The sequence below is a fragment of the Acinetobacter sp. P37 genome, assembly GCF_057480965.1.
Genome location: NZ_JBLIYY010000009.1, coordinates 1 through 57,671, shown reverse-complemented (window position 1 = coordinate 57,671; position 57,671 = coordinate 1). Strand labels below are relative to the sequence as shown.

The window sequence follows — 57,671 nt, the reverse complement described above, 5'->3', positions numbered from 1 at the left end:
GCAATTAATGCATCGAACCAGCGTCACTGGGAAGAACCTGTAAAACGTTATATTGACGAACTTCTTGCAGGTAAAACTGGCCCGCGTGAAAAAGACTTCAATATGCGTTGGGTCGCATGTATGGTGGGTGATATTCATCGTATTCTTTGCCGTAGCGGTATCTTCATGTATCCATACGACTTCAAAGATCCGAAAAAAGCAGGCCGTCTACGATTAATGTACGAAGCAAACCCAATGAGTATGTTGATGGAACAAGCTGGCGGTGCTTCTACAACAGGCCGTGTCCGCATTCTAGACATCCAACCAACAGAACTTCATCAACGTGTTCCTGTGATTATTGGTTCTAAAAACGAAGTTGACCTAGTTACGTCATACCATAATTAATTTCTTATAACGAAAGTCAGTATTTTTGCTGACTTTCGTGGATATCTCCCTCATGGCTCTGATTTATCTCGAATCAAAAGACAACCCTAAAATTAAACACCTCCGTGGCTTAATCGAACAAAATGCCTACCGTAAAAAACAAGGTCAAACTGTTTTGGAAGGCACACGCTTGGTGTTGTCATGGTTAGACTCAAAACGTCCAATCAAATCGATTTTCACCACTGAACAAGCAATTAACCATGCCGATTTCGACCGCATTGCGGAACAATATCAAGGTGCGGTGTTCATTCTAAGTGAATCTTTATATAAAGATATCAGTACACTTGGAACATCTATTGCTTGCTTAGCAATTGTGGATTTACCAAGTTCAAGTGAAGCGCTTAACTTCAGTGAAGACACCTTAATTTTAGACAATATTCAAGACCCCGGTAATGTAGGCACCCTACTCCGTTCTGCTGCCGCGGCGGGTATTGAGCAAGTTGTTTGTACCAAAGGCTCTGCATCGCTCTGGTCACCGCGTGTATTACGCGCAGGTATGGGCGCACATTTTTCATTAAATACCTTTGAAAATATTGCCCTTGAAGATATTTTGACGAAATTCAAAATTCCAGTGTATGCAACAAGCTCACATCAGTCTGAAAACCTATATAGCAAAAATTTACGCAAACAATGTGTGTGGATTTTAGGCAATGAAGGTCAAGGTGTTTCTGAGTATGCATTACAACATGCCGAAGCCGTTGCGATTCCTCAACCGGGTGGTCAAGAATCACTAAACGTAGCCATTGCTGGCTCGATCTGTTTTTTTGAAATGGTACGTCAGCGTCAGTAAAATCGTTATTTTATTGTATTTAGCGCTTAAGCCTGAAAAAAATAGACTACACTAGAAAAAATAATAATTCTTTATGTCAACCTAACCGTTATTTCCATCGTTATTTGTATATGAATATGGAAATAATGGTGGGTATCCGATGACAGGATTTTCCATCTCTATGGATTTAGCACCCAAAAAGTCCGAGACGCAAGACAGCAGTGTTTTAAAAAGCACGGCTGAGTCTCGCCTGAAAAACTTCATGAATGAAGTGACGGGGCGTGCTTTAGTAATGATGGAAAGTGCAACGCACGGTCAACATGGCATTGCCATGGACTTGGTGCAAGAAGCCTTTATTTCCTTACATAAAGCTTATGCTGAAAAGTCCACAGAGGAATGGTATCCCCTGTTTTACACCATTTTAAATAACAAGCTGCAAGACTGGCGTCGAAAAGAAGCACGTCGTTCGCAGCCGTTTTCCTTATTTAGAAAAGTTAGCCTAGATGACGACGATGTCGAGATACAGGATGTGGTAGATGAATCTACACCAAACCCCTTCGACTTTCTGGATCAGGCTGTCACTGCAGAGGAAATACAAGATGCTATCGCAGAACTTCCAGTCCGCCAGCAACAAGCATTTATGTTGCGAGCTTGGGAAGGCTTTGATACGCATACAACTGCAGAAATTATGAATTGTTCCGAAGGCAGTGTGAAAACACATTACCACCGTGCCATTCAAGGTTTACGTACCGCTTTGGCACATTTGAATCCACATATGGGAGGATCATCCGAATGAAACAAGATGATTTCTTAAAGCAAGTAACTTCCAAACTTGATGGACTCGCACAGCACCATAAAGACAAAGCAACTGTCATGAATAACGTGCTTGAAGATATTCATCAGCGCGAAACTTCTCGTTATGGTTTCTGGAAAATGTCTGGCTTTGCACTTGCAGCAGCAATTGCAGGTTTCGTCATTTTACCGAATGCGACTGTACTGGATGACAAACCACAAAATCAGGTGATTTCAACCCCTAAGCTCTCCCCTCAAATGGTAGAAGATCTTGAAATGTTGATGGTTCTGGGTGAGGACAAAGTTCCACATGGCAGCTAAAAAATTAGCAATTGCATTCTGTGCTTTTAGTTTTTTGCAAACCAGTTTTGCTGGCTTTGATCGCTTTTGGATATTTTCAAAAGATGCAGATACTCAAGTCAATGAAACTTGGGATTCGCTATCTGAAGCAGAACAAGAGGCTTTAATTAAAAAGTATCAGGCTCTCAAAGAGATTCCTGCAGATCAACGTGTCAGCTTGCAACAGCGCATGGATTGGTTCACCCAACTTCCAGATAGTGAAAAGCAGCGTATGCGCGAAACATGGCAAAAAATGAGTACTTTAGAACGTAAAGAACTCGCGACACGTATGCAAAAAGCTAGTCCTGATGAAAGACCTGCTATTCGCGATGAGTATATCAACAAATATTTACAGCCTATCGCTGTCGCTCACTAATCTAAAACAGCAGCATGTTGCGAAAAATCAAATCCATTAGTTAAGCCATAAAAAAAAGCCTCTTATCGAGGCTTTTTTTATTGTCTTACTTGCTCAACCGATGCTGACGATACACACCTAAACCAATCAATGCCAACAGTCCAAATACTCCCATTGAGCCACCGCCGCTAGAAGAAGAGTTGGTATTTTTCGCTGTATTCTTAAGGGTCAGAATTGCATTACTTGATGCAATGCCGTCACTATCGATAACGCTATATTCAACAGGATAGTCAAACTGACTAAAGCCATTTTTTACTGAGAAGGTAATTTTTCCACCGTAGCAGGTTTCCTTTAAATAACTTGCTGGGCAACTGCCACTATACTCAGCTTGAAAGTTTAAACCTGCTGGGATTTTCGTAAAACGAATTGGAATAATTTGGCCTTCTTCATTTTTATGCCATACCGATTTACCCGCTGGCATAGATGCAACTGGACCATCACCATCATCATTGGCATTCTCTAATAAATTATTGACGGTAACAGACAAATTATTTGACGGACTAATCGTATATTGGGCAGCTTTGGCCACTGGGGTCATATTTTTAAATGCCACACGTACTACACCAGAAGATTCCGCCTGACTCCCTGTCTTTTGTTTTAGCGTATATTTACAAAAACCGTATTCGGTAGGCGCTGTTGTTGCCCCACTGGTGCGATATATAACGATTTGTTTTATTCCCGCATCCCAATCACAGTGTAGGTCATGTGGTGGATTACCCACAATACTTGCTTCGCCTGCACTAGACACCGTAATTTCACTACCAATGCCGATTGGTGAAGTCGTCACGGTGTAGTTGTCAGCATTTAAGGCAATTTGTCGTGTTTCAGCACTTCCATTCACAGACTCTTCTTGAGGTAATGATGCAGGGAATGGATCAAAATAAACTGCACGATATTTAAGGTTATTTTTTAATGCACTTAATACCGCTTCGTACTTTGTTAAATCATCCTGATTGGCAACTTTGTATTCCGCATAATCTGGATCGTCGATATCCTTTTTCAAGGCATCAATTGTATTTTGATACTTATCTTGCAGAGCTGTTAAAGACTCATTGGTAATATCTGCCATATCTGCTGCGGTTAAATTCATTAACTCAACCGAACCAATATCACATGTGTTTCTTTGCGTAGGTGATAACTGTAAAGTACCATCTGTGATCCGCAAAATGCCCCGTTGATCCGCATCACTACAGCCGTCTAAGCCAAGATTGATTAAGTCAAAACCACTGCCGATCGCTTTCGGGTAATACAAAGGTAAATACAAATTATAAGCAGATTTTGTTTGTAGGGCGCTTAATAAAGTCCCCATAGCATAACTACTTACATCATGGTTTTGCAGAAAGCTTTCCGTACTATTCAGCACACTTTCGGGTAAATCACACTGAGCGGCTGCCAGTTCAAATGCATTATTACTTGCCACAAATTTTTGACCATTATCAGGTACTGCATTATTCAGATAACGACAAGATTTTCCACCAGTATTGTAGGCCAATACATTGAAATACCAAGCCTTTGTACCATTGTTATCATAATAATAGGTACTCGCCGCATTGTTCTCGACTATTGTATTACTGGTTAAAACGAAGCTAGAAAAAGCACTTAAACGATCCGTTCCCTGAGAAATGGCACGGATAATACTACCCGTACTTGGATTTGCTTGGTTTTTTGCAATCGTATTTGCTGTCAGTTCAACCTTGGCATTTCCACAGAAGTCCATCACACTATTGCTCGTCGATGAACCATTTTGAATAATACTGCTTTGCTGGAACACAATTTCAGGCTGGGTATCCCCCAAGTTCCCGATACAATCCATAGCGACAACACTACCTTTAGGTGCGATGTTGCCCTGAACTAAACTGCTCACCAATAATGTTTTTTTCGACATATTATGTGCAACGGAGTAGATCGCACCGCCAGCAACTTTGGCTTGAGAGTTTTCTATTGCACCATTATTTAAGGTAAATGCTCCCCCTAAATACAAGGCACCACCACGGTCTTCTGCCATCCCGCCAGTAAGGCGTACATTATTGACGATAAAGTTGGCTTCTGAGCGTGAAGTATTAAAAATTCGGGATTTGCCTTGGGCATTAATCGTCGTTCTAATATCTTCATAGGCAGGAAATTTCTGCGTCAGTAAATTTTTTGAATCATAGTTAAAGCGACTTTTCCCCTCTATCACGATCTGATTGAGCGGAACTAACTCACCTTTAGTCAGAAGATATTCACCTGCTTCAAGTTGAATATAATCGGTCTGCCCATTATTTGGATTACCGACATTACATCCACCAAAAGATTTGTTTTTACGTGCAGTTTCAATCGCTTCACGTAAAGAACATTGATTGAGATTTTCACCATTTTCATCATCAAAGGTCGTAACTTTGATGATGTTACTTGTCGCTGCCATAGATGACATAGCCGCAAGGACCATGACCGTCAGCAATCCTTTTTTATAATTTTTCATGTGCTGTCCTTAATTCTATCCAGACTATTTTTTAAAGCGACGAAATCCAACTAAGCCAAGCAGCGCAAAAATACTCGCCCAGCCTAGAGCACCACCCGATGTTTTAACAGTTTTACTTTCCATTTCATTGTTTGGTTCTTGGAAAATACGCACTACTGCAGCTAAATAATTTTTTGCCGAAGTATTAAAACGGGTTGAAGACGTCACCACACGCAATTCAAAAATATCTGCGCCATGCCAATTTCCATTTGGCGTGTATTCAAAATCACCATTCAAATTCAGTGTAAATTTACCTTTAGATTCGGTGCTTTGTACAATTATTGGGCAACCATCTTGCCATGGCTCACCCGTTGGATTTGCCATACCCATCACTTTTGTACATTCTTCTTTTGGAATTAAATCACTGTCACCTAATGCATCTAAAATATTAAACTTGGCCACTTCACCTGTACGAATGTCTTTACCTAATCGAGGCATGCTCACAGGAACCACAATTTCGATGGCACCACGATCACACCAAACATCATCCAAATTACGATTTTTTCCACGCTGATCAGAAGACTCACAATACACATGATGCTCATTGCCATCTGCTGTGGTCTTGCCCTTATTTAATATCGGGCTTGAGAAAATCGTTTCGTAATCTAATAAAATACGAGGACGTAAATAACCAATAAATGCGTTATTTGCTGTGGTAAATGGACAGAAAAGTGCATTACGATCTTCTGTTAAGGTTTTACAGCTACCTTCATCTTCACCCGCGATTAAACTTGTCCCAGACCACACATCATTTAAATTTGCAGCAGGTCCAACAGGACAACTCGCAGCCACTAAGTTGTTATAAAAAACAGATTGGTCTGTTCCTGAGTTCACGACTTTACAATCTTGAGCGGTACCACTGAGCGCATTACCAATCACCACACTATTGGCTAAATAAGCATGCTCAGAGGTACTATTTAGTTCGATACCGCCACTGTTCTTCAGTACTGTAATATTATTGAGTGCTAAACCATCACGTAAGTTGACAGCAAAACCTTTGTTTTTGAAAAAGGTACTATTGGCAATGATATTTTGAGGGTTACTGAACACCAACTTGCTGATGTCTGCGAGCCCATTTTGATTGTAAACAATCGCTCGACCAGAAGTGCTTTCATTATTTTTGAACAAAGATGTATAGATTTCATAAGCCGGTGCTTCTGAGTAAATTGCACCACCATCTACCGCTTTGTTGTTTTGAAAAATCGTGGTTCGTATATATAGACGGCTTGCTACAGTTGCGCCATCTTCTGAGAATCCAACATTGTAGATTGCACCACCAAGTCGTGCATAGCCATCTTCAAACTTTACATTTTCAAGTGTGAGTTTTTCATTATTAAAAATGATGCCGCCTTTATCAGCACATTGATCTTGCTTACATCCTTTAAATGAAATTTCTTTAAAATTGATCGCAAGTAGTTCTTTTTCGCCATCATTAATATTAAAAATTTGATCCTTACCCGTCATTTCAATGACGGCATTATTAAGACCGAGTACGACATCTTCATTGACGTTACTGTCATACGCCGTTTTCAGATTCAGTTCTGCTTTAATATCAATTTTTTTAGTGAGTTTATAAACTTCATTTTTTTTCAGAGAAATTGAGGCATAGGCGTCTTTACCTCCGCAACCATTATATCCGGCTTCTGGCATACCATTATTGATATATTCTATGGCTTCACGAAGTGAACATTCCTTGTCATCCTTTACAACATCTTCAGTAGTTGTAACGGTAATTTCTGCGCTAAATGCATGACCTGCCATGAGAAGCATGCCAATACCTATGCTCTGTTTGAGCATATCCATCTCCTTAAATATTTTTTATCTTTTTATTCTTAAGTTGCACAATCCTTGCAACATTAAAATATTTTTATGTACTTTGTCACAGCTTGAGTAATTACTCAAGAATTTTTATTGCTTACCGATATTCATCAATTAGGGCAAAAATCTGTCTTAAATTTGCATGACTCAATTTGACTTTTTCACCTTTTAACATCTGAATCAGTTGTTCTAAAGATCTAAGTAAAATGGATGCCTGATGCGGCCCATGTGCCAACAAATAATCTACAATTTGTTGATCCATATGGATGCCACGTCGCGCCAAAACAGAGTTTACGAGTGCTTGTCGGTCTGCGTATAAACTACCATTTGGTACTTTTACACTGACAGCCTGAGTTAATCGAGACTGTAAATCTGGCAGTTCAAGTTTGAGTTCAATGGGCGCCAGCCGAGATGAAAAGACCAATTGACCACCTTCTTCGTTATTATAATTAATCAGGTGAAAAACAGCTTTTTGCCAATGTGGAACTCCGCTAATCGCTTCAATATCGTCTAAAGCCACCAAGTCATAGCGATCGAGCGAAGTAATCGCTTCAGTGGGAGCATCTAGCAATTCAAGCAATGAAACTTGAATTGCTGATTTGCCAATTTCTAAATAGGAGTCACATATTGCAGACAGTAAATGGCTTTTTCCTGTGCCAGCTCCACCATAGATATAGAAACGATTCATTAAACCAGCATGTAACTGACGAACACCATCGATTACATGCCCCCAACTCGGCCCAGAAAAATCACTAATTCGGGCATCGAGTTGTGGTTCTATATCTAGCTGCAATTGACGCATATCTATATTTTGGCCTTATCAATCTTTATGTTCTGATCTTTCAATGTTACTCGAAATTTCAGGATCTTGCAGCGAATTTGCAGACTGATTTTTGAGCTCAATATCGACAGCAACTTGATTGGTTTCTACGTTTAAAGTGCCACTTGCAGCATCATTTACGACAAGTACATCATTTCGGTATAAATTACTTTTCTCGTAATTTTCGCGTGCATGACGTAATAAGACCACAATAATCGCTGCAACGGGTAGTGCAATGAGCATTCCGAGGAGTCCTGCCAATTGCGCGCCTGCAAGGACTGCAAATACCACTGCCACAGGAGACAAACCAATTTTGTCGCCTAATAAGAAAGGCTGTAAAATATAACCTTCTATTGCCTGCCCTACCATGAATACCACCAGTACTAAGGCCAAATGCACCCAATCCAAACCGAATTGGAACAGGCAAGCCACAATTGCCGAAATAATACCTACCGCAAAACCCAAATACGGAATAATACTGGCTAGACCCGCAATCATCCCAATGATGATACCAACCTCAATACCGACTAATTGGAGTCCAACCGCATAAACAACGCCCAATAAGAACATTACCAAGAATTGGCCTTTTACAAATGCACCTAAAACTTCATGACATTCGCCCACGATTGTGAGCGTGCTTTTTTCATATTTACGTGGAATAAGTCGACGCATGTTTTCTAACATACGCTCCCAATCTAATAAGAAATAGAAAGCTATGATTGGAATTAAGACAATCGTGCCACCAATCTGTATGAAATTCAGACCCGATTGTGCCACTTTTAACAACATGGCTTGGATACTGTCTGCACTATAGTTGGTTTGAATATACTCCATGATCGCTGCTGACATTTGCTCTGTATCAATTTCCATCGGTACAAGATTAAATGTCTCTGATAACCACGGCAGGAATGTATAGTTGACCCAATGAATATTGTTTGGAATATTGTTTTTTGCATACATCAACTGTTCCCATACCAGTGGTACGAGGAACCACATTGCAAGGAATATAGCGACACCAATTCCAATAAAGACCAAACTGATAGATAACCAGCGCGGCAAGCCAATATTATGTAATTTATCAACTAAAGGGCTAAATAAATATGCAATTAGAAATGCGCCGATAAAAGGAACAACTACAGGCTTTAATAAGTATAAAACCCATATGATCAATGCTATCCCAGCAAGAATAAATATTCGGCGCAAGGTGCGATCACCCATATAAAGTCACCTTTTTTCAATGTAATCGTTATAGAAAGGAAAATATTTTAATAAAGATAACATTTTAGTGCGAAATAGCATAAGAGTTTTGCATATTCAGGTTATAATCCCCGCGCGAATGCGGAGACTTCATTATGAGCAACTCAACTTCTACCCCAAACACTGGTTTAAGCTACAAAGATGCAGGTGTCGACATTGAAGCGGGCGACGCGTTAGTCGATCGTATCAAATCTGTCGCGAAACGTACTGCACGTCCTGAAGTGATGGGCGGCCTAGGCGGCTTCGGCGCTCTTTGTAAAATTCCTAAAGGTTATGAAGAACCTGTTCTCGTATCTGGCACAGATGGTGTTGGTACAAAATTGCGTTTAGCATTGAATTTGAACCGTCATGACACAATTGGTCAAGACTTGGTTGCAATGTGCGTAAACGATCTTCTTGTATGTGGTGCTGAACCACTGTTCTTCCTTGACTACTATGCAACTGGCCACCTCAACGTTGACGTTGCAGCAAATGTTGTAACTGGTATCGGTGCGGGTTGTGAACTTGCAGGCTGTGCATTGGTTGGCGGTGAAACTGCTGAAATGCCAGGTATGTATGAAGGCGAAGACTATGACCTTGCAGGTTTCTGCGTAGGTGTAGTTGAGCAAAGTAAAATTATTGATGGCTCTAAAGTTAAAGCGGGTGACGTTTTAGTTGGTGTTGCATCTTCTGGCGCACACTCAAACGGTTACTCACTTCTTCGTAAAATTTTAGATGTGAAAAACGTTGACCTTACTCAAATCGTTGATGGTCGTCCACTTGCAGATACAGCAATGGAACCAACACGTATTTATGTAAAACCAATTCTTCAGTTATTGAAAGAAGTGGATGTACACGCTATGGCGCACATCACAGGCGGCGGTTTACCGGGTAACTTACCTCGCGTACTGCCAAATGGTGCTCAAGCGGTAGTCAATGAAGCATCTTGGGAATGGCCAGAATTGTTCAAACTACTTCAAAAAGAAGGTAGTGTTGAACAATTTGAAATGTACCGCACATTTAACTGTGGCGTAGGTATGGTTCTCGTGGTTGATGCAGCCGATGCTGACAAAACAGTTGAATTACTCAATAGCCTTGGCGAAAAAGCATTCACAATGGGTCACATTGCAGATAATGCTGAATCTGTTGAAGGCGCTGACGAAAAAATCCGTGTAGTTTTCGCATAAGCAACGTTCATGATTAAAATTGCTGTACTTGTTTCAGGCAGCGGATCTAACCTGCAAGCCCTGATCGATGCCAATCTATCAGGTCAAATCGTTGGGGTGATTTCCAATAGACCTGACGCTTTTGCACTGCAACGTGCAAGAAAAGCAAATATTGCAACTGCAGTCATTGAACATAAGCAATATCCAAGTCGTGAAGCTTTTGATGATGTGATGCATCAACAACTGCTCGACTGGGATGTTGATTTGGTCATTTTGGCAGGCTTTATGCGCATTTTAAGCGTAAAATTTGTCAAAGCATGGGAAGGAAAAATGATTAACATCCACCCTTCTCTGCTGCCAAATTATAAAGGAATGCATACTCATCAACGTGTTTTAAACACCGGTGATGTCTTCCATGGCTGTACAGTTCACTATGTGACTGCAGAGCTGGATGCTGGTCAAGCGCTTGCTCAAGGCGTACTTAAAGTCAATGTGCATGATCATGCTGAAAGTCTGGCAGATCGGGTTCACGTGCTTGAGCATGTGATTTACCCTCAAGTGGCAGAATGGATTTGTAATGGCACCATTCAACACACTGAAAACGGTGTTTTATATCGTGGCGAGCCTTTGCAACAACCTATTCAATTCTGTAAGTTCTAAGCAACTGTATAATTTAACAATCAACGCATCTTAGGGTGCGTTTTGTTTTTTCAGTGCCAAATAAAACTCTATTTATTACTAAAATCTAAAATCTAAAATCTAAAATCTAAAATCTAAAATCTAAAATCTAAAATCTAAAATCTAAAATCTAAAATCTAAAATCTAAAATCTAAAATCCATTTTTGCAGAATGTTCAACTTTATGATCAATATGTAGTTTTTAGTTAAATTAAAGCTTTTAGCATCATTAAAATAATAAGCTTATATTGCAATTAGAAAACCTTATAAATCTAGAAATATTACATCCTTCAAACAAAAGTGGAGAAAATCACATGTTAAAATCCATCACACTGGCGACTTGTGCATGTATAACACTGGGTATGATTGGTTGTGCTACGACATCAAATCCGGCTACTGATCGTAATTTAGATAAATTACAAAACAAAAATTGGGTTGCGAGTGAAATTCAAGGCGTTAAGCTTGAAGCTGACCCTAACAATTCGAACGTACCCACCATCACTTTCGACGACACTCGTGTAAGTGGTTCTGATGGTTGTAATCGATTCATGGGCGGTTACGCTGTGCAAAACACAAAAATCCAATTTTCAAACCTTGCTACAACACAAAGAGCATGTTTGACTGCGACAAATATTCCTCAACATTTTTCGCAGGCATTGAGCCAAGTCACTCATTATGATGCCTCTAAAGATCATTTGAAATTTTTAGATGCCAATAACAAAGTTGTTTTACAATTTGAAAATGCGAAATAAATCTCAAAAGTAGAATGTTTCATTCATAAAAAAAGCACTCTATAGAGTGCTTTTTTTATGTGTTGTGGTTTTTAAGGTTTAATGATGACGCTTAGGCAATTTAAGTAAATCTTTAATCAATTCAACAGTTTCCACAGGATGTTCCAATGGGAACATATGACTCCCCGCAGCAACTTTAAATGGAATCGCAAATTTTTTCTCAACCTTTTGTGGAAAGTGCCGAGCTAAAAATGGTCCCTGCTCTGCAATTAACTGCTGTACAGGTACTTGTGGTTGAGCATGAGGTAACCACCACAGTGAAGGATTAGTTCGAAAAATATGAACCTCATCATCACGTGAAATCGTCAATTCCACCCCACCACGCAGTTTATCGTCCATCAAGGCATGATCAATATAAGCTTGATAACAGTCTGGATCGAAATCTTTATAAAAACCTTTCGGCCTTAAAAGCTCTGCTGCTTGTTCACGGCTGTCCCAATGATCACGACGACGCTTCGACAAACCTGCTGGGGACATTTTATCGACGACTTTAAGTTTGAGGAGTTTTGCGATGTGCAAAGCAAAAGACTCTTTACCCATGATCATAGGCGGATCAATCATTAACACTTGTTCAAACAATTCTGGGCGTTGTAATGCAGCCTGAAATGTTAAAACCGAACCTAATGAGTGACCTAATCCAATCACCTTACGACCATTGGCCTGACGTACAATACTGTCAATGACTTGCTGTGTTAAGCTTTTCCAATGGTTATCGATTGGGTAACGCTTATCTGGCCCAAGTAACGGCACATAGATCACATCATATTCATCACTCAGTAAATCAAACAATTTTTGATAAACCCGTGATGGCACGCCATTGGCGTGCGCAAAATGAATTAACGGTTTCATTGTAATTTCGTGCTGTTTTCAGATTGAACCTGTTGTGACAATGCGCTTGCCAAACCTTGACCAAATGAACTTCCCATACGACCTAGTACAGAATCAAACGGACTATTTTCAATGGTGTAGTTCACGGCTTTTTCAGTTTTTAATTCACGTTTCAGGCTATTTAAACTACCTGTACGGTCAGCAATACCTAGCTTCACAGCCTGATCACCCGTCCAAAATAAACCTGAGAAAATAGCTGGATCATTTGATTTTAATTTCTTACCGCGACCTTCCTTCACTGCATTAATGAAATGCGCATGAACATTATCAAGTACACCTTGAACATGTGCTTTTTGTGCTGCATCTACAGGTTGAGTCATGGATAAAATGGCTTTGTTCTCACCCGAAGTCATGGTGCGATCTTCTACACCGAATTTTTGCATCAAACCACTAACACCATAATTCGGCATGATCACGCCAATCGAACCCACTAAACTTGAAGGATTGACAATAATTTCATCTGCCGCAGACGCAATATAGTACGCACCTGAAGCGCCTGTATCACCAATAATGGCATACAGTTTTTTATCGGTATGGGCTTTTTTCAAGTACTGAATTTCTTGCCAAATTTCATCAGACTGAACAGGTGAACCACCTGGTGAATTAATATTTAAAACAATCGCTTTGCTTTGTTTGTTTTCATAGGCTTTTTTCAAAGCTTTGATGGTATTTGCGCTGTTTACACTTTGCTTGTCCGCTGCAATGGTCCCAATGATATCAACCACGGCAATATGTGAACCCGCTGTCGCTGCTTGATCAGATGACGACATGCTGCAACTTTTTGCCATCGCAATGATAATAAATAGCAAATAAGCAAAGGTTAAAAATTTAAAAAATATACCCCATCTACGTGCTCTACGTTGTTCTTCAACGGAAGAAAGCACGGCTTTTTCTAATATTTTCCATTCATTTCCAGTTGGCTGCTGAATATTGTTTGAAGAACTTTGCTGTTTTTCTTCAGGTTTTGGTGGCCATTCGGACATAAAAAAACCCATTTGATCGTTAATTTGTAGTCATTATATACACGCTAATCGCCATAACTGTCTAATCAATTCATTTTCCCCTATAATTATTTTAAATTTTCTTTCATTTCTTTCAGACTTAAATAAGATGACCGACCAAAATTCACAGGACACCACATATCACCTGTTAAAATTTATCAGCCGTCAACCTATTCAAATTTCAAGATTAATTGCAAAAGGTTTGGCTGGGTTAGTCAATGTTTTAAAAATCTCTAAAACCTACTCTACGATTCAACGCAATCTTAAAATTGCATTGCCTGAATTATCAGAGTCAGCTCGCATTCAACTCACTAAACAAGCGATTCGAAACGAACTTTGTTCTTATTTTGAATTTTTTAACATTTGGGGTGCAAGTACAGAAAAAAATATTCAACGAATTCATCACGTACATGGCGCTGAATATTTACATGAAGCGCTCGCCCTACAAAAAGGCGTTGTACTCGTAGTACCACATTTTGGTACTTGGGAAATCATGAATGCATGGGTTGCGCAGTACACTCAAATGACCATCATGTACAAGCCGGTAAAAAGCGAATCTGCCAACAATTTTGTCCGTGCTGCTCGAAGCCGTGAGCAAGCAATATTGGTTCCTACGGATGAATCAGGTGTACGTCAGATTTTCAAAGCATTAAAACAAGGTGGGACGACTGTGATCTTGCCAGATCATACCCCCAATGCCGGCGGCGAAATGATTCCATACTTTGGTATTCCACTAAAAACCAGCAACTTAAGTGCAAAATTAATTCAAAAAACCAAAGCACGTGCGCTCTTACTGTATGCCATTCGTAACGATAATCATGGTTTTGATATGCATATCGAACCTATGGATGAGAATATCTATCAAGGCAATGCAGATGATGGCTCAATAGTTATCTTTAAAGCAGTGGAAAATCTAATTCATCGTTATCCAGAGCATTATCACTGGAGCTATAAACGCTTTAAAGCCAATCCAAAATTGAGAAATCTATACAATATTAGTGATGAGGAAGCCGCTCAACGCATTCGTGATATTCGTGAGGAATATCAAAGACAGCAAAAAATTAAAAATGTGACAGAATGACATTTTCAAGCAATACACTTGAAGCAGTTTTCTATTCAGATTCTTTAGATAGCCTGCGATATAGATCGAGCCATTTATACTTTGTACGCTCTTCAATTAGTTCAATTTGTTGTTTATTTTGCTTGAAATGAATACTTCCACTTTGTGCAGTTTGCAAGAGTGGAATGTCTAATTGTTTGAGACGTGTTTGGGTCATCTTTGCAGGATGTCCATAACGATTAAAGCGACCTGCGGAAGCAATCGCCAACTTGGGGTTAAAATGGTTTAAAAACGCATAGGATGAACTGTGCCGACTACCATGGTGTCCAAGCACCAAGACATCGACTTTTAGGTCTGGATAATCACTTAACATTTGATATTCCGTCTCCCAACCCGCATCCCCCATCAATAGAAAATGTCGTGGGCCATTGACGCCTTTGACCGTGACATATAGAACACAAGAACGTTCATTGGCATTCCATTGAGCATTTGTCAGATCTTCAGGCTTTGGCGAGAGTATTTCAAAATATACTTGCTGATCCCAATTCCACTGCTGACCACGCTGACATAAGCGCTGTGGAGCTTGGTTCGTGGTTTGTACCCGCTCATTACTTGAAAGCTGCCCAATATCAAGCAGTTCCTCCAATGAGAAATAACCACCACTATGGTCTTGATCTAAATGAGTCAATAATACCCGATCTAGTCGATGGACACCTTGCACACTCAAAAATGGTCGGATGATATTCTGCCCGACACTAAATTGACTTTCATCATAGTTTCCACCGAAGTCCACCATCATATGATGATCTACAGAACGGATATAGATCGCCTGCCCTTGCCCCACATCTAAAATTGAAAGCTGAAAATTTGCTGAATTTTTCCATGGGATAAACAGAGTAAAAAAGGCAATGACCGCCCAATATTTTGGCAAGATTCCTTCAGGTAAAAATAAGATTACTATGGCGAGTATCAACAGTATGATTTGAGTTGACGTCAATGCGACATCTTGCATTTTTGGTGCAAAGAGTCGATCTAAGCCATAGAGAAATACATGTAACACTTCTAAACACAGATCATTGAATAAAAAAACCAATTGCGCCAGAGGAGTCGAAATATAAGAAAGTGCCCCTCCGATGATATCTAAAGGAACCACCACAGCCCCTAACCACGGGATGGCAAATAAATTACTTAGTGGGCTAATCCACGTGACTTGCTTGAAAAAAATCACCATCAATGGAAATAAGGCGATAAAGATTTTCCATTGTGATTCCACCATCAACCACATTGAATGTTTTAACTTTTGCCAAAAACTGGCGTCCGTTTGAGCCAGTAAATGCTTCCTTAAGGTTTGATAAATCCGCAGTAAAATAAAGCATGCGCCATAAGACAACCAAAATGCCGCGGATAAAATACTAAAGGGATCCACAAGCAATAAAATTGCGGCACTAAAAACCAGCAGTTGAAAAGGCTGAATGGTTTGCTGTAACAAAAGCATGCTACTTGCAACTAGGCAGATCGTCAGCGTTCTCAGTGCAGGTATTTCAAAGCCAGTAAATGCGCAATATAGAAGGACACAGAAGATAAAGGGCACGACCAATACATATTGTTTGGGCCACTTGAGATAAATTTTGGGACAATATTTTCGAATAGCTAACTGCATCACCCAACAAAGCATGCTGGCAAAAACAAGTACATGTGGACCAGATATCGCCAATAAATGACTCATCCCAAAGCGTTGAAATAATTCACTGGTGCCTTCAGTGAGTAAACTTTTATCACCTGTAAGCAGTGCTAACAGCAAGCCATGATTCCGTAGCGGTTGTTGGTATATAAACGCTCTTAAATATAAACGTTGTTGTTCGACCTTAATTTTTAACTGGTGTAGCACACCTTGATGTCGTTGATACTGCTGTCCATAGCCCATCGCAGTCATATGTTGAGGTGGTATCAGTTCGACCGACTTCACCTTTAAACTGGCATGTATATTTTGCTGTATACTCCACCGTTCTTGGTCAAATGCACCTTCGGTCACATAGCTTTGGGTAGGTCGTAACTCACCATACATACGATAGTATTGTCCAGGGACCAACTGAATCGTCTGTTCATTATTTTGCAAAATTGAATTGGGTAAATACGCCATAAAATGTTGAATCTGCTGATTCACATTGAGCACTTCAATTTTTTGCTGAATTGCTTGGTCTTTGAGTTGGCTGATCTGTGGAATATACGCAATAAACTCGCCTTGTCTGCTCTGATGTTCAACCAATGCCAAACGCTGATCGAGTTGAGTATTGGCGAAACTAAAGCCGAGAATTGCACCTATGCAAAGATTTGCACTGAGCTGTAAGATTTTCGAAAAGATACTTTTTAGTTTTGGTGAAATGTAGAGCTGTAGCACTAGCCAAATCAGAACAATAAAAAGCAACTGAGCTGTCGAGAGTTGTGGATTCCAAAACATGAATCCCATAAAAGAAATACCTAAAATCCAGCCAATACAAAAACTTTGTAACATGAGTCGTCATTATTTTTATTATGTGCTGGCAATAATAAAGCCCACCGAGGTGAGCTTCAATCAAACAATCTTAATCCACTAATTTTTTACAAAATCAATTTAGCGCTTAGTCATCTACCCATAAACCATCTTGCATATGCAAAATCGCATCAGCAGATTGAGCTAAATATTCATCATGGGTCACAATTAGCATTGCCATGTTAAATTCTTTACGTAATTCAGACAGCAACTCAAAAATCTTCACTGCGGTTTTGCGGTCTAAGTTCCCTGTTGGCTCATCAGCCATCATCAACTTAGGTCTTGCTACCAATGCACGAGCCAAAGCCACACGTTGACGTTCACCGCCTGAAAGCTCACCAGGTTTGTGCGTCATGCGGTGGGAAAGTCCAACGCGTTCCAAAAGATATTCAGCTTGTTGCTTCACTTCTTTGAAGTTACTCGACTTACGTAACATCAATGGCATTGCCACATTTTCAAACGCGGTAAATTCAGGCAACAAGTGATGGAATTGATACACAAAACCTAAATGCTCATTACGAATATAACCACGCTCTGCTTCACCTAAAGTGTCAAAGCGTTGACCATTAATCAACACTTGACCCGATGTTGGACGATCCAAGCCACCCAATACATGCAACAACGTACTTTTACCAGAACCACTTGACCCCACAATCGAAACAAACTCACCTGCTTTGACTTGTAATGAAAGTCCACGAATCACATCGACTGTAGACTTCCCATCGGTAAAAGATTTGGTAATGTTTTGGGCATCTAAAACTAAATTACTCATAGCGTAGAGCCTCTGCAGGTTGAACTTTAGCTGCACGTAATGCCGGATAAATAGTCGCGATAAAGCTAAGACCCAATGATAAAGATACAATCACCACAACATCTTGCCATCTTAAATAAGACGGTAAATAGTTGATGAAGTAAGCATCAAACATATTTAAGCCCAATGTTGTATTCAACCAACCGACTAAATTACTAATACTCGATGCAGCGATAATCCCTAAAATCGCCCCTGACACCGTACCAATCACCCCAATCACTGTACCTTGCACCATGAAGATCCGTGTGATTGTAGCCGGTGAAGCGCCTAGTGTACGCAAAATGGCAATATCGGATTTTTTATCAGTGACCACCATCACCAATGAAGACACGATATTAAATGCTGCAACCAATACAATCAGGAACAGCAATAAACTTACCATTGCCTTTTCCATTTGAATCGCACTGAACAGATTACCGTGCGTATAAGTCCAATCTGAAGCATAAAAGTTTGCAGGTAAATCACGCACAATTTCTTGAGAGACTTGTGGCGCTGCAAAAATATCATCCAACTTCATACGGATGCCTTGTGCACCATCTGGCAGTCTTAATAAAGTCGACGCATCGTTCAGGGCCACATAGCCCATCATCGAATCAACTTCCGCACCAATACTGAAAATACCCACAATTTTAAATCGTTTAAAACGCGGAACAACGCCAGCCGGAGAAGGTGTTGCTTCAGGAAGCACTAAGGTCACACTGTCATTCAAGCCTAAACCTAAGGCATCTGTCATTTGCTTGCCAAGGACAATACCAAACTCACCTTTTTTCAGGTTATCGATACTGCCTTCCACCATATGGTCTTGGATAATTGATACCTTTTTTTCATACTGCGGTTCAATCCCACTGACCATAATGCCAGACACTTGACCTTGTGCCGTCAACATTCCCTGTAATTGGGTGAATGGTGCGACACCTTGAACATGCTCATGCTGCTCAATTTTTTTTGCAAGTTCAGGCCAATTTGTTAAAATTTGTGTTGAAGAAACAGTGGCTTGAGGTATCATTCCTAAGACACGAGTTTTCAGCTCACGATCGAAACCATTCATCACAGATAAAACTGTAATAAGGACTGCCACACCAAGCGTGAGGCCGATCATGGATACCAGAGCAATAAAAGAAATAAAGTGGTTACTGCGCCGAGCGCGAGTGTATCTCAACCCTATATACAGCGAGATTGGTTTAAACATAACCATCTAGTCCGAGGTAATATATATTATGGAAAACTTACAGCATCAAAGCGTTCAAACTGAACGCCGTGTAATGTCGCGTATCGATGCTGCTTTGCGCATCAACTATCAGATTATCTCTGATGATGTTGCACTGAATGATCCTTACGATCCTAATTTTGTATTGCCGCGCTATTTTCTACTACTTGCTGAATTAGATCAATTTGATCATGCACTCAACTACGAATTAGAACAATTAGCTGAGAAAGATCAACAAATTGCTCGAATCTTATCCTTATTTAACCAAAAGTTAAACCTTATTACGGGTTCTTTATACGACGCAATTGTACAAAGCATGTTACCAGTGCCTGAGCATGTGAATTTTTCAGAGACTGGTTTGAGCTTTTTTAGCGAACGCGCGATTAAAGAAGGTACTTATATCCATGTGACCTTAAGCCACCCTGAAAATTTCTTCCATATTGCGGCAACTGCGCAAGTGGTTTATAGCCGTGAAGAAGAAAGCAACTTATACCGTACGGGTGCCTATTTTATCACACTGCTCCCTCAAGACCGCGTCAAACTTGCAGAGTGTATCGCACTGACCCAAAACAAAGAGTGATTTTTAATCAATGTTTTAATTTGTGGGCGAGCTCTCTGTTCGCCCGAAAATCTTTATAAAAATAAACAAACAAGCCTGATAATAGAATCACGGCACCAAGTAAAACCATCAATGATAATTTTTCATCATTCAGTAAAGCACCAAAGAGCATAGCAAGCATGGGTGTGAGTACCGTTGTTAAAGACAAAGTTGTCGCCTTGATGTTTTGTACCAGTTTGAAATAACAAAACATTGCAATCAATGAAGCCATAATCACTGCATAAAATAAGCCAATGAGTGCTTTGGTCGAAGGCATCTGTGTAGGTGTATACTGCCAAATAAACGGTAGCATTGCAGCAGAAAATAGTGCTGAGATAAGAATCGAACCCGTGGCTTGAGACATGGGCTGCAATGGCGCATTGACTTTTTTCACCCAAAAAATCGACATACAGTAGACGAATACGCTCATTAACATTAAGACGATGCCAACAGGCTGTACGTGCTGATCACTGCCGCCTAAGCAAATAATGGCTAAACCACAGACGGCAATCAACATCCCAATCCATTGCAAGCGATGCAGATAGGTATGAAAGAAGAAACGACCGATCAGACCCGTCATAATTGGCGCTAAACCAAACATCAGGGCAATAATGCCTGAGCTGAGATAGGCCGTTGCCATATAGGTAAGAATCTGAGAACCAATAAAACTAAACGCCCCCGCCAAATAACTGTGCAGCGAGGTTTTATCCATCGGCAGTTTATGTTTAAAAATAAACAATAATGCGACAGCCAAGGGTAATGCGATAAAAAAGCGTAATGTCAGTGCCCAAAACGCATTGATATCACTGACACTCCAAACGATGGCAAGTGGCGTGGTCGACCAAATAAAGACCAACAACGCATAGGTGGTCGCTAGATTTGTTTTAGATGGCATGGTTTTTACTTCTGCGCCGTTTTTCGTTTTTGCTTTTGAATGGTTTGATCTAAGCTACTGGAAAATTCGCGCTTATCACGTTCAGAAATCGGGGCTGGACCACCAGTTTGTACACCTGCGCCCCGTAAAGTATCCATAAAGTCGCGTAAATGTAGACGAGCCTTGACATTTGCTGTGGTATAAATCTCACCGCGTGGATGTATCGCTATACCGCCCCGTTCAATCACTTCAGCAGCAAGTGGAATATCCTGTGTCATCACGATGTCGTGCTCTTTCATGCGCTGAATAATTTCTTTATCCGCGGCATCCGCCCCGCTCATGACTTGAATCGAGTTAATCCGCACCGAAGGTGTTATCCCAACATTTTGATTGGCGACAAAAGTGACTTCTAACTGGTAACGATCAGAAGCCCGAATAATTACATCACGTAAAATGCGTGGTAACGCATCTGCATCCACCCATAATTTAAATGGCAGCACTGATTTTCCATTCACTTTTAAACATGACTCATAGTAACAAATCCACATGACAATTTGGGGATCTGCATCCGCTGAATGGATCTACATTTCTCTAATCATGAGAATCAAAAAGCTGCAAAATGACTCCTACTTGGACTTATTTTCCAATGCTTTTACATTTAAATCCTACTGAAAACATTTTTTATGCATGATTTCATGATAAATATGACGTCGGTGACTTGAAAATTTCAAATAACCCTCGATTTATTAATTATGAAACCAACCCAATATCAATTGTGCATATGAAAAAACAAAATAGCCCTGAAATTATCACTATTGAAGATCAAACTTTTGGTAGTCATGTTGAACATTGGAATTTGCTCACCGGCAACCCGACAACGGATGTACCAGTTTGGCTGGGTCAGGCATTGGATGCACCCATTATGCCGATGGGCTTATGCGCACAAGAATCTGATATGGATCAAAGTACCTGGCTGATTCAAGGTCCATCTCAAGCATCCATTCAACTGTGCCAAGTGATTGCGGTAGAAAATAATAAACCTAAAGCCGTTAAAACTGCATTTCCAAGTTTTGATAGCCCATATAAAACCAAAGCCACCATTGAACGTATTATTACCTGTAAATCCAATACACAAGCTGTGCTTTGCCTCGACTTAGGCGCAAATACCAGTGTGTATGCTTTTGATAGTTTATATAGCGTCAATCACGACCAATATGAAAAAGATGCAAGCTACAGTGTGCAACTCAATGCTTGGGCCTATGAACTCGAAGCTGTCGCAGAACATGAACAGCTTGTCGTTGATGATCCTGCATCGATTAAACATCATCGTGCTTTAAACGATATCTTGGCAGCAAATAATGGTGTTGCCCCTGCAGATTTACACGAACAAATTAAAGCATGGCAACCAAAGTCTGAAGATGACAAAGCGCCAGTGACCGTCGATTTTTCTAAAATGGTTGCATACCTATATGGTGAAAATCTTGGCCAAGAAGACGAAGCATGGTTCCAAGGGCATATTGTTGGCAAAACCGCCATGCAATTTAAAGAGCAAGACTACACGCTGTATGATGTGACCTTAATCCACGAAGAAAACCAAGAAGCGGTGATTGTTCGTGTTGCAACACGAAATCCGGCGCATAAAGATTTCAATGTTGGGCAATATATTCGTGGCAACCTGTGGATACAAGCCAATATTTACGCGAAATCTACCTAATTTGAATTCAAAAAACCTATTTCAAATAAAAAAAACCGCCTCAGTGCGGTTTTTTTTATTTCTCGCTAATCATGTGTATTCGCTGAATATTTAAATGATTGAATATTTTTTATCCACAAGATAGTCGATTTATTCTATTTTTAAATTCAAATTAAAATAACTTATCCACAATATTCAATTCAAAATAATAACGAAAAATAAATCCATCTGCAAAAGATAAAATATAAAAATCTAATATAAATAAATAAGATAGGAAATTTATGAAACTAAATTTAGCAATTCGGTTGCTTATTTTTAAATGAACTAAATAGTTTAGTAAGTTTATGGCAGATAGTACTTTATTTAATCAAATAATTATGTTAAAAATGCGTTTAAGAAATAGTAATTAACGATAAATAGATCGGAAAGAATATCTATGAAAGTCGTGCAAGAAGAAAACTTATCACAAGTTGACCATCACATCGAATCTCGATATCAAATCAAGCCAATGTCCTGCTTATTTTTTATGTTAGGTATGCTGATTTGTGCATACGTGTTACATACTTTTATTTTTTAATCTATTCAATAAAAAAACCGGCATTTGCCGGTTTTTTTATGCCTTTAGGATTATGCGTTGCGTTTTGCAAAGTCATCCATAAAGTTAACCAGTGCTTGAACGCCTTCTAGCGGAACAGCATTATAAATACTTGCACGCATACCACCCACTGAACGGTGACCAGCTAAATTCAGCAAGTGGTTTTCTTCAGCTTCTTTCAAGAATTGTTTTTCCAATTCTGGATTCGCCAAAGTAAATGGTACGTTCATGATTGAACGGAATTCTTTTGCAATTGGATTTGCATAGAAATCGCTTGAATCAATATAACCATAAAGCAATTCAGCTTTTGCCATATTCGCTTTATAAATTGCGTCTACACCGCCCTGCTCAAGTAACCATTCAAAAACGAGGCCAGATAAGTACCATGCATAAGTTGATGGTGTATTCACCATTGAACCATTTTTCGCTTGAGCTGAATATTTCAAGATACTTGGAATATCTGCTTTCGCTTGATCCAATAAATCATCACGAATAATCACTAAAGTTAAACCAGCAGGACCAATATTTTTCTGAGCACCTGCATAGATTAAACCGAACTTAGATACGTCTAATGGTGCAGATAAAATGCTCGATGAAAAATCGGCAACCAATGGTTTGTCCGTTTCAGGAATGTTGGCAAACTGAAGACCACCAATAGTTTCATTATCTGCATAATGCACATAAGCCGCATCATCAGATAAGTTCCAGGTGCTTTGATCAGTAATCGCAAGTTTACCGTCAATGGTGGTACCCGCTTCAACAACATTAATGTCGCCATAACGCTGTGCTTCTTTCAACGCTTTTTCAGACCAAATACCAGTGTGGATATAGTCTGCTTTGCTGTTTTTACCCAATAGGTTTAATGGGATCGCAGAGAATTGAAGTGATGCGCCACCTTGAAGGAATAACACTTTATAGTTGTCTGGAATATTCATCAGCTTACGAAGATCAGCTTCTGCTTTCTCTGCCACAGCGACATAGTCTTTACTACGGTGGCTCATTTCCATGATCGAAAGGCCTTTGCCTTGCCAGTCAAGCATTTCAGCTTGAGCTTTTTCTAAAACGGCAGTGGGTAATGCAGCAGGACCAGCACAGAAGTTGTACGCGCGCATGAGTTTTCCTTTCAAAGTGAAACACAATAAAATGATGGCATTTAACCATATCTGACGCGTGCTTGCAGTAGTTAAAGCTGAAAATATTCCAATGCTGTCTGACATTTGAAGTCAAAATTTCAATAAAGATCAAAATTAATTCTTCTTAATTCAAATTATTAGATTTACTGATATTTTTTATCCCTTGAATTGATGCTAATTTAAGGTCTTGATATGAGAAAAATGACGTGCGCTGCGAAGATAAAATTTATTTACATATGTATATGAAACAATACAACAACTTAGTGAATTTACCCAACTTCATCACAATGACTATAATGAACCCATCCTAGCTGTGAGTGTGTTTTTATGCCTTTACCTCGAACAGATTATTCTATAAAAATTAAACATACATTTCGTTCAGGTTTACTGCTTGGCCTTGGTTGTTTCAGTGGCTTTTTTACCCCCACCGTACTTGCGCAAAGTATCAGTTATAGCCAAGCAGAACAAAGTCTACTCACTAGTTCGTATAGTACTCAGGCCAACCAAGCACTACAACAATCTGCCGAACTTCAAGCTCAGGCCATTAAAGGGCTTGGTTTACCTCGTGTGGATTTAAACGTCCGTGCCTATGCCTTTCATAATGAACTCGATATTCCTCTCGGTGCCCTAAAAAATAACTTAGAACAAACGCTGAGTAATGGCATTAATAATAAAATTGATGAAAGCTTACCGAGTGATTTGGCAGACCCATTAAAAGACAGTCTGCAACAGCCAATCCGTGATGGTGTCGGATTAATTCCAGATTCTTCCCAAGTGGTCTTAGATGATCAAGTGATCCGCCCTACCGTTTCCGTAATGATGCCGCTGTATACCGGTGGGTTAACGTCTAGCGCCAAGGAAATTGCCAATATCCAAGCCAAACGCAGCGCGATAAGCAGTGAACAACAACAAGATGTGCAACGTTTTGAATTAATCCAAGCCTACTTCAATGCTCAATTACAAAAAAAATTAGTCGAAAGCAGCCGCTTCAATTTAAATGCGATGCAACAACACTATGCCAATGCGCTCAAAATGGAACAACAGGGTTTTATTAGCAAAGGCCAGCGTATGCAATTTGAAGTGGCGAAGAATAATGCGCTCAGAACTTTTCAAAATACTGAAGCGAATTTACGCTCTAGCTTATTTAAGTTAAACAACTTAATGCAAAGCAGCCAAATTACTGATCTTACAACGCCATTATTTATCAATCAGCAACACAATCAAAATATAACCGCCTTACTAAAAAGTTATCAGGATCAGTCTAGTTTGGTGCGTAAAATGCAATTAGACAGTCAATTGGCCGGTGCCAATGTGAAAGCCCAAAGCGCAGCAAAAAAACCCAACGTCTTTGCATTTGGCGAATATAGTCTCGACGATAAACAAAACTGGATCGTTGGTGTTGCCGCTCGCTACAACTTATTTTCAGGTATTGATAAAAACAAATCCGTACAAGCTGCTGAACTTCAACGCTATGCATCTGAGTTAATGACTGAGCGTACGAAACAAGAAATTGAAAGCCTGATTTATAGCTCATTTAATGAAGTCACCAGCGCTCAACAAAGTCACCTGTTGTTGCAGCAAAACCTAAAAGCTGCTCAAGAAAATTTAAGAATTCAACAGCTTTCATTTAAAGAAGATATGGGAACAGCCACACAAGTCATTGATGCACAAAATGCACTGAGCGGGCTACAAAGTGAAATGGCACTCAATGCTTATAAATACGTGATGTCACTTGCAACATTGCTACAAAGTCACGGGAGCATTGACCAGTTCCAAAGCTATATCAATCAATCACACACCGATTACATCCGTTAAACTTAGACTGGGGAAATGCACATGAATCAGGATTCAACTGATCAACCAAAAGACACCTCAACTGAGGATAAATCATCTGTTACATCAACAAATGATACGGTTGTACCAAAGCCTGTTATGGAAAACAGTATTACGCAAGACGAAATCGCGATGGATAAAAAGCCGACAGAATCTGTTAATTCAACGTCTCTAGAGCAAGACCACTCTTTCTCCCCATCAAAAGACCAACATAAGAAATCTATACTGATAAAAATTGCCGTTGGCATTATATTGATACTACTTTTGGCATTGATCGCATTTGGTCTATGGAAAAGTTATCAGCCTAAACAGGTTGAATTACAAGGTCGAGTGGAGGCTGAAACCATCCACATTAGTACCAAAGTACCCAGTCGTATCGAAGAAATATATGTGCATGACGGTGAAAAAGTACAAGCAGGTCAAGCACTGGTTCGTTTAACCAGCCCCGAAGTCGATGCAAAGAAACAACAGGCTTTAGCTGCACTCCAATCTGCGCAAGCACTGCAATCCACAGCTGAACGTGGCTCTCAACAAGAAAATATTGATAGTTTATATGCCAATTGGCAAAGTCTAAAAGCACAGCAACAATTGGCGCAAACCACCTACCAACGTGGTCAAAACCTTTATAAAGAAGGTGTCATTTCACGACAACGCCGTGATGAAATGCAAGCTGCCGCAGTGTCTGCTGCACAAATGACAGAAGCGTCTTATCAACAATATGCGCGTGCAAAACGTGGCAGTACACCACAACAACAAAGCTCGGCAGATGCCCAAGTCAAGATTGCGCAAGCCGCGTTGGCTGAAGCCAATGCACTTGAGGCTGAAACCAAGTTATTTGCACCGTCCAATGGCACTATTTCAAAAACCTATGGCAAAGTTTCAGAATTAGTTGCAATGGGTGTGCCCGTTGTAAGCCTGATTCAAGATGATAGCTTATGGATTAGCTTAAATGTCCGTGAAGACCAGTATGCTCAAGTGTATCAACTCAAGACCATGCATGGATTTATACCCGCACTGAACAAATCTGCCGATTTTAAAATTGATCACATCGAAGCCGAAGGTGAATTTGCAACGATTAAAACCACGCGGCAAACGGGCGGCTATGACATTCGTAGTTTTAAAGTCCAACTGAAACCCGCTCAGCCGATTGCTGACTTAAAAGTGGGTATGAGCGTGTTGTTTAAAATTGAAGAGCGTAAATAATGTTTAGGGGCATTCTGCGTGAGTTTCGCTATTTAATGCAGCATAAATGGGACTTGTGTATGGTCACACTTGCCCCCGCCCTTGTGATTTTGCTCTTTAGCAATATGTTTGCTCAAGGCAAACCAGATCATTTACCCATCGCGATCATAGACCAAGATCAAAGCAGTTTAAGCCGTAACATTACTCATTTTGCGCAGCTCAACCATACCTTAAAAGTAGCCACTATTACACCCAGTATGGATGATGCTGAAAAGCTTTTAAATCAGACTCAAATTTGGGGCTATATTCATATTCCTGCTGGCGCAGAGCAACGACTGGTTCAAGCAAAAGATGCAGAAATCAGCATTGCCTATAACCAAAGCTATTTTAGTGTCGGCAATAGTATTTCATCAGCCATGTTACTGAGTACACTGCAAGCCATGGCCGATTTTAGTGGTCATCAGTATTTAGAAAATAGCATCCCCTACCTCGATGCACCGACGCCCAATGTTAAAATTTCACCCTTATATAATCCTGGTTTAAATTACGAGTTCTATTTAGAGCCCTACATGATTCCTGCGATTCTACATTTACTACTGTGTTGCTGTGTCGCATTTTCGGTTGGTCAAGAAATCAAATATGGCACTGTAAATCAATGGGTGAAACCGACTTCTGTCTTTCAAGCTTTAATCGCTAAAAATCTCAGTTATGTTTTCATTTTTACCGCTTGGACATGGGCGTGGATGTTGTGGCTAATCGTGTTTCGAGGGTGGTTTGTTCAGGGTTCATTATTGCTCATTTTGCTCGGGCAATTGTTTTTTTATACTGCCTATGCCTTTATCAGCTCTACTGTAGTTTTGGCGACACGTGATCTCACCAAGTCCTTTGGTTTTATTGCGGTATATGGTGGCTCATCTCTAAGTTTTGCAGGGGTGACATTGCCGCTAAATAACGCGCCGATGTTTACAAAATTCTGGGCCAATATTATTCCCTATACGCCTTATGCCAAATTACAAACAGAACAATGGGTCATTGGTAGCCCAATCTCCATTTCAATCACACCGCTTATCACCCTGATCATTTACTGTCTGTTCTATTTTCTTCTTGCCAGCTTCTTTTTACGTAAAGTACTAAAGGAGCAACTCATATGAATGTAATTGCATCATTTCTATCAAATTTGCTCAGACACTATATTCAAACCTTTAAAGATATTGTGAAGCACAGTTCGATTTTTACCACTTTAGTGCTTTCTGTTTTTCTTTACAGTTTTTTTTATCCCATTGCTTATCAAGCGGAACATGCAGAATCGCTCCCTATCATTGTGGTGGATGAGGAACAAAGCATACTCACCAATACGATTATTGGTGCTGTAGCCAATAGTCCCAATGTAGAAATTCGAGCTGTGACTGGTAATTTTGCTGAGGCTGAAAATATGCTCAGAAGTCAGCAAGCTGACGGGATTTTACTGTTGCCGAGTAATCTTTCAAATAGCATTCGCCGTGGTGAAACCGGTGGAATTGGTTTATATCTCAGTGCTGCAAACTTTCTAAAGACACAAAAAATTGGCTTAGGTTTAGCCAGTTCGATGGAAAATGCCCTCGTCGAATATGCAGAAAAATTCCAGAACATATCCGATTTTAGCCCGGCTTTATCTATCCATAAGATTCCATTATTTAATCCACTTTCAGGCTATGGCAGCTATATTTTCCCAGCGGTTGCACCCTTAATTATTCATCAGACGATTTTATTGGGTCTGTGCATGCTGATTGCGACCTATCGACAAAACACCACTTGGCGTCCGAGCTATACACAATTGGCTGGCATCTTCTTGTGTATTTTGACCATTGGAACGTTGGGCTGCTTCTATTTATTTGGTTTTACCTTTTGGCTGAACGACTATCCACGCGGTGGAAATTTTTGGGGCATGTTCATTGCTGTGCCCATCTTCCTCAGTTGTATTATTGCGATGACGCTCTATTTAGCCACCTTTCTTGACCTGCCAGAACGTGCGGGACATGTCATCGTTTTTAGTTCTATTCCACTATTTCTACTCTCGGGAACGGCATGGCCGCGTGCAGCTATGCCTGAATGGATGCAAATACTTGCTCAGGTGTTGCCATCAACCCAAGGCATACAACTGTTCCTTCAACTCAATCAGATGGGTGTACCTACAGTAATCGTCATCCCAAAACTGCTTTACCTCACAAGTATTGGACTGATTTTTTTATGTCTTGCTGTCTGGCGTTTAAAGTTTGCCAAAAGATAAAACTGTTTGTGCTGTTATACATATCGAGCATCAAACGAAATGCGTTCAAATCTATTCATCATGGACTCGAACGCTTTGCTTCTATGTCTCAAATTTTAATGCTTTCTGTCACCTATTAACTGTATGCTGTTGGCGTCACAGTCGAAGCTTCATCCACTTGAATATCAAAATCATCTGCATCTGAAGTGATCTCAGTAACCAAATCATCTGATTCTTTTTCTGCAGCGTTTTCAAGCCAGAATCCTTTCACTTTATCGTCCCCATCATGACCTGCAAAGACCACACTCATATACAGTTCTTTTTGCGGATAATCATATTTATACACAATTGTTGTGGTCTTACCTTCTCCCAGCCGAGTATTTGCCATTCGCTGAATCACTTCCGCTTCAGCGCTAGGTTGACCTGCAGGAATCAGCTTTTTCATACGTGAAAACAGCTCTGGATCTGCTAGCATCGCATCACGAACATTTTCTTCAACCAATGCCAAAAAGGTGTCTTGATGGGGTTCGTGTAGCGCGACGAATAATTTTTCTGACTTCGCACGCTGTGAACTTGTCTCACTTGGCAGGCTTGATTCGAATTTTGCAATCAAGAAATCGCCGATTTTTTCACAAGCCGTTATAGGTAAGATTAAAGTGATGACGACGACTAATTTTTTCAACACCGTACAAGCCCTCTGCTTATTATTAAAATATATAAAGTTAAAATTTAGTTCGGATAATCTATGTGATTTATAGAATTTTCAGTGATTTATTTGCCTAACAAGTATAAAGCAAACTTCTATATAAAAATGAAAAATACAGGCTCACATTTAGTTTTTCGATCTTTCTAGGCAAATCAGCGATTTTGTGAAGTGTTTATTAATAACTCAATTTTATTCGTTTTATAAATTAAATTTAACAATCGAATCGCTTATACAACTAAAAATGATAATTTATCGATCAAACAGTTTGGTTTTGATCAAAATCGATGGCTGTATTCTCATATAAACTGCAAAATATTGTCGTATTTATCTCCCAAATTATTCAGAACTTTTTGTCATGGCGGACTCAGTCTGTCTGCAACATTTGTTCGTGGATGACTGTGGGCTTTTTTCTCCCAAATCTGACATAAGAGCTGATGTATGAAAAAGATTAAGGTGAGCCTTGCCTGGCAAATCGTGATTGCTCTCATTCTAGGTATACTTGTTGGTGCTTTCCTACACTATTCTCCTGAATATCGTGATGCTTTAGTTAATAACTTTTTGACGCCTTTGGGCTCAATTTTTATTAACCTCATTAAGATGATCGTTATTCCGCTTGTTGTGTCGATGCTTATTTTAGGTATTGCCAATACAAGTCACGGTAGCAACTTAGGTAAACTAGGTTTCAAAACGATTATTTATTTTGAAATCATTACCACTGTTGCTATTTTAGTCGGTTTAGTTGCAGCCAACGTATTCCAACCTGGTGCCGGCATTGATATGTCTGCATTGACGCAAGTCGATATTTCAAAGTATCAAGAAACAACACATGAAGTCAGTGAACATTCTCATGGTTTGATTCAAACAATACTTTCACTTATTCCATCTAACTTTTTTGCAGCTTTGACGAGTGGTCAAATGCTCCCAATCATTTTTTTCTCTGTGATGTTTGGTGTAGGTTTAGGTGCGCTTGATCAAGAAGTAAAACAACCTTTAATTAAAGTGTTGACCGCTGTTTCTGAAACGATGTTTAAAGTTACGCACATGATCATGATGTTTGCACCTATTGGTGTATTCGGCTTGATTGCAGCGACTGTTGCGAATTTCGGCTTCAGCTCTCTTGTACCACTGCTTAAGCTCGCAGTTTTAGTTTATGGTGCAATCTTCTTCTTTATTTTCATCGTATTAGGTGCAGTTGCCAAATTCTGTGGCTTCAGTGTTTGGGCCATTATCAAGATCTTAAAAGATGAATTGATTCTCGCATATTCAACTGCAAGTTCTGAGACTGTCCTACCCCGTATTATGGAAAAAATGGAAGCTTACGGTGCTCCGAAACCGATTACCAGTTTCGTGATTCCAATTGGCTATTCATTTAACCTCGATGGTTCGACCCTATATCAAAGTATTGCGGCTATCTTTATTGCTCAGCTTTACGGGATCGATCTGACAATCACTCAATAAGTGATTCTAGTACTGACCTTGATGATTACCTCTAAAGGGATTGCAGGTGTACCTGGCGTTTCTTTCGTGGTCTTGCTAGCAACTCTCGGCAGTGTCGGTATTCCTCTTGAAGGTCTTGCATTTATTGCAGGTATTGACCGTATTTTAGATATGGCACGTACTGTACTAAATGTGATTGGTAACGCGCTTGCGGTACTGGTGATCAGTAAATGGGAAGGCCAATTTGATACTGAAAAACAAAAAAATTATGCTGCTAATCTAAAAGATGCCGCTTAATTTTATGTCATAAAAAAGGACGCTTCGGCGTCCTTTTTTACAGCTTTGTTTTATTTTTCCAAACTTTATTTATTTTTTTCGCCAAAAACTGAAATATTAAAATCTCGAATTTTGTTACTTCCTGCGGGTTTATCAAAACTTACATCATACTGTACAAGGTTTTTATTGGTATAACCGTACTCATAAGTAACTGTATATAAAGACGGCTTTTCAGTCGATTTTTCAATGTGCTTAGCCACAATATTTTTGCGTGAGTAATCTTGTTTCGGAATACCTCGTGCAAATTTACGCAGCTCTTTTTCATTCTGTTCAAACTTCGCTTTGAGTTCTGGTTCAAAGTAAGTGTACAGCTTTTCAAAATTGCCTTCACGTAATTGATCATAGGCAGCTTGGGCAACTTCACTCTGTTCAGCGCTTGGGTCTGGGATTGCATTTAAGGCTTTTTGACCAATTTGGTCACAGCCGCCAAGCCCAATAAGTGAAACCATTGCAAAATATTTTAATTTCATATTGTACTCATCAATCTAAAATTATCTGTCTATAAAAAAGGACGCCGTAGCGCCCTCTTTTCTCAATCTTCAATTAGTCTTCTTCAGGCTCATTGAGATCTGATTCATTGTCATTTTGATCAATAATCGTTGAGTCATCTACAAGTTGCTCAGTTTCGATTGCTTCCACTTCTTCAAAAGTTTCGTCTTCTTCAACTGCTTCGATCGCCACAACACCGACTAAGATTTCGCTTTCACCTAAACGGATCAAACGAACACCTTGAGCATTACGACCTGTTTGTGCCACTTCAGACGCACGTGTACGAACCAACGTACCGCCATCTGAAATTAACATTAGCTCTTTAGACGCATCAATCGCTACCGCACCAACAAGTTCACCGTTACGTTCAGATGTTTTAATTGCAATAACACCTTTACCGCCACGTTTCTTAGTTGGGAAGTCATCTACTGGTGTACGTTTACCATAACCATTGGCTGAAGCACAAAGTACTTCACCAGTTTCCGGAACAACCACCAATGACACTATACGGCTAATGAGAGCTGAATCAGAGGTATCTTCATCATCAGACTCTACATCCGCATCCTCAGCGTCTTCAGCTTGAGCTGCTGCACCAATGGTCACGCGCATACCACGAACACCTTTGGCAGAACGACCCATTGAACGCACGTCAGTTTCTGCAAAACGAATGGCTTTACCTTCGTTTGAGAACAACATGATTTGTTGTTCGCCGTCGGTAATGGCAACACCGATTAAGGTGTCATCACCATTGAGTTCAATCGCACGTAGACCGTTAGAACGAACATTCGAGAATTGTTCTAACTCAACACGTTTAATCGTACCGTATTCTGTTGCCATAAATACGTAGAAGTTTTTACGAACGGCTTCTGCTTGCTGTGCAAAGTCATTGATGATTTCATCATCAAGATCAGTGGTAGAAAGCTCTAAGCCCAACTGTTTCAATTGAACACGTAATGCATCAGACAAGTCATCTGCACCGTCTTCAGTCTCAGCAAGTGCAGCTTCTAAACCAGCAAAATGACTATTAATCACTTCATTGGTTTGTAGCTGTGCACTATTGGCTTTTACAAATGCTTTAAAGTCAGCCAAGCGTTCTTTAAATTTCTTCGGCGCATCAACCACAGGTAAAATAGCGGTGATGGTTTCGTTTTCATCTAATGGCAATAAGTTCACCATCGGACGACCTTTCGCACCACGAGATGCTTGAGGTACTTCATACACTTTCAAACGATAAACTTTACCCACATTGGTAAAGCAAAGCACTGTTGCGTGGTTTGAAGTCACGATCAAATGTTGGATGTAATCGTCTTCTTTCATTGAAGTTGCAGACTTACCACGTCCACCACGACGCTGTGCAGCGTAGTCTGACAATGGTTGAGTTTTTGCATAGCCTGATTTAGAAACAGTTAGTACCATTTGCTCTTCAGGGATTAAATCTTCACGAGAGAAGTCGATACGTGATTCCACGATATCGGTACGACGTGCATCGCCATATTGTTGAAGGATTAAAGCCAATTCTTCTTTAATCACGTTCATCAATAAGTTGAAATCGTTCAAAATTGCCGTGTATTCAGCAATTTGACCAAGAATTTCTGTATATTCAGCTTGTAACTTGTCTTGTTCTAGACCAGTTAAACGATGTAAACGAAGTTCTAAGATCGCACCCACTTGGGTTGGAGACAGACGATAAATATCACCTGTTAAACCAAATGGACGTGCTGGATCTTCGCCTTCAATTTCATCTGGACGGACAGATACCGCGCCTGCTTTTTCAAGCAAGGCAACAACACCTCCGCCTGCCCACTCGCCCGCTTGTAAACGTTCGCGCGCTTCGCTTGGATTTGCAGATGTTTTGATGGTTTCAATGATCGCATCGATATTTGCGAGTGCAACCGTCAAACCTTCTAAGATATGTCCACGTTCACGTGCTTTACGCAATTCGAACATGGTACGGCGTGTAACCACTTCCTGACGATGACGGATAAACGCTGCAATAATATCTTTCAAGTTCATTAACTTAGGCTGACCATTATCGAGGCAGACCATGTTAATGCTGAATGAATTTTCTAATTGGGTATTTTGGAATAAGTTATTTACAATCACTTCGGCGTTTTCACCACGCTTCAAGTCAATTGCAATACGCATCCCTTCTTTATCTGATTCATCACGAAGTTCAGAAATACCTTCAAGTTTTTTCTCTTTAACCAACTCAGCAATACGTTCAATGGTTTTTGCTTTGTTAACTTGATAAGGAATTTCAGTGAAGACAATCGTGCTACGGCCCGATTTTTGGTCTTCTTCAATGTGATATTTACCACGGATATGCAAACGGCCTTTACCAGTACGGTACGCATCGACAATGCCTGATTTACCGTAAATGATGCCGCCTGTAGGGAAGTCTGGACCAGAAATATGTTCCATTAACCCTTCAATGCTGATGTGCGGATCGTTGGCATAAGCAAGACACGCATTAATGACTTCTGTCATGTTATGCGGAGCCATATTGGTTGCCATACCTACAGCAATACCAGCTACACCGTTAATCAACAAGTTAGGCACACGTGTTGGCATGACTTGTGGAATACGTTCAGAACCGTCGTAGTTGTCTTCCCACTCTACGGTATCTTTCTCAAGATCCGCTAAAAGTTCGTGGGTCAATTTACGCATACGAACTTCGGTATAACGCATTGCTGCTGCACTGTCACCATCGACAGAACCGAAGTTACCCTGACCATCAACCAATTGATAGCGTAAGCTGAAATCTTGAGCCATACGAACAATAGTTTCGTATACAGCTAAGTCACCATGTGGGTGATATTTACCGATGACGTCACCGACTACACGGGCAGACTTTTTGTAAGCTTTGTTGTAGTCATTGCCCAATTCGTGCATTGCAAAAAGCACACGACGGTGAACAGGTTTGAGACCATCTCGGACATCTGGCAACGCACGTGACACAATCACGCTCATTGCATAATCGAGATATGAGCTCTTCAGTTCATCCTCAATGGCAATCGGTCTAATTTCCGATACGCTCATGCATACTCCTTGTTATACAAGCAGAATTCTGCCCGCATTTATATATCGTAAATCTGTAAAAATTAGTTCAAAAAATACTGAACCAATATCAAAAATCAAGTCGGACAGTATAGCATAAAAACCCTGATTTTTGTGCCAATCATCTTGCACTAGAACCATGATTTTTTGTATTTATTTTAAGCATTTTGATTTTATTTGCTGTGAAAAAAACCTCTACGAATAGAGGTTGTTTAATGTTCAAAATATTTCTTTTCGAAGCTTCAAATTTAGACCCATAAATGTGATAAAAATCACTCTTTATGATATTGCATGACCTCTAATTCTTGAGGTACATGATCCTGCTGCATCCATGGGTATGCTGTTAAAAACAAACCTAAAATAAGCGGAAACTCATAAACTTCTTCGATGAAATCTTTAAAAGCCAAATCGTACAAAAATAAAAAACTAAGACTTCGGCTATGCTCAACTGCATCAGAAATAAATAAGCCCAATATCACCAAGCCCAATGGCCAAATTGGTAAAGCCAAGGTTTTTAGCTTACGTACAATTTCTTGGCGTAAATACGGCGAAAACAGCATAAAGACGACAGGTGCAATCATGAATACCGAAATTAAACGAAAATACGGTTTAGGCACATCAGGAAAATAGTCACGCCCCCAACTAATACTACGACCAAATAGCAACAACCACCATGCAACAGCCCACAACCAAAATTGTTTCTTTCCATCTTGCATTTCAAGTGGTCGAATATAGAAAAAAGTATATATCGCAAAAAACAGCAATAACAATGCTTGAACCGATTCAACTGCTGTAACGGTCATTCCATCAAATAAAGAAAAAGAGACACTTTGTAAAACAGGAAAAAGTAAACAGCAGATCATCAGCACCAATACACTGACTGGTAACTGAAAATCAAATTTCAAAGGGAGACTCCGCCTAAAGGGCAAGTTCAATAAAAAAGCAATGTTAACAAAAAATATATAATCCTTTAAGCTTGCTTTAAGTTTAAGATTCAAACTTGAAGGATAAATTTTATTATTTTATTTTAAATCTATGTATTTTTTATAATTTATTAATTTTCATCCTATTAACAAGCCATTGCTCCTGCTTACTTACCATTTAAGTTTTAACATACAAATAGCTTGCGCTACAGTAGTGTCTAATACCAATAATAAGAAACACTATATGAATTTTGAACTACTAAACTAAGAATCCACTACACTCATAAGCATGAAACATCTAAGTGCAATTTATATATTTACATTTACGTATAATTAATCGATTAAACATAACCAAGAAGACCTACTAATTCTTCAAACAATAAAAACGCCCCTAAACCATAAGCTTAGGAGCGTTTTGAACTGCGTTCAGAAATTAGATTTTAGATACTAATTCTGGAACTACAGTGTTCAAATCACCCACTAACCAGTAATCAGCTACTGAGTTAATTGGTGCTTCTTCATCTTTGTTGATCGCAACGATCACTTTAGATTCTTTCATACCTGCCAAGTGCTGAATCGCACCAGAGATACCTACAGCGATGTACAAGTCAGGAGCAACGATTTTACCTGTTTGACCCACTTGCATATCGTTTGGTACGAAACCAGCATCAACTGCTGCACGAGATGCGCCTTGGGCAGCACCAAGCTTGTCCGCTAATGGATCAAGAACAGTGTGATAGTTTTCACCTGAACCAACACCACGACCGCCTGAAACAACAATACGCGCAGCTGTTAATTCTGGACGTTCAGATTTCACGATTTCTTCAGAAACGAACTTAGAAATACCAGCATCACCAGTAGATGCAACAGCTTCAACTGCAGCAGAGCCGCCTTCGCTTGCAACAGCATCAAATGCAGTACCACGAACAGTCGCAACTACAACAGACTCGCCAGACTCTACAGTTGCAATCGCGTTGCCTGCATAGATTGGACGTTTGAAAGTTTTAGGACCTTCAACAGCAATGATGTCAGTGATCATGCTTACGTCAAGTAGCGCAGCAGCACGTGGAAGTACGTTTTTGCCCGTTGTCGTAGAAGCAGCAAGAATGTGGGTGTAACCCGCACTGATAGAAGCAACTAATTTAGCAACGTTTTCAGCCAATTGATTAGCATAAGCAGCGTCGTCAGCAAGTAATACTTTGCTTACACCCGCAACTTTAGCTGCTTGGTCTGCAACTGCTTGAGCGCCTGAACCAGCTACTAATACAGTGATATCACCACCGATTTTTTGCGCTGCAGCAACAACGTTAAGAGTTGCACCATTTAGTGCTTTGTTGTCGTGCTCAGCGATAACTAAAATACTCATGATTTTTATCCTTCTGTATTAGATCACTTTCGCTTCGTTTTTCAATTTATCTACAAGCTCGTCTACAGACTTCACTTGTACGCCCGCTTTACGTTCTGCAGGAGCTTCAACTTTAACAGTTTTAAGCTTAGTTGCAGGTGAAACGCCATAATCAGCAGGTGACTTAGTATCAAGCGGCTTTTTACGCGCTTTCATAATGTTTGGAAGAGCAGCATAACGTGGCTCATTCAAACGTAAGTCAGTTGTAATAATTGCTGGAAGTGCAAGTTCAACAGTTTGTAAACCACCATCGATTTCACGAGTCACTTGTACTTTATCGCCTTCAACTTTCACTTCAGAAGCGAAAGTACCTTGGCCAGCACCTAAAAGCGCGCCAAGCATCTGACCAACTTGGTTAGAGTCATCATCAATTGCTTGTTTACCAAGAAGGATCAATTGAGGTTGTTCAGCGTCTACAACACCTTTTAGGATTTTTGCAACTTCAAGTGCTCCTAACTGGCTGTCGTCAGCTTCAACAAGAATACCTCGGTCTGCACCAAGCGCCATAGAAGAACGGATTTGTTCTTGAGCTTCTTTAGGACCAATAGAAACAACAACGATTTCTGAAACAGTTCCTTTTTCTTTTAAACGAACCGCTTCTTCCACTGCGATTTCACAGAATGGGTTAATTGACATTTTAACGTTCGTTAAGTCAACACCACTGTTGTCCGGCTTAACGCGAACTTTAACGTTGGCATCAACCACACGTTTTACAGCAACAAGAGCCTTCATGTAATCCTCGGCTGTTTTAGCAAATGTAAATGTTGAGAAAAGTTATATTAACTCTTCACTTTAAATTTTTTAGGTGCCCTATCTTGCAATGTGTACGGCATTTCGGTCAAGTCACAATTATCGAAAGACCTGTAAAAAACCGTAATTTCCTTGAACTTATCGTTCACATTTTTTAAAGAATGCTTCAGTTATCTAAAAAAACGCATTATTCAGTTATTTTTTAAGCATTGATTTTTATTATTTTTTTACTTGATTTAGATCATCAAAAGATCTGATTTAATATCAATTTTCGATCAATCTTTCTGAAATAGAGCTTTCCCTCTACACATTCGGCAACATATCTAAACTTGTCATTTAAGATAGAAGCATAATGAATTTAGCGCTAATTTCACTTTTCCGAAGCTAATTGGTGGGTTTTTCTCTCTTTCTTATTCTTAATATGTGTCGATATTCACCACATATAAAAAAACCTCCGCCTTCACGAAGGGTTTAGTTAAGGCAATTATTTCTATTTACATTTGCTGTTTTTAATTGGCAATTAACCATGTCGCAGCAAGAGCCAATAAACCGCCTGATGTACCATCGATCCACTTTTGTTTGCGTTCATCAATTTGAGTTTTTTGTGTAATACGTGCAAAGACCACACTTAAACTACAATACACCACAAAAATCAGCCCAATAAAAATGAAGGACAAAATCAAACCTTGACTCACGGTACTCGCTGATTTATCAATAAATTGCGGCAAAATTGCAAAATATATCAACATTCCTTTCGGGTTCAGTAAAGCCGTAAAAAAGCCTTTTTTAATCGGGTTGGACGCTGACTTTTTCTCAATACTTAATTTTTTACTGCTAAATACTGAACGCAGCAAATGCGTTGCCAAATATAAAAGATAAGCAATCCCCAACCAGCGGATTGTTTCAAACAGTAGTGGAAATGACACGATAATCGCAGCAATACCCAATGCCACTAAAATCGAGTGAACCAAATAACCTGAGCACACCCCCACTGTTGCCATCATGCCTGCTTTTGCATCCTTACCCATCACTTGTGACAGGATAAAAAGCATATCGGGTCCTGGTGTGAAAATAAGGGGAATTACCGTTAAGGCAAACAAAGCAAATACAGACATTTCAATTTTCCCTTTCTATGTCCTGAAAGTGAAATTAGTATGTTTGAATCGCTTTAAAATAGGATATCAAATATTCTATAATAGATATTATTTTTAGAATTATATTCTATTTTATGAAGACATCTTCTAAGTCAATTCTAGTTAAACTAGATCGTATTGATAAAAATATCATTCGCGCACTTCAAAATAATGGCCGCATGCAAAATAATGACTTAGCCAAGGAAATTGGACTCTCGCCTTCTTCTTGTTTACGTCGGGTCAAATTACTCGAAGAAGCAGGTGTGATTCAGAATTACACCACCGTGGTCGATCCACAAAAGATTGGCTTTCAATTAATTTTGTTTTCTCGTATTTGGTTGACTGGGCAGGATGCTGAAACCATCGATACCTTTATCGAAGCGATGAAAGAACTTCCTCAAGTCATGGAGTGCTACATTATTTTGGGTGAGTGCGATGCAATGCTCAAAGTTGTGGTGCCTGACCTAGAAAGTTACCGTAAATTTCAGTCTACTCACTTAACCAAGAAAAATGGCATCACCAGTGTAAAGACTGATTTACCTAGCCAAATCATCAAACAAAGCTTCCAGTTACCGCTAGAAGATTTATAAACAGAAATTGGTCTGCCAACGAGCAACTCAAGCATTAGAAACGACGAGGCTGATACTACAAGAATGACAACGTAGTAACGCAGTTATTCACAGCCTCGAATGCAAAACCTAGCTATGCGGTATTTCATTATATTTTAAGCAAAGAAAAATCATGATTTGCGGCAAATGAACGAACACAATCTAAGGAGCCTTTGAGCTTAATTTCTTAAACAAGAATACAACTGATTGGATTTACAGGCTCTCGCTATCAAAACTGAGCGAATTGAATTACTGAACAGCAAAATGGGTTTGCATTTAGATATTTTGTTTAGCATCATAAGTTTTGCAAAGACGTCCACTAGCTTATCTCAAATGTTCATTTGAAAGCTTAAAACCAAACGAGGTAGACACTTTAACGCTCTGCTCACAAGCATCACAACATGTCATGGTGCGGGTGATATAAGGGCTAAACATCCAAAACCAATGAAGATAGCCCATGAGTTGTTTATTTGACCAATGGTTTAGGCTGGCTGATTTTCCAAAAAGTCACGATGGATGTGGCTTAGGTCAATAAGTTCATACTTTACCAAATCAAAAATACGCCAAATGGTGAGGGCATCTTCTTTACTGTCAAATTTAGCAGTTGCTTTATTGGTAAGCTGCCATTGTTTATCCGAAATCCAAATAAAGTATTGGCCCGTCGCCGCATTAAACGCCTGAACTTTTCCATCGGCATTAATCCCTTGTAGCTGCGCACCTTCAGGCAATACAGCTTCTACTTCAGGTAAACTGATTTCAACAAAGTGTTTGATTTGGCGTAAGCCGTATCCTACAAAAATTTCTTTTTGCTGACCATTTAACTGGTCATATTTTTCTTGAATATCTGAAATCATGGTATGGCCTATATATTTTTAACGGTACAGCAATTTAGTAAATGGCGAATTTCACTTCAGCACTTACGTCAATTCAATAATGGACAATTTTTATACCCGATAATTTGAATTTTTATAATGCGACAATAGTTCAAAATGTCGGTCAATTTTACCAATATTTTTTCACATCCTTATTTAATTTTCATGAAGTAGACCACTTTAGGATACAAAATGTGAAATCTAGCCTGTAAATTTAAGCAAAATTTAGACCACTGAGTACCCAAGTCGTTTTTGCAATTGTTACGAATCTTTATGCTGTGCTCTTGGATGGGCCTGATCATAAACTTGTGCCAATCGATCAAAATCCACATGGGTATAAATTTGTGTAGTGGTTAAATTACTATGCCCCAACATTTCTTGTACAGCACGCAAGTCACCGCTATTGGACAACATATGGCTAGCGAAGCAATGTCGTAATAAATGCGGATGTAAATCGACATTTACACCTGCACGTCGAGCTTGAAATTTAACTCGATTTTCTATTTGTCTTACCCCTAGTGGATTGCCTTTTTGAGTGATAAAAACTTGGGCTTCTGGGACAAAATCACCATGCCATGCAGGATATAATTGCAACCAATGCATCACAGCCTCTTTGGCTTTAGAACCAAAAGGTACAATGCGCGTTTTATTCCCTTTACCCGTAATACGTAACAGTTGGCGATTAAAATCAATATCTCGAATGGTTAAGCCCTGCACTTCAGCCAAACGTAAACCACTTGAATAGAGCAGCTCCAAAATCGCTTTATCACGTATCCAAAGCTGCCGTTGAGTTTCACTTTCTGGCTCAGGCTGTTCCATGATTTGTTTAATGGTTTCAATATCGACCAATCCAGGTAAAGGACGTGATTGGCGTTTGAGCTGAAAATCATCTGCAGGATTAAAATTGAGATAATTTCCTTGTTCTGCCCATTTCATAAATTGGCGTATCGAAGATAACATGCGCTGCAAACTACTTGGACTGAGCTGAAACTGTTCCACTTTATGAGCAACAAATTCACGCAGATCTGACTTTTCAACATCATGCAGTGGCAAGTTGCGTATTGTACAAAATTGGAGAAAATCACTGACATCACGCTCATACGCTTGCAATGTATGTTTAGACTGATTTTGAATTTCACGTTCCTTCAACCACATAGTCAGTAGTTGACTCTGATCCATCGTCATCTGTCTTCTCCCATTTCAACATGTGCTTTAGCGTTGTGGTACGTTCTCTAAAGCGATTTTACATATCTATTTTATGAAAAGAGTCTAGCAAAGAACCCCTTAGGCTTACCATCAACACGTTGGTAAAAAGCTTGCGTTTCATTAAGCAAATACCCTTCTACACCATCGACACTGTGTGGATTGACATGGATTAAATCCACTGGGCATTGCTCTTTTAAACTATCCTGTGTGATACGACCAATTTTACTGTGCAAATCTTGAATTTGTTGTTCAGATAACCCTGCTTCTAAATCTAGTCCGATCAACAAAGTTGGTGAATCATCTCGAGCTTCATTCAGCATTTGCGCCAAATAGGCAGCTTTTACCACACGCTCTGTGCCAAAAAAAATGCTTAATTGATCAATCATAAACTGCGGATATTCTGCCGGCTGACCAATTAAAACTTCCGTATCTTCCGTAACTTCATAGTTTTCTGAGGGCTGAATATACTGCCCGTTCAGCAAATGTTGAATTTCTTCTGGTACAAAGTCCTTCGTCGCATCAGGTGATTGTGGATTCAATACAAGCCTTGCCCCAATGGTCATTTCAAATAATGCCTTGGTTGGTAGCCGGATATACGAATCCTCTTCAGATATTGCCAACCGCATTTTTTCCAAAGAAGTAAAAAACGGGATGACGCAATCATAAGTTTCATCTTCCCATGATTTCAATTGAACACTGCCGCCCTCATCCAAGATCAAAGCTTCGGCAATACGTGAATCACGTCCCCCTGTTGTTCCCACACAATACACATTGGCCGCTAATAATTGAGCTAAAAATTCGGGTTGATACGCAGGTTCATGTAAAGCTTTATGAAAAAGTTGCTCTAAGATTTCTTCTTTTATTTCTTCGTTTATTTGTTCCATGTTGACTACAATCCCATTGAATTATAATTTTTTATTCACTTTTTATTTTATGAAAAAAAGCCCTGAATGGATCAGGGCTTTGATTTTAACCTTGGAAGTAGCTTAAATCTAAGCGTCCTTCGTAAACTGTTGCAGTTGGTCCAGTCATCCAGACTACACCACCTTCTTGCCACTCAATTTGCAGCTTACCACCTGCCAACTCTATTTCGACCGAATTGGCTAATAAACCACGACGCATACCTGATACTGCCGCTGCACAAGCACCTGTACCACAGGCCATGGTTTCACCGACACCACGTTCAAATACACGTAGGCGTGCATGTTTCTCATCCACAATTTGCATGAAGCCAGCATTTACACGCTGTGGAAAACGCTCATGCGATTCGACTTGTGGACCAATTTTAGCGACGTCTGCAGTAATGACATCAGGAACGATCGTCACTGCATGCGGATTACCCATACTCACTACATCAATGGTGAGCTGTTCATTATTCGCCAATGCTATGTCGTATAAGTTTTCAGGTTCTTCCGCAATAAATGGAATTTCATGCGGCAAAAAGCGTGGATAACCCATATTAACGCGCACCCAACCATTCGCACCTAATTCAGGCTCTACGATACCGGACTTGGTTTGTACTTTGATTTTGGTTTTGCTGGTCAACTTACGTTCATGCACAAAGCGTGCAAAACAACGTACGCCATTACCACATTGTTCAACTTCCGAACCATCTGCATTAAAAATACGATATTTAAAATCGACATTAGGCAAATCAGGTGGCTCTACAATCAAAAGCTGATCAAAACCAATACCAAAATGACGGTCGGCCAAACGCTGAATCGTCACTGTATCTAAATAAGCCCGTTGGCTAATTAGATCGACCACCATAAAATCATTGCCAAGGCCATGCATTTTGGTAAATTCTAATAACATCTCGAATTTCTCCTTAAGGCAATAAACGTTCACGTTCCCATAATGATTCAATGGTTTCACGCTCACGAATCAAATGAGACTGATCACCATCAACCATCACTTCAGCAGCACGTCCGCGGCTGTTGTAGTTTGAGCTCATGACAAAACCATAAGCACCCGCACCCAATACTGCAAGCACGTCATTTTCTTGAATCGCCAACTGACGTTGCTTACCAAGGAAATCACCGGTTTCGCAAATCGCGCCAACAACATCCCAGTCTTTCTTATCTGTATCAGTACGAGGCGTTACTTCCTGAATATCCATCCATGCTTCATATAAAGCAGGACGGATTAAGTCGTTCATAGCAGCATCAATAATGGCAAAATTACGATGATTGGTCGGTTTGAGTAAATCAACTTTAGTTAACAACACACCTGCATTTGCAGAAATACTACGACCCGGTTCCATATACACCTTAAGGCCTAATTTTTCTAAAGCCGGACGCATTGCCTGAGCATATTCTTCAACGGTAGGCGGAACTTCGTCTTTGTAAGTCACACCTAAACCACCACCAATATCAATGTGTTTTAGCTGAATACCCATCTCTTTCAGTTGATTGATCATCACAATGACACGATCAAGTGCATCAACAAAAGGCTGAGTTTCAGTCAACTGTGAACCGATATGACAATCAATCCCGACAATCTCAAGATTTGGCAACGACGCTGCATATGCATAGGTGTCAAAAACGCTGTCTGAAGGAATACCGAATTTATTTTCTTTTAAACCCGTAGAGATATAAGGATGGGTTTTGGCATCCACATCTGGATTTACACGCAATGAAATCGGTGCTTTCTTACCCATTGCCGCAGCAACTTTTTGGATTCGATCTAGCTCTGCATGAGATTCTACGTTAAAACATGCAATACCCACGTCCAACGCTTTTTGGATATCGGCTTCAGTTTTACCCAAACCAGAGAATACAATTTTAGAAGCTTCACCACCGGCTTTTAATACACGTGCGAGTTCACCACCCGTCACGATATCAAAACCAGCGCCCTGCTTGGCAAGTACGTTTAACACCGCAAGATTAGAGTTTGACTTTACCGCAAAACAAATTTGATGGTCGATAAAGCTAAATGCACGATCCATATCTGAATAATGCTTTTCAAAAGTAGCTTTTGAATAAACATAAAGCGGTGTGCCATATTGCTGTGCAAGCTGTTGTAAAGAACATTGCTCTGCATGCAATACCCCATTCGTACGGGTGAAACTCATGAAAGTATCCTTTCTATAAAAGCATTAAGGTGTAGGGTTAGAATTTGAAGATTCCGATTCAGTTGCAACAGGAGCCGCTTGTTTTTCCTGCTTTTGATGTGCAGGCGTATCTGGATAAATCAGATATTTTGCGCGCTTATCTGCATTTGCATCTGAAGGTAAATGCAATGCACCAGACTGACCACAAGCGGTCAGCAGCACAGCACTTGCTAATACAATAATTTTATAATTCATAAAACGATACATAAACGTACCTAATGAAAAGATTTTTCCGAGTATAACGTGATCAACCCGCGGATAAAAGAAAAGCCCTGTAATTCCAAGTGAGCTTTTTGCCATTCTGCACTAAATTTAAGCAAAATTTAATGGTGCTGTTTTCAAACCACATTTGTGTATTTTTCTATACCGATCAGGCTATTGATTTCACTGAAATAGCTTATCAATTTGAATGCTGTTTTATACTTCTATTAGCACTAATGAATACTGTGTATTAGTGTAAATTAAATCCATATTCAAATAAAAAAGCTGCCCCCTCAGGAGCAGCTTTTTATGTTTTTACATCCGTTCAAAAATGTAAATTAATGGTGCTTTTTCTTATAAAAACCAAAATAACCAATAATCAAAATGATGAACCAAATTGGGCTCACCATGAGCGCTTTCATGGTATCTGCTTCTAGCGACAAGACATAAATCATGCCGATGAAGAAGATAATCACAAGCCAGCAAGTATATAAGCCACCTGGTAATTTAAAGGTTGACTTCGCATGCAACTCAGGACGAGTTTTATAGTAAACGATATAACTCCAGATAATCATGAGCCATACGCAGATAAATAAAATCGTCGAAAGTGTGGTTGCTAAAGTGAAGGCTTCAACCGTGTTCGGTACGAAATACTGTAATGCAGCACCCAACAGTAAACAAACTGCCGAGAAATATAACGCATTTGCAGGAACTGCACGTGAGTTTAAACGACCGAACGCTTTTGGACCTTGCTCTTCACGAGATAAACCAAACAACATACGTGAAGTCGAGAACACACCACTATTCATCGATGACATAACTGATGACAACACAACCAAGTTCATAATAATCGCAGCAGCAGCAATACCAGCTTGGCTAAACAAGTTCACGAATGGTGAAATGCTTGGGTCAATGGCACTCCATGGCGTAACGGACATCACAATCACAAGTGCAAGCACATAGAAAATAATGATACGAATCGGAATCGAGTTCACAGCTTTAGGCAAGTTGTGTTCTGGATCTTTGGTTTCTGCTGCCGTAGTACCAACGAGTTCTACGCCGACAAAGGCAAAAATGGCGATCTGGAAACCTGCCAAGAAGCCAGTTACTCCTGTTGGGAATAGACCACCATGTGACCATAAATGTGTGAATGATGCGATTTCACCTGTCGATGAAGTAAAACCGGTAAAGATCATCCAAAGACCGACACCAATAAGCACCACGATTGCAATAATCTTAATCAGTGCAAACCAGAACTCTAATTCACCAAAAAGTTTAACCGTAACAAGGTTTAAACCCATGATAAAAACAATGGCGGCAACACTGATCATCACCCCTTCTTCGGGCGAGAACGGGTTACCTCCATTAAAGAATTGCAGGTAATAAATTATGGCCGATAAATCTGCAATCCCTATAGTGATCCAGCACAGCCAATAGGTCCAACCCACAAAATAACCTGCCCACGGGCCGATTAAGTCGGTTGCAAAATCGATAAAAGATTTATATTCAAGATTTGATAGTAATAACTCGCCTAATGCACGCATGACGAGGAAAACCATAAAACCAATAATCATATAGATAATAAGGATGGACGGACCAGCTAAACTGATGGTCTTTCCTGACCCCATAAATAAACCTGTACCAATCGCACCACCAATCGCAATCAATTGCAGGTGTCGGTTGGACAAGCTTCGTTTCAAATCGCCGCTATCAGCGTGCGATCCATGAATTTCATTTGACATTATTTAATTCAACTTCGCGTTCCAATTGCGACAAATTAACGTAAAAATTTCAGAAAATACAAAATTATTTCTCATCATCTATATTTTCGGATTAAGTGACAAAGTTAATTTATTTTTCTTATATATAAAAATCTTAGCGCCAGTTCACATTTTAAAGCGACCAATAAAACAACAATTTACTTGTAATAACTTAAATTTTATGCAAAAAATATTTTACCAACGATAAAAATTTATGCCAAAAATCATGGAAGTTTCTAACAATGGCATATCAATTGCTACAGATATCAAAAATGTAGCATTCACTCACTCAGGGCCGATAAGAAGAAGATACTATGCAAGAAATTCAAAATATCATGGAAACACTCAGTGGATGGGTCTGGGGCCCGTACATGTTGGTCCTCATTGTCGGAACAGGTATATTCCTCACCTTCCGACTACTTTTCTGGCAATTTCGCATGTTGCCTTTCGCATTCAAACAAGTCTTTGGCAAGCATCCTAAAGCCAATCAACATGATGGCGATATTTCTCATTTCGCCTCACTTATGACCGCACTTTCTGCCACCATTGGTACAGGTAATATTGCCGGTGTAGCGACCGCTTGTGTGCTCGGTGGTCCGGGCGCAGTGTTTTGGATGTGGATGACCGCGCTCTTTGGTATGGCAACCAAATATAGTGAAGGTGTACTCGCTGTAAAGTTTCGTCATAAAAATGAAAATGGCGAAATGAACGGTGGTCCGATGTATTACATCGAACGTGGACTTGGGCCTAAGTGGAAATGGTTGGCAGTGGTATTTGCCCTATTTGGTACTTTGGCATCCTTTGGTATTGGTAGCTCAGTACAGTCCAACACTGTCGCGCTTGCTGTGGAAAACAGCTTAGGGATCAGCACACTCACCACTGCCATCGTCATCACCATATTCTCTGCCCTCGTTATTTTAGGCGGGATCAAATCCATTTCTAAAGCCTCTTCATTTATTGTTCCAATTATGGCGGTAGGTTATGTATTGGGTGGCTTAATCATTATTTTCAACAACCTTGAATTGGTGATTCCTGCACTAAAAATGATCTTTAGCTATGCATTTACGGGCGAAGCTGCTGCGGGTGGTGCGATTGGTGCCGCGATTCGTTATGGTGTGGCACGTGGTGTATTCTCTAATGAAGCAGGTATGGGCTCTGCACCTATTGCCGCTGCGGCTGCAAAAACTGACCATCCAGCACGTCAAGGTCTTGTCTCTATGACAGGTACGTTCTTAGACACCATCATTGTTTGCTCAATTACAGGTATCGTACTGGTGATGGGCTTCATCATGGCGGGACAAAGCTTTGGTGATCAAACGGGTGCCGTACTGACGATTAGTGTTTTTGATAAACTACTTCCGGGCTTCGGTGGTTGGGTCGTGACTTTCGGTATTATTTTCTTCGCTTATTCAACCATTCTGGGTTGGAGCTATTATGGTGAAAAATGCTGTACTTACCTCTTAGGTGAAAAATCAGTACTGATTTATCGCTTAATTTACATCGCATCAGTCTTTGTCGGCTGTGTCGTAACACTTGATCTCGTTTGGTTATTTGCCGATACCTTTAACGGTTTGATGGCTGCACCAAACTGTATTGCACTGTTATTGCTCTCAGGCATCATTGTGAAAGAATCGAAAGATTTTATTGAACGTCGTAAATCAGGTGAGTTGTACTAATACCTGCATCCTGCTCAACAAAAAGCCACGTGAATTCACGTGGCTTTTTTATTCGGACTGAAAATCGATATTTACTTATTGAATTGTGCCAATTTGACCATCATCAAATTTGTCGTTTTTCGTCTTGCTTTCATTGGCTGCTTCATCTTTTGGATATGATTCAGTATCTTCAATAAAGCCTTCACCAAATTGGTCACCAAACTCATTTTCAGCATATTCAGAATCTACAGCACTAACTTCCATCAGATCAGCTTCGATTTCTAAGGCAATTTCCAAAGATAAAGAAAAGAACAATACCCCCTGAATTTTCATGTTCCCTTGTTCATCTTCAAGATATTCACTGAGGGTTTTATATGCAGGGCTGCTTTCATCAAAAGGTACGTCAAGGTACAAATCACCTGTATAGCTATCGATCAAAGACTCACCTTCTAGCCCCATACAAGGGAAATAATCTATATTTTGCAGGTCAAACCAGTGCATAACATCATTACGCACCGTATTTTTTTCAGGATGTTGATGATCATATTCTTCAAAATGCACAAATAACACATCACGATTTTTTTCACGTGCGATGGCATCGATATGTCGTAATAGTTCAGTCATGTGGTGACCCATTTCAAAAAATATGATGCGCTATTATAAAGTGCTTACCATGTAAAAGTGCAGCTCTTGAAAATAAAACGACATCAATTGACCTTCAACAGCCATTTCATGCGATAAAAACTTGGTTTTTCGATGTATTCACCGCTATGCTGTGACTCAATTTGAGTTTGTGCACAGTAAATATTATGGCGAAAGCAAAAAGTGTCTATCGATGTGAACAATGTGGTGCTGATCATCCCAAATGGGCCGGTCAATGTACCGAATGTGGTGAATGGAATTCATTAGTCGAAGTCAGTATTGCACCCGCTGTTACACACCGTGCACAGCCGAAAATGGGCGGTGGCTATGCAGGTCAAGCTGCTGCTGTGACCACCTTAAATCAAGTTTCCGTTTCGCATGAAACTCGAATGGCAACAGGTATTGGTGAATTTGACCGTGTGCTCGGTGGTGGACTGGTCACAGGTTCAGTTGTGCTGATTGGTGGTGACCCCGGCATTGGTAAATCCACTATTTTGCTACAAACTGCAACCTATATGGCGGCGAGTAAAAGTTCTGCCTTATATGTCACTGGTGAGGAATCTTTGTCTCAGGTGGCGCTACGTGCCCAGCGCCTAGATTTGCCGACCGATCAACTCAAAGTCATGGCAGAAACCTGTGTCGAGCGTATTTGTGAAGTATTGGCACATGAACGCCCTGCCGTTGCCATTTTAGATTCGATTCAAACCCTATACACCGAGACACTCCAGTCTGCGCCGGGCGGTGTTTCCCAAATTCGTGAATCGGCTGCACTCCTGACCCGTTTTGCCAAAAATAGTGGCACAGCATTGTTTATTGTCGGTCACGTAACGAAAGAAGGTTCTTTGGCAGGCCCTCGCGTGCTTGAGCACATGGTCGATTGTGTTTTGTATTTTGAAGGTCAGTCTGACTCGCGCTTCCGTATGATTCGTGCAGTGAAAAACCGTTTTGGTGCAGTCAACGAGCTTGGTGTATTTGGCATGACCGATAAAGGTCTGCGTGAAGTATCAAACCCATCCGCTATTTTCCTGAGTCGTTATGATGAAGCCATTCCGGGTTCCATTGTCATGATTAGCCGTGAAGGTACACGTCCACTTTTGGTTGAAGTTCAGGCTTTGGTAGATGATGCGCACGGACAACCTCGACGCGTGGCCTTAGGTTTAGAACAAAACCGCTTAAACATGCTTTTAGCCGTTATGCACCGTCATGGTGGCGTACAAACTGCAGGACAAGATGTCTATGTCAATGTCGTGGGTGGTTTAAAAATCACAGAAACCGGTTCTGACCTTGCGGTACTTTTAGCCTGCGCCTCTAGCTTAAGAGCTAAAGCCCTGCCACAGCATTTGGCAGTATTTGGTGAAGTCGGCCTTTCAGGCGAAATCCGTCCTGTACCCAATGGACAGGAACGACTCAAAGAAGCCATTAAGCATGGGTTTAAAACCATTATTTTGCCGCGTGGTAATGCACCGCAAAAACCCATTTCAGGTGTAGAGATTATTTCTGTCGCACGTTTACATGAGGCGTTGAGTCAGGCAATTACACTTACCGATGAGTCTTAGTCACGTTGAATCGTTTATTTTGAATGAATTTTCAATTTTTTACCGATGTTCTATTGAAATTCAGTACAAATGGCGGCATAACTAGATGGCTATTTTAAATTTATATAGATATAGGAAAATTTGATGGAAGTTCGACAGCGTGGTTTGATGACTGCTCTTTTAACAGCAGCCCTTTTGGTAGCGCCGATTGCAGAAGCGAAACGTGCCGGTGGTGGTAAAAGCCATGGTATGAGCCGTCAAGCTGCTCCAACTCAGTCTTATCAGCAACCTCGTCAATCTGCTCCTGTTCAACAGCCTGCAACTGCTGGCGCTCCAGCAAAATCTGGCTCGAATGTGGGCGGAATGGTTGCTGCTGGTGTGGCTGGTGCTGCAATTGGTGCTGTCGCTGCAAATGCGATGGCCGATGACAATAACGGTCAAGCAGCTTCTGAAGCGCAAGCTCAACAACAGGAAGAGAAAGGTGGTATTCCAGGCTGGATCTGGATTTTACTTGCCGCTGCTGTTGCCTTCTTCATTTTCCGTAAGATGGGCGCAAAAAAAAAACTAGCCACTAACAATCCGTATGCGCCAAACAGCGGTGCAAACAATGCACCGTTTGGCCAGCAAAATGCCGCACCTCGTGCAGGTAATGACAATACGAATATTTTTGGTAATTCTGTAGGCGGTAATTCAGCAGCTTCAAATGCTCCATTTGGTGCAGCTGCTGCAACGAATGCGCCTTTTGGTGCTGCCTATACCAACAGCGGCAATCAATTGCCGGATGGTACAGAACCAGCAACATTTTTACGTGTTGCACGTCAGCGTTTTAACCACATTCAATCGATGAATACGGCAAGCAACATTTCTGAAATTCAGCGTTACTTAACGCCTGATCTTTACCAGTCCATGTATAACGACATTATGGCGAATAAAGATGAAGACGTTGCTGAGTTTTCTAACTTAAATGCTATGGTGGTCGATTCTGCTAACGAAAATGGTCAATACGTTGTAAGTGTGCGTTTTACAGGTACTGTAAGTGAAGACTTAAATAGCCTGCCACAGCCTTTTGCTGAAGTATGGCATTTTGTTAAACCTGCGGGTTCTGATCAAGACTGGTTAGTTGCAGGCATTCAACAAGAACAATAATGTAGACACATAAGCATTCTTGCATTCTAAAATAGCGACTTCGGTCGCTATTTTTTTGCCTTTATTTCCCCTCTTTTTAAATCAATTTCTACTCAGCATGCTGAAATATCAATAATTTTGTGAATACATTATTCTAATTATTAATAATAATTGTTATCATTTAGATTAACTTTAATACAATTTCCAAGCGCTTAAGTATTTTATGAATAGCTCACCACCTGAGGCACTTGTGACACCCCTCACATCTGCGCTGCCTAAAACGCGTAAAGATACTCCTTCTCTATTGACCTATCGCTTGATGATTTTCTATCGCTTTGCCCTCGCTTTAGTGGGCGGATATGTTGTCGCGATGCTATCGGCCATCGTGATCGCAGATGTGTTTAGCGAAGACCGTGGAAGTGCAGCCATGAGTGCAACTTTAATTGCATTTATCCTGTGGAGCTGTGCATTTATTTGGGTCTTTATGGTGAATAAAACCCTCAAAGCAACTTTAGGCATTGTGATCCCTGCGGTGTGTTTGTATGCCATTTACATGATGATGGGAAGCTAAAATGCGTGTTGATGCAAAAGTAGAGGGACCTCGCCAGTCCATGTCTTGGCTGCATACATGGGCTAGCCTTATCTTAGGTTGGTTGCTGTATGCAATTTTCCTGACCGGGACCCTAAGCTTCTTTAAAAATGAAATCAATGTTTGGATGACACCTGAGCTGCATCAATCTGTTCCAGCCAGTTCACAAGTCCAACAAACTCAAGTCGCACTGAATTATTTACAACAAAATCATCCGAATGCAGGTGCTTGGAATATTTTGCTGCCGAATACACGTCAAAATGCCACCTTAATTACCGTTCGTGAACAAGGTGAAGACCCTCGTGCACGCCGTGGTGGTAAACAAATTTACATTGATAGTGCTACAGGTGAAGTGCTTGAGCCGCGCGATACGCGTGGTGGTAATTTTCTCTATCGTTTCCATTTCGAACTATATGGTATGCCACGTATGTGGACGCGATGGTTTGTCGGGATAGCCACACTGTTGATGTTAGTTGCCATCATTAGTGGTGTGATTACTCATAAAAAAATCTTTAAAGATTTCTTTACCTTTCGTTCAGGTAAAGGACAACGTTCTTGGCTCGATGCACATAATGCAACCGCAGTATTTGCGCTTCCCTTCCACATCATGATCACCTTTAGTGGCCTGTTGCTGCTGTTATTTACAATCATGCCTTGGGGGATTGAGCGTATTTATGAAAACCGTGGACAATTTTTACAAGAACAAAATCGTGTATTGGTTCAGGAAAATAAACCTGAAGGACGTGAATCCGCTCAAGGACGTGAAGAACGTGGCGAACGCCCACAGCAAGCCCGTGCCAATTCTGCACAAAACCAAGGCGAAAATCGTGCTGAGAGCCGTGGTGAAGGTCGAGGAGATCGTCGCTCTAAACGTGAAGAGCAACCTGTCGTTGCTGCGCCGTTGACCAACTTAGCGCCGATCGTGACTGCGGTTCAGAATGAATGGAAAACTAATCCGATTAGTACCGTTAGCATCATTGCACCGAATACAGACCAAGCTAAAATTGAACTACGCGCCTTACATGGTGAAAGTGTCGCGTATCGAAATATCTATGCAAGTAAACAATTTGATGGCGTAACTGGCAAAGACTTAACTGACGAAAGTGCCAAGTTAAAGCAACCTTCTGTACCGATGGGTATTTACAATGTAGTCACTACGCTGCATGAAGCACGTGGTGTAGACTTAGCTCTACGTTGGCTGCTGTTTATTTCAGGGATTGTAGGCACCTTGATGGTCGCTACAGGTCTCATTCTGTGGTGTGTAAAACGTGCGCCGCAACAGCAAAAACAAGGCTTTAAATCATTTGGCTACCGCACGGTTGAAGTGACCAATATTGCAGCGATTATTGGTTTACCCATTGCCTGTGCAGCATTTTTCTATGCCAACCGTTTTATTCCCACACAGCTTGAAAACCGTTCGGAATTAGAAATTCGTAGTTTCTTTATTGTTTGGCTACTGACGCTCGTTTATGCGATGTTCCATACGCATCGTCAAGCGTGGCTAGAACTTTTAGCTTTTGCCACAGCAATTTTTGCTTTACTGCCGATTGTAAACTTCATGACTGGTGGTCAAGCGCTTTGGAATACCATGGCAAATGGCCAATGGATGATTGCATCCTTTGATCTTGCAATGTGGCTTTTGGCTATCTTGTTTGCCTATTCATTTTACAAAGTGAAAAAGCATAAAGGACTGCCTGTTAAAAAAGCGCGTGCCACAAAGGAGGTTGAAGCATGATGTTCTTTCTCCTGATTTGGGCACTGAGTAGCTTAGGTTTTTTTGCCTTGGCATGCAGCATGTCTAAACATCAAAAGCAGTTCTACAGCAAAGAGTTAAGTGTGGGTCAAACACGCTTAGCCACGCTGGTCGGCTGGGCGCTATTGATCATCGCCTTACTACTTTGCCTCTCACTTGGCACGCCGAGCAATAACATCAGTTATTGGTTTGGCGCGCTGACCATTGCGGCTTTATTTGTCGGGCTATGTATTAGTTATATCGCTGAGTATTTTTGGAAAATTATTGGTGCATTAGTTGTCATATTTGTATTGTCTGCAGTGTTATTGAAATTTTAATTCTTTAGACAACGATCTCTAAACATTGAAAGCCAATCTTCGGATTGGCTTTTTTCATGCCAACCGATTAGGCTATGCCTATTCTGCTCTTTTGGATTACACATGTCTGAACTTTCAATCTCTCCTGCTTTATATAACCGCGCTATGGCAGGCAATAAAGATGCTCAATTTGAACTGGCTGAAATTTATATGCAAAGTGAAAATGATGAGCATGTTGAACTTGCTGAAGAATGGGCACTCAAAGCAGCTCAGTTAGGTCATGTAGAAGCAATGTATTGGCTGGGTGAAGGCTATGCAGTCTATGCCAAAGACATGCTCGAAGAAGATCCTGAAGAATCTAAAACCTATTTTGAGCATGCGCACCGCTGGTTAGAACAAGCGTCAAAACATGACCATCCTGCTGCAATTTTAGAATTGGCCAATTTTTACCGTCGCGGCGATGTGGTGGAAAAAGATGTCGCTAAATCCATTGAACTGGTTGAACAATCTGCAAAATTAGGTGAAGTTCAGGCCATGCGTGACTTAGCCTTTATTTATGCCAATGGCTTAGGCATCGACGCTGATGAAGAAAAAGCAGATTTTTGGAATGAAAAAGCCGATGTGGCTGAGCAGTAATCCAATTTTTTTCTAAAAAATAAAGCCCATCTCATGATGGGCTTTTTGCTTTTAACAAAATGGCTCAGCTCGCCACATAGTCATTTACATCTACAGTAATCACTTGTCGGCAAATGCCCTCTGCCCCACGCTGCTGTTCAAATACATCTGCTGGCATGGCATCAAAGCTGTCAAAGAAACTAATTTCAGTTTCGTCAATGTCATACACCAAAGAATGGTTCCCCACGCCCTCTAGAGTATCGTAATACACAATCACAAACTGATTTTGTTCAAAAGCCTGCTGAATTTGTGCATAGCCAATTGCAGGCAATATAGGCAGTTCCAATTGGTCTGCTTCTGCATAACTGCGTTTTTCACTGTCCTGCAGCTCAGGATCATGCTCTGTGTAAAACTTTACTTGAAAACCAAACTTTTTCAGTCCTACAGCTAAACCAATGGTTGTTGTGCCATGGTCAGCGTCATAAGCGCAAACTTCGATGAGTTGCTGAATATCTGCATCTATACCTAAGTGCTGCAGCAACATCCACACCGCATAAATGCCCCCGTTGGCTTCTAAATTTGCCAATTCATCAGGTATTTCCATCGACATATATCAAAACTCAAAATTGCTTATGGACGATGATAAACAAATCAAAGTGGTTTTGCCTGCAAGTTTTAATCCAGACCTGATTTCACATGTACAAAAATAATGTCCAAATCTTGTTTAGGTACAAAATTCTTTTCAACCATTTGAAACTGCGTAGCGCTGATTTTCTTCACTTTTCCTGCCCAGCAAAAAGAAACCAGCTCTCCTGCATCACGCTCAATCGTCAGTTTAAAATCTTGAATAGGTTTTGCCCAATTGGCACCTGTTTTTAAGATATAACCCAAAGCTTGAAATGGTGCATGCTGTGATTTGGCCTTTCTGAGTCCTGCCTTAAAGTTTTTATCCATACAAAATTGTTGATTATACTCATCTGGATATAACGCCACAGAGCCACCCACCAGCGGTGCATATTGATGCTGTACGCGAGTAAATGCTTTGGCTTTAAAGGTTTGCTTCCAGCTGTAAATTACCTGAGATGACCATGAAATGACTTCACTCGGATCTTTGGGCAAGATTTTTTGCAGTGCTGCATTTTTACAGTTTCTGAGCTTTGTCTCGAGTGTTTCATATTCATCATCTTGCCTGCTCCACGGATTCAGCATGTCTTTTTCCGTAAACCCGCATTGCTTAAAACTCTCCGTCATATCAATCGGGGCTGTTTTTTCATCTTTTTGAATAAAAGTGCGCACATGCATTTCAGGCTGAATCGTTTTTCCATTCACCTGAACTTTAAAACTTTTTAGCAATTTTTCAGTATTGGCAAAATCAGATTCAAAGAAGTTTTCAACTTTTGGCAGCGGAAATAAGACCGTTTCAGTCACATCTTTATTGCTTAAATTTTTGAACTGGTAATCGACCTTGATGATTTTTTTACTAATAAACAGGTCTTCACTGAACATTTGAATGTCTTTATTTTTCAGGTATTTCACACCGCCTGTTGCCACATAGCCTGTTGAATCGTTGGCATATGTTAGTGCTGAAAAACACAAGCATATGAATGCAGTTAATTTTTTCATTATTAGCTTCCAATTTTTTATATTTAAAATTGCACTAGAATATCATCGACCATTTTTCAGGAATATACTCAGAAATTAACCCTATCCCGATAATTATAAGGGCAATGATGCCAATCAAAATAATAAAACTCACTGCTTTTATGACTACTCTAAGGGTTAAATTTAAGCCTTTCGTATAATTTTCAATAAAGCCTGAAAATTTAAATAAGGATAAAACCCCAATCAAAATTAAAGGCAGAAAAAAAATATCTTGTGGTGAAAAGTCGCCTCGCCTTGCTGAGACAGCTTGTGAAGATACGAGTAAAACTAGGAAAATATTAAATTTTAATATATTCATGATACGTACGTTATTAAGCCTCTTTCATAAATCAAAAAACGAACAGTCTCTTGCTGATTATTTGTACCGAAGAATTTTAAATATTCATGCATAATCTGCGGATGAAATAC

At 40.2% G+C, this 57,671-nt stretch carries 53 protein-coding genes and 1 pseudogene (1 of these 54 running past the window's edge); 24 read left to right on the top strand and 30 right to left on the bottom strand.

Features of this window, described 5'->3' with window-relative positions:
- From AC25JC_RS09950 to AC25JC_RS09930, 5 genes are all read left to right on the top strand, one after another.
- Window positions 1–384, top strand: partial view of a class 1 fructose-bisphosphatase gene (locus tag AC25JC_RS09950; RefSeq protein ID WP_180073584.1) — the end only. The gene continues 591 nt to the left of window position 1, outside the view; the window shows 384 of its 975 coding nt (coding positions 592–975); its start codon lies off the left edge, out of view; its stop codon occupies window positions 382–384.
- A gap of 52 nt (window positions 385–436) precedes the next feature.
- The gene (locus tag AC25JC_RS09945; RefSeq protein WP_486923963.1) at window positions 437–1,213 is read left to right on the top strand and encodes a TrmH family RNA methyltransferase; all 777 of its coding nucleotides are present in this window, start codon (window positions 437–439) and stop codon (window positions 1,211–1,213) included.
- A 160-nt stretch (window positions 1,214–1,373) separates the two neighbouring features.
- Window positions 1,374–1,988: an RNA polymerase sigma factor gene (locus tag AC25JC_RS09940; protein ID WP_111883945.1), complete on the top strand. Its 615-nt coding sequence runs from the start codon at window positions 1,374–1,376 to the stop codon at window positions 1,986–1,988.
- Window positions 1,985–2,305 (top strand): hypothetical protein, encoded by a 321-nt coding sequence (locus AC25JC_RS09935; RefSeq protein WP_078190377.1) that lies wholly within the window; start codon window positions 1,985–1,987, stop codon window positions 2,303–2,305. Before AC25JC_RS09940 ends, AC25JC_RS09935 begins: the two co-directional genes overlap by 4 nt.
- The gene (locus tag AC25JC_RS09930; RefSeq protein WP_486923962.1) at window positions 2,295–2,699 is read left to right on the top strand and encodes a DUF3106 domain-containing protein; all 405 of its coding nucleotides are present in this window, start codon (window positions 2,295–2,297) and stop codon (window positions 2,697–2,699) included. Before AC25JC_RS09935 ends, AC25JC_RS09930 begins: the two co-directional genes overlap by 11 nt.
- Before the next feature lie 85 nt (window positions 2,700–2,784).
- On the opposite strand, the gene AC25JC_RS09925 is transcribed toward AC25JC_RS09930, so the two are convergent.
- The 4 genes from AC25JC_RS09925 to cxpE all read right to left on the bottom strand — a co-directional run bounded on the left by AC25JC_RS09925 (window position 2,785) and on the right by cxpE (window position 9,094).
- Window positions 2,785–5,199 carry a CSLREA domain-containing protein gene (locus tag AC25JC_RS09925; RefSeq protein WP_486923961.1) on the bottom strand — a complete coding sequence of 805 codons (2,415 nt, stop codon included), beginning with the start codon at window positions 5,197–5,199 and terminating at the stop codon, window positions 2,785–2,787.
- Between the two features lie 24 nt (window positions 5,200–5,223).
- Window positions 5,224–7,035: a rhombotarget A gene (rbtA, locus tag AC25JC_RS09920; protein WP_486923960.1), complete on the bottom strand. Its 1,812-nt coding sequence runs from the start codon at window positions 7,033–7,035 to the stop codon at window positions 5,224–5,226.
- Between the two features lie 118 nt (window positions 7,036–7,153).
- The gene (hda, locus tag AC25JC_RS09915) at window positions 7,154–7,858 is read right to left on the bottom strand and encodes a DnaA regulatory inactivator Hda (RefSeq protein ID WP_078190380.1); all 705 of its coding nucleotides are present in this window, start codon (window positions 7,856–7,858) and stop codon (window positions 7,154–7,156) included.
- Window positions 7,859–7,876: 18 nt separating this feature from the next.
- Window positions 7,877–9,094 carry a chloramphenicol efflux transporter CxpE gene (gene cxpE, locus AC25JC_RS09910; RefSeq protein ID WP_111883943.1) on the bottom strand — a complete coding sequence of 406 codons (1,218 nt, stop codon included), beginning with the start codon at window positions 9,092–9,094 and terminating at the stop codon, window positions 7,877–7,879.
- Window positions 9,095–9,228: 134 nt separating this feature from the next.
- Between cxpE and purM the strand changes: the two genes are divergently transcribed.
- From purM to AC25JC_RS09895, 3 genes are all read left to right on the top strand, one after another.
- A complete protein-coding gene (gene purM, locus AC25JC_RS09905) occupies window positions 9,229–10,299 on the top strand; it encodes a phosphoribosylformylglycinamidine cyclo-ligase (protein ID WP_486923959.1) in 1,071 nt (356 codons plus the stop codon).
- A 9-nt stretch (window positions 10,300–10,308) separates the two neighbouring features.
- Entirely contained in the window at window positions 10,309–10,938 is a 630-nt protein-coding gene (purN, locus tag AC25JC_RS09900; RefSeq protein ID WP_486923958.1) for a phosphoribosylglycinamide formyltransferase, read from the top strand.
- Window positions 10,939–11,269: 331 nt separating this feature from the next.
- On the top strand, window positions 11,270–11,707 hold the full coding sequence (locus AC25JC_RS09895) for an META domain-containing protein (RefSeq protein WP_078192049.1): 438 nt from the start codon (window positions 11,270–11,272) through the stop codon (window positions 11,705–11,707).
- 78 nt (window positions 11,708–11,785) lie between these two features.
- Here AC25JC_RS09895 and AC25JC_RS09890 read toward each other — a convergent pair whose 3' ends face one another.
- On the bottom strand, window positions 11,786–12,595 hold the full coding sequence (locus tag AC25JC_RS09890; RefSeq protein ID WP_180114971.1) for an alpha/beta fold hydrolase: 810 nt from the start codon (window positions 12,593–12,595) through the stop codon (window positions 11,786–11,788).
- Entirely contained in the window at window positions 12,592–13,617 is a 1,026-nt protein-coding gene (sppA, locus tag AC25JC_RS09885) for a signal peptide peptidase SppA (RefSeq protein WP_180063185.1), read from the bottom strand. The genes AC25JC_RS09890 and sppA overlap by 4 nt, the downstream gene beginning before the upstream one ends.
- A 127-nt stretch (window positions 13,618–13,744) precedes the next feature.
- Between sppA and AC25JC_RS09880 the strand changes: the two genes are divergently transcribed.
- On the top strand, window positions 13,745–14,716 hold the full coding sequence (locus tag AC25JC_RS09880) for a lysophospholipid acyltransferase family protein (protein ID WP_180113731.1): 972 nt from the start codon (window positions 13,745–13,747) through the stop codon (window positions 14,714–14,716).
- Window positions 14,717–14,747: 31 nt separating this feature from the next.
- Here the strand turns inward: AC25JC_RS09880 and AC25JC_RS09875 are convergent, their stop codons facing one another.
- From AC25JC_RS09875 to AC25JC_RS09865, 3 genes are all read right to left on the bottom strand, one after another.
- A complete protein-coding gene (locus AC25JC_RS09875; RefSeq protein ID WP_486923957.1) occupies window positions 14,748–17,207 on the bottom strand; it encodes a DNA internalization-related competence protein ComEC/Rec2 in 2,460 nt (819 codons plus the stop codon).
- 106 nt (window positions 17,208–17,313) lie between these two features.
- Window positions 17,314–17,997 (bottom strand): lipoprotein-releasing ABC transporter ATP-binding protein LolD, encoded by a 684-nt coding sequence (gene lolD / locus AC25JC_RS09870; RefSeq protein ID WP_078192053.1) that lies wholly within the window; start codon window positions 17,995–17,997, stop codon window positions 17,314–17,316.
- The gene (locus AC25JC_RS09865) at window positions 17,990–19,225 is read right to left on the bottom strand and encodes a lipoprotein-releasing ABC transporter permease subunit (RefSeq protein ID WP_078190389.1); all 1,236 of its coding nucleotides are present in this window, start codon (window positions 19,223–19,225) and stop codon (window positions 17,990–17,992) included. The genes lolD and AC25JC_RS09865 overlap by 8 nt, the downstream gene beginning before the upstream one ends.
- 28 nt (window positions 19,226–19,253) lie before the next feature.
- Here AC25JC_RS09865 and AC25JC_RS09860 point away from each other — a divergent pair, with 28 nt between their 5' ends.
- Entirely contained in the window at window positions 19,254–19,823 is a 570-nt protein-coding gene (locus tag AC25JC_RS09860; protein ID WP_078192054.1) for a PilZ domain-containing protein, read from the top strand.
- Between the two features lie 7 nt (window positions 19,824–19,830).
- On the opposite strand, the gene AC25JC_RS09855 is transcribed toward AC25JC_RS09860, so the two are convergent.
- Window positions 19,831–20,736 carry a DMT family transporter gene (locus AC25JC_RS09855; protein ID WP_486923956.1) on the bottom strand — a complete coding sequence of 302 codons (906 nt, stop codon included), beginning with the start codon at window positions 20,734–20,736 and terminating at the stop codon, window positions 19,831–19,833.
- A gap of 5 nt (window positions 20,737–20,741) precedes the next feature.
- The gene (locus tag AC25JC_RS09850) at window positions 20,742–21,263 is read right to left on the bottom strand and encodes a YaiI/YqxD family protein (RefSeq protein ID WP_439736698.1); all 522 of its coding nucleotides are present in this window, start codon (window positions 21,261–21,263) and stop codon (window positions 20,742–20,744) included.
- A 233-nt stretch (window positions 21,264–21,496) separates the two neighbouring features.
- Between AC25JC_RS09850 and AC25JC_RS09845 the strand changes: the two genes are divergently transcribed.
- A complete protein-coding gene (locus AC25JC_RS09845) occupies window positions 21,497–22,429 on the top strand; it encodes a hypothetical protein (RefSeq protein ID WP_486923955.1) in 933 nt (310 codons plus the stop codon).
- Between the two features lie 606 nt (window positions 22,430–23,035).
- Here the strand turns inward: AC25JC_RS09845 and serC are convergent.
- Window positions 23,036–24,115, bottom strand: coding sequence for a 3-phosphoserine/phosphohydroxythreonine transaminase (serC, locus tag AC25JC_RS09840; protein WP_078192058.1), 1,080 nt, complete (start codon window positions 24,113–24,115; stop codon window positions 23,036–23,038).
- 348 nt (window positions 24,116–24,463) lie between these two features.
- Here serC and AC25JC_RS09835 point away from each other — a divergent pair, with 348 nt between their 5' ends.
- From AC25JC_RS09835 to AC25JC_RS09820, 4 genes are read left to right on the top strand one after another with little or no spacing between them, the layout of a single operon-like run.
- Entirely contained in the window at window positions 24,464–25,951 is a 1,488-nt protein-coding gene (locus tag AC25JC_RS09835; RefSeq protein ID WP_486923954.1) for a TolC family protein, read from the top strand.
- A 21-nt stretch (window positions 25,952–25,972) separates the two neighbouring features.
- Entirely contained in the window at window positions 25,973–27,172 is a 1,200-nt protein-coding gene (locus tag AC25JC_RS09830) for an HlyD family secretion protein (protein ID WP_486923953.1), read from the top strand.
- Entirely contained in the window at window positions 27,172–28,302 is a 1,131-nt protein-coding gene (locus tag AC25JC_RS09825; RefSeq protein WP_486923952.1) for an ABC transporter permease, read from the top strand. The genes AC25JC_RS09830 and AC25JC_RS09825 overlap by 1 nt, the downstream gene beginning before the upstream one ends.
- Window positions 28,299–29,417 (top strand): ABC transporter permease, encoded by a 1,119-nt coding sequence (locus AC25JC_RS09820; protein ID WP_486923951.1) that lies wholly within the window; start codon window positions 28,299–28,301, stop codon window positions 29,415–29,417. Before AC25JC_RS09825 ends, AC25JC_RS09820 begins: the two co-directional genes overlap by 4 nt.
- Window positions 29,418–29,532: 115 nt before the next feature.
- On the opposite strand, the gene AC25JC_RS09815 is transcribed toward AC25JC_RS09820, so the two are convergent.
- The gene (locus AC25JC_RS09815; protein ID WP_486923950.1) at window positions 29,533–30,081 is read right to left on the bottom strand and encodes a hypothetical protein; all 549 of its coding nucleotides are present in this window, start codon (window positions 30,079–30,081) and stop codon (window positions 29,533–29,535) included.
- A gap of 459 nt (window positions 30,082–30,540) precedes the next feature.
- Here AC25JC_RS09815 and gltP point away from each other — a divergent pair.
- Window positions 30,541–31,836: pseudogene (gltP, locus tag AC25JC_RS09810) on the top strand (glutamate/aspartate:proton symporter GltP).
- Window positions 31,837–31,901: 65 nt separating this feature from the next.
- Here the strand turns inward: gltP and AC25JC_RS09805 are convergent.
- The 6 genes from AC25JC_RS09805 to AC25JC_RS09780 form a co-directional block, all read right to left on the bottom strand.
- Window positions 31,902–32,345, bottom strand: a complete 444-nt coding sequence (locus AC25JC_RS09805; protein ID WP_472584925.1) for a DUF3887 domain-containing protein — start codon at window positions 32,343–32,345, stop codon at window positions 31,902–31,904.
- A 73-nt stretch (window positions 32,346–32,418) separates the two neighbouring features.
- Window positions 32,419–35,403, bottom strand: coding sequence for a DNA gyrase subunit A (gyrA, locus tag AC25JC_RS09800; RefSeq protein ID WP_180113934.1), 2,985 nt, complete (start codon window positions 35,401–35,403; stop codon window positions 32,419–32,421).
- 290 nt (window positions 35,404–35,693) lie between these two features.
- Window positions 35,694–36,326 (bottom strand): hypothetical protein, encoded by a 633-nt coding sequence (locus tag AC25JC_RS09795; protein WP_486923949.1) that lies wholly within the window; start codon window positions 36,324–36,326, stop codon window positions 35,694–35,696.
- 451 nt (window positions 36,327–36,777) lie between these two features.
- Window positions 36,778–37,710 carry an FAD-binding protein gene (locus AC25JC_RS09790; RefSeq protein WP_486923948.1) on the bottom strand — a complete coding sequence of 311 codons (933 nt, stop codon included), beginning with the start codon at window positions 37,708–37,710 and terminating at the stop codon, window positions 36,778–36,780.
- Window positions 37,711–37,728: 18 nt separating this feature from the next.
- Window positions 37,729–38,481: an electron transfer flavoprotein subunit beta/FixA family protein gene (locus AC25JC_RS09785; RefSeq protein WP_078192067.1), complete on the bottom strand. Its 753-nt coding sequence runs from the start codon at window positions 38,479–38,481 to the stop codon at window positions 37,729–37,731.
- 527 nt (window positions 38,482–39,008) lie between these two features.
- The gene (locus tag AC25JC_RS09780; RefSeq protein WP_249683421.1) at window positions 39,009–39,614 is read right to left on the bottom strand and encodes a LysE family translocator; all 606 of its coding nucleotides are present in this window, start codon (window positions 39,612–39,614) and stop codon (window positions 39,009–39,011) included.
- 113 nt (window positions 39,615–39,727) lie between these two features.
- Here AC25JC_RS09780 and AC25JC_RS09775 point away from each other — a divergent pair, with 113 nt between their 5' ends.
- Window positions 39,728–40,222: an Lrp/AsnC family transcriptional regulator gene (locus AC25JC_RS09775; RefSeq protein ID WP_078190405.1), complete on the top strand. Its 495-nt coding sequence runs from the start codon at window positions 39,728–39,730 to the stop codon at window positions 40,220–40,222.
- Between the two features lie 500 nt (window positions 40,223–40,722).
- Here AC25JC_RS09775 and AC25JC_RS09770 read toward each other — a convergent pair whose 3' ends face one another.
- The 7 genes from AC25JC_RS09770 to AC25JC_RS09740 all read right to left on the bottom strand — a co-directional run bounded on the left by AC25JC_RS09770 (window position 40,723) and on the right by AC25JC_RS09740 (window position 47,373).
- The gene (locus tag AC25JC_RS09770) at window positions 40,723–41,094 is read right to left on the bottom strand and encodes a hypothetical protein (RefSeq protein WP_486923947.1); all 372 of its coding nucleotides are present in this window, start codon (window positions 41,092–41,094) and stop codon (window positions 40,723–40,725) included.
- A gap of 279 nt (window positions 41,095–41,373) precedes the next feature.
- Window positions 41,374–42,297 (bottom strand): tyrosine recombinase XerC, encoded by a 924-nt coding sequence (locus AC25JC_RS09765; protein WP_180003344.1) that lies wholly within the window; start codon window positions 42,295–42,297, stop codon window positions 41,374–41,376.
- 71 nt (window positions 42,298–42,368) lie between these two features.
- Window positions 42,369–43,202: an enhanced serine sensitivity protein SseB C-terminal domain-containing protein gene (locus AC25JC_RS09760; protein WP_486923946.1), complete on the bottom strand. Its 834-nt coding sequence runs from the start codon at window positions 43,200–43,202 to the stop codon at window positions 42,369–42,371.
- Between the two features lie 85 nt (window positions 43,203–43,287).
- Entirely contained in the window at window positions 43,288–44,133 is an 846-nt protein-coding gene (gene dapF / locus AC25JC_RS09755; RefSeq protein ID WP_111883917.1) for a diaminopimelate epimerase, read from the bottom strand.
- Between the two features lie 13 nt (window positions 44,134–44,146).
- Window positions 44,147–45,391, bottom strand: a complete 1,245-nt coding sequence (lysA, locus tag AC25JC_RS09750) for a diaminopimelate decarboxylase (RefSeq protein WP_078192073.1) — start codon at window positions 45,389–45,391, stop codon at window positions 44,147–44,149.
- Between the two features lie 24 nt (window positions 45,392–45,415).
- A complete protein-coding gene (lptM, locus tag AC25JC_RS09745) occupies window positions 45,416–45,625 on the bottom strand; it encodes an LPS translocon maturation chaperone LptM (protein WP_373684424.1) in 210 nt (69 codons plus the stop codon).
- Between the two features lie 344 nt (window positions 45,626–45,969).
- Window positions 45,970–47,373 (bottom strand): amino acid permease, encoded by a 1,404-nt coding sequence (locus AC25JC_RS09740; RefSeq protein ID WP_486923945.1) that lies wholly within the window; start codon window positions 47,371–47,373, stop codon window positions 45,970–45,972.
- A 332-nt stretch (window positions 47,374–47,705) separates the two neighbouring features.
- Here AC25JC_RS09740 and AC25JC_RS09735 point away from each other — a divergent pair, with 332 nt between their 5' ends.
- The gene (locus AC25JC_RS09735) at window positions 47,706–49,067 is read left to right on the top strand and encodes an alanine/glycine:cation symporter family protein (RefSeq protein ID WP_486923944.1); all 1,362 of its coding nucleotides are present in this window, start codon (window positions 47,706–47,708) and stop codon (window positions 49,065–49,067) included.
- 75 nt (window positions 49,068–49,142) lie between these two features.
- On the opposite strand, the gene AC25JC_RS09730 is transcribed toward AC25JC_RS09735, so the two are convergent.
- Window positions 49,143–49,670 (bottom strand): hypothetical protein, encoded by a 528-nt coding sequence (locus AC25JC_RS09730; protein ID WP_306669976.1) that lies wholly within the window; start codon window positions 49,668–49,670, stop codon window positions 49,143–49,145.
- A 185-nt stretch (window positions 49,671–49,855) separates the two neighbouring features.
- On the opposite strand from AC25JC_RS09730, the gene radA reads away from it, so the two are divergent.
- The 6 genes from radA (at window position 49,856) to AC25JC_RS09700 (ending at window position 55,622) form a co-directional block, all read left to right on the top strand.
- Window positions 49,856–51,244, top strand: coding sequence for a DNA repair protein RadA (gene radA, locus AC25JC_RS09725; protein WP_180026689.1), 1,389 nt, complete (start codon window positions 49,856–49,858; stop codon window positions 51,242–51,244).
- 123 nt (window positions 51,245–51,367) lie between these two features.
- Window positions 51,368–52,369: a Tim44 domain-containing protein gene (locus AC25JC_RS09720; protein ID WP_180020733.1), complete on the top strand. Its 1,002-nt coding sequence runs from the start codon at window positions 51,368–51,370 to the stop codon at window positions 52,367–52,369.
- 202 nt (window positions 52,370–52,571) lie between these two features.
- Window positions 52,572–52,919: a hypothetical protein gene (locus AC25JC_RS09715; RefSeq protein ID WP_078192079.1), complete on the top strand. Its 348-nt coding sequence runs from the start codon at window positions 52,572–52,574 to the stop codon at window positions 52,917–52,919.
- Window position 52,920: 1 nt separating this feature from the next.
- Window positions 52,921–54,672, top strand: coding sequence for a PepSY-associated TM helix domain-containing protein (locus tag AC25JC_RS09710; RefSeq protein WP_486923943.1), 1,752 nt, complete (start codon window positions 52,921–52,923; stop codon window positions 54,670–54,672).
- Window positions 54,669–55,007, top strand: coding sequence for a DUF3325 domain-containing protein (locus AC25JC_RS09705; RefSeq protein WP_180114913.1), 339 nt, complete (start codon window positions 54,669–54,671; stop codon window positions 55,005–55,007). Before AC25JC_RS09710 ends, AC25JC_RS09705 begins: the two co-directional genes overlap by 4 nt.
- Before the next feature lie 102 nt (window positions 55,008–55,109).
- Window positions 55,110–55,622 carry a tetratricopeptide repeat protein gene (locus AC25JC_RS09700; RefSeq protein ID WP_078192082.1) on the top strand — a complete coding sequence of 171 codons (513 nt, stop codon included), beginning with the start codon at window positions 55,110–55,112 and terminating at the stop codon, window positions 55,620–55,622.
- Window positions 55,623–55,686: 64 nt separating this feature from the next.
- Here the strand turns inward: AC25JC_RS09700 and AC25JC_RS09695 are convergent, their stop codons facing one another.
- The 3 genes from AC25JC_RS09695 to AC25JC_RS09685 all read right to left on the bottom strand — a co-directional run bounded on the left by AC25JC_RS09695 (window position 55,687) and on the right by AC25JC_RS09685 (window position 57,561).
- Window positions 55,687–56,211: a cysteine peptidase family C39 domain-containing protein gene (locus AC25JC_RS09695; RefSeq protein ID WP_078192083.1), complete on the bottom strand. Its 525-nt coding sequence runs from the start codon at window positions 56,209–56,211 to the stop codon at window positions 55,687–55,689.
- 65 nt (window positions 56,212–56,276) lie between these two features.
- A complete protein-coding gene (locus AC25JC_RS09690) occupies window positions 56,277–57,224 on the bottom strand; it encodes a DUF4424 family protein (protein WP_180114911.1) in 948 nt (315 codons plus the stop codon).
- A 34-nt stretch (window positions 57,225–57,258) separates the two neighbouring features.
- Window positions 57,259–57,561: a hypothetical protein gene (locus AC25JC_RS09685; protein ID WP_111883908.1), complete on the bottom strand. Its 303-nt coding sequence runs from the start codon at window positions 57,559–57,561 to the stop codon at window positions 57,259–57,261.
- Window positions 57,562–57,671 lie beyond the last annotated feature (110 nt).

Coding starts and splice junctions, on each gene's coding strand:
- AC25JC_RS09945 (WP_486923963.1), top strand. CDS start 437: ATGGCTCTGATTTATCTCGAATCAAAAGACAACCCTAAAATTAAACAC.
- AC25JC_RS09940 (WP_111883945.1), top strand. CDS start 1,374: ATGGATTTAGCACCCAAAAAGTCCGAGACGCAAGACAGCAGTGTTTTA.
- AC25JC_RS09935 (WP_078190377.1), top strand. CDS start 1,985: ATGAAACAAGATGATTTCTTAAAGCAAGTAACTTCCAAACTTGATGGA.
- AC25JC_RS09930 (WP_486923962.1), top strand. CDS start 2,295: ATGGCAGCTAAAAAATTAGCAATTGCATTCTGTGCTTTTAGTTTTTTG.
- AC25JC_RS09925 (WP_486923961.1), bottom strand. CDS start 5,199: ATGAAAAATTATAAAAAAGGATTGCTGACGGTCATGGTCCTTGCGGCT.
- rbtA (WP_486923960.1), bottom strand. CDS start 7,035: ATGCTCAAACAGAGCATAGGTATTGGCATGCTTCTCATGGCAGGTCAT.
- hda (WP_078190380.1), bottom strand. CDS start 7,858: ATGCGTCAATTGCAGCTAGATATAGAACCACAACTCGATGCCCGAATT.
- cxpE (WP_111883943.1), bottom strand. CDS start 9,094: ATGGGTGATCGCACCTTGCGCCGAATATTTATTCTTGCTGGGATAGCA.
- purM (WP_486923959.1), top strand. CDS start 9,229: ATGAGCAACTCAACTTCTACCCCAAACACTGGTTTAAGCTACAAAGAT.
- purN (WP_486923958.1), top strand. CDS start 10,309: ATGATTAAAATTGCTGTACTTGTTTCAGGCAGCGGATCTAACCTGCAA.
- AC25JC_RS09895 (WP_078192049.1), top strand. CDS start 11,270: ATGTTAAAATCCATCACACTGGCGACTTGTGCATGTATAACACTGGGT.
- AC25JC_RS09890 (WP_180114971.1), bottom strand. CDS start 12,595: ATGAAACCGTTAATTCATTTTGCGCACGCCAATGGCGTGCCATCACGG.
- sppA (WP_180063185.1), bottom strand. CDS start 13,617: ATGTCCGAATGGCCACCAAAACCTGAAGAAAAACAGCAAAGTTCTTCA.
- AC25JC_RS09880 (WP_180113731.1), top strand. CDS start 13,745: ATGACCGACCAAAATTCACAGGACACCACATATCACCTGTTAAAATTT.
- AC25JC_RS09875 (WP_486923957.1), bottom strand. CDS start 17,207: ATGTTACAAAGTTTTTGTATTGGCTGGATTTTAGGTATTTCTTTTATG.
- lolD (WP_078192053.1), bottom strand. CDS start 17,997: ATGAGTAATTTAGTTTTAGATGCCCAAAACATTACCAAATCTTTTACC.
- AC25JC_RS09865 (WP_078190389.1), bottom strand. CDS start 19,225: ATGTTTAAACCAATCTCGCTGTATATAGGGTTGAGATACACTCGCGCT.
- AC25JC_RS09860 (WP_078192054.1), top strand. CDS start 19,254: ATGGAAAACTTACAGCATCAAAGCGTTCAAACTGAACGCCGTGTAATG.
- AC25JC_RS09855 (WP_486923956.1), bottom strand. CDS start 20,736: ATGCCATCTAAAACAAATCTAGCGACCACCTATGCGTTGTTGGTCTTT.
- AC25JC_RS09850 (WP_439736698.1), bottom strand. CDS start 21,263: ATGTGGATTTGTTACTATGAGTCATGTTTAAAAGTGAATGGAAAATCA.
- AC25JC_RS09845 (WP_486923955.1), top strand. CDS start 21,497: ATGAAAAAACAAAATAGCCCTGAAATTATCACTATTGAAGATCAAACT.
- serC (WP_078192058.1), bottom strand. CDS start 24,115: ATGCGCGCGTACAACTTCTGTGCTGGTCCTGCTGCATTACCCACTGCC.
- AC25JC_RS09835 (WP_486923954.1), top strand. CDS start 24,464: ATGCCTTTACCTCGAACAGATTATTCTATAAAAATTAAACATACATTT.
- AC25JC_RS09830 (WP_486923953.1), top strand. CDS start 25,973: ATGAATCAGGATTCAACTGATCAACCAAAAGACACCTCAACTGAGGAT.
- AC25JC_RS09825 (WP_486923952.1), top strand. CDS start 27,172: ATGTTTAGGGGCATTCTGCGTGAGTTTCGCTATTTAATGCAGCATAAA.
- AC25JC_RS09820 (WP_486923951.1), top strand. CDS start 28,299: ATGAATGTAATTGCATCATTTCTATCAAATTTGCTCAGACACTATATT.
- AC25JC_RS09805 (WP_472584925.1), bottom strand. CDS start 32,345: ATGAAATTAAAATATTTTGCAATGGTTTCACTTATTGGGCTTGGCGGC.
- gyrA (WP_180113934.1), bottom strand. CDS start 35,403: ATGAGCGTATCGGAAATTAGACCGATTGCCATTGAGGATGAACTGAAG.
- AC25JC_RS09790 (WP_486923948.1), bottom strand. CDS start 37,710: ATGAGTATTTTAGTTATCGCTGAGCACGACAACAAAGCACTAAATGGT.
- AC25JC_RS09785 (WP_078192067.1), bottom strand. CDS start 38,481: ATGAAGGCTCTTGTTGCTGTAAAACGTGTGGTTGATGCCAACGTTAAA.
- AC25JC_RS09780 (WP_249683421.1), bottom strand. CDS start 39,614: ATGTCTGTATTTGCTTTGTTTGCCTTAACGGTAATTCCCCTTATTTTC.
- AC25JC_RS09775 (WP_078190405.1), top strand. CDS start 39,728: ATGAAGACATCTTCTAAGTCAATTCTAGTTAAACTAGATCGTATTGAT.
- AC25JC_RS09770 (WP_486923947.1), bottom strand. CDS start 41,094: ATGATTTCAGATATTCAAGAAAAATATGACCAGTTAAATGGTCAGCAA.
- AC25JC_RS09765 (WP_180003344.1), bottom strand. CDS start 42,297: ATGACGATGGATCAGAGTCAACTACTGACTATGTGGTTGAAGGAACGT.
- AC25JC_RS09760 (WP_486923946.1), bottom strand. CDS start 43,202: ATGGAACAAATAAACGAAGAAATAAAAGAAGAAATCTTAGAGCAACTT.
- dapF (WP_111883917.1), bottom strand. CDS start 44,133: ATGTTATTAGAATTTACCAAAATGCATGGCCTTGGCAATGATTTTATG.
- lysA (WP_078192073.1), bottom strand. CDS start 45,391: ATGAGTTTCACCCGTACGAATGGGGTATTGCATGCAGAGCAATGTTCT.
- lptM (WP_373684424.1), bottom strand. CDS start 45,625: ATGAATTATAAAATTATTGTATTAGCAAGTGCTGTGCTGCTGACCGCT.
- AC25JC_RS09740 (WP_486923945.1), bottom strand. CDS start 47,373: ATGTCAAATGAAATTCATGGATCGCACGCTGATAGCGGCGATTTGAAA.
- AC25JC_RS09735 (WP_486923944.1), top strand. CDS start 47,706: ATGCAAGAAATTCAAAATATCATGGAAACACTCAGTGGATGGGTCTGG.
- AC25JC_RS09730 (WP_306669976.1), bottom strand. CDS start 49,670: ATGACTGAACTATTACGACATATCGATGCCATCGCACGTGAAAAAAAT.
- radA (WP_180026689.1), top strand. CDS start 49,856: ATGGCGAAAGCAAAAAGTGTCTATCGATGTGAACAATGTGGTGCTGAT.
- AC25JC_RS09720 (WP_180020733.1), top strand. CDS start 51,368: ATGGAAGTTCGACAGCGTGGTTTGATGACTGCTCTTTTAACAGCAGCC.
- AC25JC_RS09715 (WP_078192079.1), top strand. CDS start 52,572: ATGAATAGCTCACCACCTGAGGCACTTGTGACACCCCTCACATCTGCG.
- AC25JC_RS09710 (WP_486923943.1), top strand. CDS start 52,921: ATGCGTGTTGATGCAAAAGTAGAGGGACCTCGCCAGTCCATGTCTTGG.
- AC25JC_RS09705 (WP_180114913.1), top strand. CDS start 54,669: ATGATGTTCTTTCTCCTGATTTGGGCACTGAGTAGCTTAGGTTTTTTT.
- AC25JC_RS09700 (WP_078192082.1), top strand. CDS start 55,110: ATGTCTGAACTTTCAATCTCTCCTGCTTTATATAACCGCGCTATGGCA.
- AC25JC_RS09695 (WP_078192083.1), bottom strand. CDS start 56,211: ATGTCGATGGAAATACCTGATGAATTGGCAAATTTAGAAGCCAACGGG.
- AC25JC_RS09690 (WP_180114911.1), bottom strand. CDS start 57,224: ATGAAAAAATTAACTGCATTCATATGCTTGTGTTTTTCAGCACTAACA.
- AC25JC_RS09685 (WP_111883908.1), bottom strand. CDS start 57,561: ATGAATATATTAAAATTTAATATTTTCCTAGTTTTACTCGTATCTTCA.